Below are 57,671 nucleotides of genomic sequence, written 5' to 3'. Positions count from 1 at the left end.
GGCACCTGATGTAGTCAATTGTGAAATGATATACAAGGCCACATCTTTAGGGGTAACCCCTTTGTTAAGGCTGCCCTCAACATTGATCCGCATACTCTTTGGCTTGGTCTGCATAATACACTGCGTAGCCAAAACCATTTCTACTTCCGAGGTGCCGATACCAAAGGCGATGGCTCCGAAAGCCCCGTGAGTGGAGGTGTGTGAATCACCACAAACGATGGTGGCGCCAGGTTGGGTGATGCCGTATTCCGGTCCCACAACGTGAACAATACCGTTTTTTTCATGCCCAAGGCCCCAATATGAAATACCAAACTCATTGGAGTTCTCCTCTAACATGCGCAACTGATTGGCGGAAAGTGGGTCTTCAACAGGTAGGTGTTGGTTGATGGTAGGGGTGTTATGGTCGGCCGTAGCAAACGTTTTTTCAGGATGCAGCACCTTGATGCCCCTATTTTTTATACCTAAAAAAGCAACGGGACTCGTTACTTCGTGCACCATGTGGCGGTCTATAAACAATACGTCGGGTCCGTTTTCAATGTGTTGTACCACATGCGAATCCCAAACTTTATCGAATAATGTTTTTTTTGTATTCATCTCATTTAAATTCTAAGCTCACAAATCTAACGAATGTGGGCGTTGTTAAGAAATTATTGTGGTTGAAAATTACGATGTTCAACCTTAAGATCTGGATTGTTGTCAAGTAATTTGTAAGGCTTATTTATCGAACAATATGGTCCATAATATTAAACAATGGGCTAGTGTAAGACTACTTTAATGCTGTTTGGGAGGATTGTTATTTTCATCAGAATAAGCGATTGCCTAATGAGTGCGCCTGAATTATTGTTCACACATAAAACCTCAAATGAAATAGTATTGTCATCAATAATTTAGAAATAAAAAAAGGAGACATATGTAAAAAAGCGGTTTTATAAAACATGTAACTCAGATTATTATTGATAATAAAAAGTATAAGTGTTTATAGCTCCATCTTGGTCCGTTTGGCTTTCCTTGCTTGGATAAATATCGTTGTTGTACATGAATGTAGAAGAGTATGAATAAACATCAAGGTCGTTGAGTTTAAAAGAATATGCGGTTACATTATTTTCGCCAGAAAATAAGTATTCAAAACCTTTCATATTGTCCTTTATACCATGGGTCACACTTTTTTTGTTATCGTATGAATAGGATAAGACTCTGGTCTGTGGGGTTTCGATAGTAGTTTCGGTTAGCTTTAGAATGTTGAAACTACCCGCTTCCAAATCATAAGTGCCTTTCGCTTGCAGTGAGTTTTGAGCGTTTAAGTCTCCCCCATATCGCTCAAAAGTTACCGTTGTCTCGTTGGGATAAGAAAAGACAATTCGCTCACCGACAGATTTTGTATAGTACAATTTTGTCTCTTCTGTAAGTTTGCCTTCGTTATTATATGTGAAAAAACGTTCGTCAATCGCTCCCGAAGGAAGGGCGGTGTATTTTATTTTTGTAATGAAGCCATCTTTATAGGTATATTCTTCATTGCCATTTAATGACCTTACTTCTAATAATTCATTGTCGTTCTCGTAGTAATAATTTTTCGAAAAGGAAATATTGTTAGAATATACAACATCGATCTGTTCGATTAAATGATCACCGTTAAGGGGTAGACTTAGTTTGTCATCTGCTTCATCCTTTTCGTCACAGGCCAACATCAAAACAAGTAGGGAGAATACAAAAAGCTTTTTCATTTATTATCTAGGTTAGATTAATGGTTAAATGTAATTTAATTTATAAATACGCATAAGAAAATAGGGTCATAATTCTCAATTTTTCGTTTCGATGTATTAGTAGGGTAGCTTCGGCAATCGTTGAAAGAAGTAAAAATAAGTGGTCGCTGATGAAATAGGGGGCCATACTTTATAAGTGGGAAGATTAATAGTAGATACTGGCGTTATATGAAACGGAATGCTAGCTTATGTAATTCCAGATATTTTTGTATTTCGCCAGCTGGGCATAAGTGTGTCTAATGGCCATGTTTTCCGGTTTTTCAAGGCCAGGATCGTCTTTTAATAGTTGTATGGCATGGTACCTGGCCGTTTTAAGAATATCATTGTCTTTTACGATATCGGCGATCTTTAAATTCAGTACGCCGCTTTGTTGGGTGCCCATGATGTCGCCAGGGCCACGTAACTTCAGGTCGACCTCGGCAATTTCAAAGCCGTCGTTGGTATGTGCCATGGTCTGTAATCGGGTTTTGGCTTCGGTAGATAATTTGTGCCCGGTCATAAGGATACAGAAACTCTGGTCGGCTCCCCGGCCCACACGACCCCGCAGCTGGTGGAGTTGTGATAGACCGAATCGTTCGGCGCTCTCTATGATCATCACAGAGGCATTGGGGACGTTTACGCCTACCTCTATAACCGTAGTGGCGACCATGATCTGGGTTTCTCCCTTTACGAAGCGTTCCATTTCATAGTCTTTGTCCGCCGGCTTCATTTGTCCGTGTACAATGGAAATCTGGTAATCGGGTAGGGGGAAGTCGCGCGCAATACTTTCGTATCCATCCATTAAATCTTTGTAGTCCAAGGCCTCTGACTCTTGAATGAGGGGGTATACGATATAGATTTGACGCCCTTTTTTTATTTCGTCCCGTATAAATTGAAAAACCTTTAAGCGGTTGCTGTCGTACCGATGTACGGTTTTTATGGGTTTTCTTCCCGGAGGCAGCTCGTCGATTATGGAAACATCCAAGTCGCCGTAAAGGCTCATGGCCAAGGTACGGGGAATGGGCGTTGCCGTCATGATCAGTATGTGGGGCGGAATCTGGTTCTTGTGCCAAAGCTTGGATCGCTGCGCCACACCGAACCTATGCTGTTCGTCTACAATGGCGAGTCCTAAATTTTTAAATTTCACCTTGTCCTCCAGTAGGGCGTGGGTACCTATTATAATGTTGAGCTCGCCGCTTTCCAGTTTTTCGTGAATCGGACGCCGGTGCGCCTGTTTTACCGAGCCCGTCAATAGGGCGCAGTTGATGCCCGTACCTTCCAGAAGCTCTACGATACCGGTATAGTGTTGGTTCGCTAAAATTTCAGTGGGGGCCATAAGGCAGGCCTGAAAACCGTTGTCAATGGCCAGGAGCATGGTCATTACGGCGACTATGGTCTTTCCTGAGCCTACATCGCCCTGTAGAAGACGGTTCATTTGGGCATTGCTTCCTAAATCGGCCCGAATTTCCTTGATGACCCGCTTTTGGGCGCCCGTAAGCTCAAAAGGCAAGTGGTTTTTGTAAAAATCGTTAAAAAGCACTCCTACTTGGTCAAAGTTAAAGCCCTTTATTTTTTGCTTGTGCAGCATGTTCTTGGCAATCAATTGAAGCTGAATGTAGAACAGCTCTTCGAACTTTAATCGGAATTGGGCCTTGGCCAATAGCTCTTGGTTCTTTGGAAAATGAATATTGAACAGGGCTTCGCTCTTGGGGATAAGCTTTAGCTCGAACATCAATTTTTCCGAAAGGGTCTCGGTAAACTTTCCCTTGGTTTCAATGAATATTTGTTGTACCAGTTTGCTTATTACCCGGTTGGTAATTCCTTTGTTGTTGAGTTTTTCGGTTGATGGATACACGGGTTGCATCAACACCTTAAGGCCTTGCTCATGGTCTTTTAAAAGTTCCATTTCAGGGTGGGGCATAGAAAACTTGCCATTGAACCAATTGCATTTTCCGAAAATCACATATGGGGTGTTCAGCTTTAAATTTTCCCTGATCCATTTTTGTCCCCTGAACCACACCAGCTCCATCTCGCCGGTCTCATCGACAAAACTGGCAACAAGGCGTTTGCCCTTTTTTTGCTCCACGGTTTTGATGTGCACCACCTTTCCGATAATCTGCACATCTGCATTGCTGCGCTGCAGTTGGCCTATCTTGTAATAACGGGTTTTGTCTATATAACGGTTGGGAAAAAGATTCAGTAAATCTTGAAACGTATGTATACCCAATTCAGACTGCAAGGTTTGGGCCCGATTGGGGCCTACACCTTTTAGGTATACAATAGGTGTCTGAAGTGAATTAGCGTTCATGGGACTAAAATAGGTGATAGGTGCAATTGCGACAAACTAAAACATTAAATTTGGTCTACTATTTGTTCTTAAAATTTCATGAGATACTTTTTATTACTTCTTTTTTTCGGTTTTGTTTCTTTTTCCTTTGGGCAGCATCAAGATAAGGTCGACTTTGTTCGTGCCGATGTATATATAGAACCCGTTCCTTTGAATAAAGAGATCATAGGGAGGGTGGTCTATCGATTTAAGGTGCTTCAAAATGTAGATTCGGTCTTTCTCGATGCCAAGGATATGAGGTTTGAAAAAGTAGAGATGAACGGTAAGCAAGTCGATTTCATTGCAACCGATAAGACGATTTCCATTCGTAAAAAACTAAAAAAGGATACATCCCACGAGCTTACGATAGCCTATGTGGCCAAACCAAGGCAAACCGTTTACTTTTTGGGCTGGGGCGATAAAATAGAAGGGAACGAACAGGTGTGGACGCAAGGTCAGGGCAAGTACACCAGTCATTGGCTGCCTAGTTTTGACGATATGAACGAAAAGGTCGAGTTCGACTTGGCTATTCAGGCGAATCAAACCTACGAGGTAATTGCAAATGGTAAGTTGCTGTCGGTCTCTAAGGGCGAGAACGGTAGGCCTGTGTGGCTTTTCGATATGGAAAACCCCATGAGTAGCTATCTCTTGGCTTTTGCCATCGGCCATTATAGCAAGCAAGAACTGAGCTCTTCAACGGGAGTTCCCATTCTAAATTATTTCTATCCGCAGGATAGTGCAAGGGTTGAACCTACTTATCGCCATACCCGACGGATTTTTGATTTTTTAGAGGATGAAATAGGGGTTTCCTACCCTTGGCAGGATTACAAGCAGATTCCGGTTCGGGACTTTCTTTACGCAGGGATGGAAAATACGGGGGCCACGATTTTTTCCGATGGATATGTCATAGATGCTACGGCCTTTGTAGATAAGAACTACGTCAATGTCAATGCCCACGAATTGGCGCACCAGTGGTTCGGTAATTTGGTTACTGAAAAAGACGGAAGCCATCATTGGTTGCAAGAGGGCTTTGCTACCTACTATGCCTATTTGGCCGAAAAGAAAATTTTTGGTGATGACCATTTCTATTGGAAATTATTCGATACGGCCAAGGAACTTCGTGAAATCAGCGAAGGCGGCAAGGGGCAAGCCTTGGTCGACCCTAAAGCCAGTAGCGCCACGTTTTACGAAAAGGGGGCTTGGGCCTTGGTGATGCTCAGGGAATTGGTAGGGGATAAGCCTTTTAAAAAAGGAGTTTCCGATTATTTGAACACCCATCGATTTAAAAATGTAACAATCGACGATTTCTTAAGGGAAATGGAACGGGCGTCAGCCGTAAACTTAGAGGGGTTTAGGGTAAAATGGTTAGAGTCCTCCGAATTTCCATGGGACGAAGCCAAGACCTACCTTATGGATAAAAACGAAGCCCTGTCCGCCTTTCTTGGGTCGGGACACGAACTGAAGGATTTGGAAAAGGAATTACAGGCGGAAAGGCCGGTACAGTACAAAGAAGCCCTGGTAGATGAACTGGCCCAAGAGATTTTAGACAAAGATCGGTTTGCCCCTTTGTTCGATCATCCTCAGTTAAAAGTCCGCCAAAAAGCTATTCAGCTGATCGACCAAATTTCAAGTATCCATAAGGAAAGTGCGGAAAAATTATTGGACGATACGAGTTATATAACCCAAGAGTTGGCCCTGTTCAAGCTTTGGTCGTCTTTTCCCGAGAGCCGTAAGGCCTATTTGGATGCGACGAAGGAAGTGATCGGCCTACCGAACAAGAACGTCCGCTTACTGTGGTTGTTCCTTGCCGTGGCTACTGAAGGATATGAGGCGGAAAACACCCGGAAATACTTTGCGGAATTGACCGCTTACACTTCGCCCGAGCAGGGTTGGGAAGTGCGTATCGGAGCTTTTCAGTATTTGCGGGAAATAGGTTTTACCGATGAGGGACTGGCCAATCTTATAAATGCTACAAACCATCACTCTTGGCAATTTAAAAAGTATGCACGGGGCCTAATCGGTCAACTTTTGGAAGATCAAGAGTATAAAACCCGTATTGAAAAATTGGTAGGGAAACTAAACCAAGAGGAAACACGTTATATTAGCACCAAACTAAACTAAATCATGAGGGCATTGGTCATATCGGGCGGAGGTAGTAAAGGCGCTTTTGCAGGAGGCGTAGCGCAATACCTTATGGAGGAACTCCATCACAAGTACGACCTGTTTTTGGGAACGTCTACGGGCAGTTTGCTTATTTCGCATCTGGCCCTTCAGAAAATCGAAAAGATCAAGGAGGTGTATACCTCGGTGAACCAGCACAGTATTTTTAGCAATTGCCCCTTTACCATACAAAAGAAGCACGGGGTACACACGATCGGTATCGATCACTGGAATGTGCTGAAGAATTTTTATAAGGGAAGGAAGACCTTCGGGGAAAGCCGAAATCTTTTAAAACTGATTAAAAGGACCTTGACGGTAGAGGAGTTTGAAATTTTAAAGCAGGGCCCAAAGGAAATTATTGCAACGGTCTCCAATCTTTCCCTAAATCAAGTGGAATACAAGAGTATAAACGACTACAGTTACGAAGAGTTCTGTGAGTGGATATGGATTTCGTGCAACTACACCCCGTTTATGAGTTTGGTGCGCAAGAACGGCTGTGAATATGCCGATGGCGGCCTTGGGAATATGGTGCCGATAGAGGAAGCCATAAAACGAGGGGCCAAAGAGGTCGATGTCATTGTTTTGCAGACCGAGGTGAGCCATCTGAACCGCTTGCCGTCACGTAATGCCTTTTCCTTGCTTACCACCATGTTCGAATATATGCTTGATCGTATCGAGCATCAAAATATAAGGATCGGTAAATACGTCGCCAAGCATAACGATGCCATTATCAATTTTTATTATACCCCGACCGTGCTCACTACAAATTCCCTTATTTTCGATAAGGAAAAAATGACGGTCTGGTGGGAGAGTGGCTATAATTTCGCAAAATACAAGAATACGGAACTCAACCAGATCGAGCCCGAAAAAGGCGAAGTGTTATAAAAAAAAGACCACTGAACAAAAAAATGCCCAGTGGTCAACTATTAGATTGAAAGGATACTAATTAATTTACTCCCAAAGGTATTTGATCTCTTTCTTTATAAAAGAGAGTGCGGTACCAGAAGGTGATTGTTTTTCCATCGTTTCCGTTAAGATGTCTTCCCGTAGTTTGTCGGCCGATTCGGTTTCGCTCATGGCCGCTTTTCTGATCATTTGTACCGTAGCGCTTTTTGCCGCCTTGATAACGTTCCAACACTCATCGCTCATGTATATCTGTTGTGATAGATTGTGTTCGAACTCGGTCTCTATGCTTTTGATCAGCAAACTCTCGTAGGCATTTTTATCGGATGATTTTGGAGCCACGCGAACCACGAGGCTCGGTATGGCGATGCGCTCAAGAAAAAGGGCCATACGTTCATAGGCTTGTAAGCGAACCGGAATAGTGTTCTTCTGCGAGTCTTTGTGCAAAAGAAATCGTCTACGTCCTTCTTCGTTCTTGGTGTGCATCTTAAAAAAGTAAAAGGCCACAACGCCAGTGACTACCGCCGGTAATAAAAAACCGAACATTTGTAAAATTCCTTCTCCAGACATGTTTTTGGTATTTGGTTAATTTGGGTATTAGAACGGAGGATTTTAGCAAAAAGTATATGACGTTTCGTATAACTTTTAGTTCTTCATGTGCTCTCTGACCATCAGGTAAAACTTGTCGAATTCAGGGTGGATGTTTACTTGAACCCCTTCTTTTAGGTTTCCGTCGCGTCCAAGGGCCTTAATGCGCTCTGCGGGGATATTGAACTTGCTTTGAAGCAATGTAGCCAATGCTACGGCTTGTTTGGCCGGGGTTTCGAGGTCTCCGGTCATGCTAAGGCCTTCAATGGTCACCGCTGTAGTGGGATTGGCATTCAAGATGTTCGCTATTTTTTCAACCCAAGCTTCCGCCTGTGGGGTCGGGGTCGTTCCTGTGTCACTTCCAAAGAGGCTGGCGAGGTCCGACGAAATGACCACGGCGCCTTCGGAAACACCGATTTTGGCATTCTCGCCCATAGTCTGTTTTACATTGGTAAGCACTACTATGGTAGTGGAATCGTTCGTGGCGATTGCATCCTTGATGGCCTTTAATTGTCTTTCCTTGGCTTCGAGGCTTTCCATGGCGCTGTTTACAATATTCGAGTTTTTGTTCGATACCTCGGCAAAACTATTTAGGTTTTTCATGAGGGTATTGTTCGCGTCTTGAAGCTCGGTTACCTGTGATTCGAAGGATTCGGCCTTGGCTACGGCCACTTTCTCGTTCTTTCTGGCGTCGAATATCTCGGCGTTCACAGAGTCTAACTGGGACTTTAATTGGTCGATTTCGGCTAAAAGATCACTTTTTCTCTGGGCTTGTAACGATATACAGGTACATGCGATAAGGCCAAGGGCAAGTAGGGATTTTTTCATGAATTACACTGATTAATTATTTTGTTAATATGATTTGGAAATACTAAATAACCGTAAACAAATGTATATTATTCTTTGGTGTTTTCACAATGCTTTCCACCTAAGTAAATACAATCGTATAGTTTTTGCATATTCTCGAACGGTACTTTTGTCTTGTTATATCCGTAGGCAGAGGCCAAACTACGGCTTAGGTCGTTGTCGTCGACGTTCAGTTGGATGTCGTCCATAGTGTATTGACAAGGGTGTTCGTATCCCGAAGCGTGGGTGATTTCCAGGAACTCTTTTCTAAAGGTCATAAAATACTGTGCCAAGCGGTCGGACTTTAACGGTATGTCAATGCCTTTTTGCAGCCACTTGTTTTGGGTGGCCACCCCTGCTGGGCAGCGGTTGGTATGGCAGACTTGCGCCTGAATACAGCCAATGCTCATCATGGCTTCACGGGCCACGTTGATACAGTCTACGCCCATGGCAAAGGCCATGGCGGCCTTGGCGGGAAAACCGAGTTTCCCGCTGCCGATAAATACGATGCGGTCGGTGAGCTTGCGCTTGAGGAATACCTTGTAAAGGCTTGAAAATCCGTATACCCAAGGCAAGGACACATGGTCGGCGAACGATGGGGGAGCGGCGCCCGTTCCGCCTTCCCCACCGTCAACGGTGATAAAATCGGGACCTTTGCCCGTTTTTTCCATTAAATCGGCCAGTTCTTCCCATTGGTCCAATTTCCCGATGGCTCCCTTGACGCCTACGGGCAATCCGGTTTCTTCCGCGATGTCCTCGATAAGCTGTAGAAGTTCCGTTACGTTGTTGAACGCCTTATGGGTGGCGGGCGAGAGTACGTCCTTGCCGACTTCCACACCGCGTATATCGGCGAGTTCCTGGGTTATCTTAGCTCCGGGCAATACACCGCCTTTTCCCGGTTTGGCCCCCTGTGATAATTTGATTTCTATGGCTTTTATACTGGGGTTTTCCTCTACGAGTTTTTTCATTTTTTCCATGGAAAAATTACCATCAGGCGTACGTACACCAAAATAGCCCGTTCCAAAATGGAAAATGACATCGCCGCCCTGCTTGTGGTAAGATGAAAGTCCGCCTTCGCCGGTATTGTGATAGGCGCCCGACTTGGCCACCCCTTTGTTCATCGCTTCAATGGCCGCGGCCGATAATGAACCAAAACTCATTGCCGATACGTTGATGATGGACTTGGGCCGAAAAGGCTTCCGTCTGTTGTTGTAGGCGCCCATGACCTTGGCGCAGGGAACAAAGGTTTTGTCGATGGCATTGATATGGCCTTCGGGAACCTTGTAGGCCATCATCTGGTTCTTTACGAAAATGTGCTGATGGGCGTAGATGTCCCGATCGGTACCAAAGCCTTCGTAGTTGTTCTCTTTTTTGGCGGAAGCGTATATCCATCCTCTTTCGATACGGTTGAAAGGAAGTTCTTCACGGTTATTGGCCACAAAATATTGACGCATTTCGGGCCCTATGCTTTCGAGCCAATAACGTAAATGTCCGACAATCGGAAAATTGTGTGAAATGGTGTGGGAACGTTGAAAAAATATGTCGCGAATACTCACTAAAACAAGAATGATCAAAAGCCATCCCCACCAAGGAATGGCCTGTAAAGTGTCGAGAATTTGGCTCATAAGTAGTAACGGTGTGTTTAAATTGATAATTTAAGTTGAGTATTTTAAGTTATTGCTTGTTAAGATAATCGATACTTATTTCCGTCAAGGCTTTAACACCTAGTAGCAAACCACTATCATCAATGATGAAATCGGGGGTGTGGTGTGGAAACGACGCTGTATTTCCAGGGGTCATTCCTCCTAAAAAGAAAAAGAACCCAGGGACTTCCTTTTGGAAATAAGAGAAATCTTCAGCTCCTGTAACGGCTTTTTGGGTCTGTACATTGTGTTCGCCCGCCACTCTGTTCAAGGTGGGGAGCATTTGTGTAACCAGGTCGGGGTCGTTGTAAGTGATTTCCGTTGCGTCTACAATTTCAATGGTGGCATCACCGCCATAGGCCTTTGCGATAGCGGGCACCATTTCTTCCATACGTTTGTTGATAAAGCTTTTCATGTCGTAATCAAGCGTACGTATGGTGCCGATCATTTCAGCATCTTCCGGAATGATGTTGAAGCGAACACCGCTTGTGATCTTTCCTACGGTGATAACGGCTGCCTCGTTGGTGAGTTCGGCTTCACGGCTGATAATGGTCTGTAGCCCGTCGATGATCTTGGCACTGATCAATATGGGGTCGACTCCCGACCAGGGGCGGGCGCCGTGGCTTTGTTTTCCTTTTACCTTGATGGTGAATTTTTGCGCGGCGGCCATGGTTCCTCCAGATTTATAGCGGATGACGCCAACGGGTGTTTGGGAGTTGATATGGAGTCCGAAAATGGCATCGACATCGGGATTTTTTAACACACCTTCCTTGACCATGAGTAGGGCGCCGCCTTCTTCCCCTGGAGGGGGACCTTCTTCTGCAGGTTGAAAAATAAATTTTACGGTCCCCTTTATTTTGTCGGTATGTTTGGAAAGGATTTCCGCAACGCCCATGAGGATGGCGGTATGGGTGTCGTGTCCGCAAGCGTGCATGACAGGGACTTGCTCTCCTTTAAAATCGGCGGTTACGGTGGATTTAAAAGGGAGGTTGTTCCGTTCAAGAACGGGAAGGGCGTCAATATCGGCCCGCAAGGCCACTACCTTGCCTGGTTTTTTCCCTCGTAGAATACCGACAACCCCGGTATGGGCCACCCCGGTCTGCACTTCTATGCCTAAAGCGGTCAGGTGTTCGGCTATTTTTTCGGCCGTTTTAAACTCGCGATTGGAGAGTTCGGGGTTTTGGTGGATTTCCCTCCGCCATTCGATGACCTTGCTTTCGATCGCTTTGTAGTCCTTCTCGAACTTTTGGGCCAAGGTCGGAAGGGTGAGTCCAAAATAGAGCAATAGGCCTATAAACAGTTTTTTCATTAGATAAAGGGTTTTGTCGATAATATTTTTTTACTGTGATTTATTTTGAAAGAAGCTTTTTGTTATAAAAAGTCCGAAAGAGGCTATATTTCTGATTTTCTGTTTAAAATACCCCTTCTAAAGCGCAAAATTTGACATAATTGGTGAATATATCAACAAAAAGAATAAATTCATTGTTAATTACTTTAACACTTTGGGGTTTTATCTTTTTAATTGTCGTATTATCTTTAGCGATACTTTAGTTCCAAACCCCTGATTTATGTCCGATAATTCCCAGTACACAGAAGACAATATCCGTTCACTCGATTGGAAAGAGCATATTCGACTGCGACCTGGTATGTATATCGGTAAGTTGGGCGATGGCTCATCTGCCGATGATGGTATATATATATTATTAAAAGAGACCATTGACAACTGTATCGATGAGTTTGTAATGGGGGCGGGTAAGACCGTAGAGATTTCCATTCAAGGGGAACGTGTGATCGTTCGCGATTACGGTCGTGGTATTCCTTTAGGCAAGGTGGTGGATGTGGTTTCAAAAATGAACACCGGTGGTAAGTACGATTCGCGGGCCTTTAAAAAGTCCGTTGGTCTGAACGGTGTAGGTACCAAGGCGGTAAATGCCCTTTCGAGTTATTTCCGTGTAGAAAGTACGAGGGACGGAAAATCAAAGTCCGCCGAATTTAAGACCGGGGAACTACAGAACGAGGAACTGCTAGAGGAAACCACCAGACGTAGGGGGACCAAGGTTACCTTTATTCCTGACGAGACCATATTCAAGAAATTCAAGTATAGAAACGAATACGTTGAGCGCATGCTCAAAAACTACGTCTACCTCAATCCGGGGTTGACCATAGTTTTTAATGGGGAAAAATTTCACTCCGAGAACGGTCTAAAGGATTTGTTGGAAGACAATAACAACGCCGAAGACATCCTTTATCCGGTCATCCACCTTAAGGGGGAAGATATCGAAGTGGCCATTACACACAGTAAGACCCAATATAGCGAGGAGTACCATTCTTTCGTAAACGGACAGCATACGACCCAGGGCGGTACGCACCAAGCGGCCTTCCGTGAGGCCTTGGTTAAGACCATTCGCGATTTTTACGGAAAGAATTACGATGCGTCCGATGTTCGAAAATCGATTATTTCGGCGATTTCCATCAAGGTGATGGAGCCTGTTTTTGAAAGTCAGACCAAAACCAAGCTAGGGTCAACGGAAATGGGAGGAAATTTCCCCACGGTACGTACCTATATCAATGATTTTATCGGGACACATCTCGATAACTACCTGCATAAGAACCCTGAAACGGCCGATAAGCTTCAACGTAAGATCATGATGGCCGAAAAGGAAAGAAAGGAACTTTCCGGTATTCGGAAGCTGGCGCGTGACCGGGCGAAAAAGGCTAGTTTGCACAATAAGAAGTTGAGGGATTGTCGCGTACACTTGGGCGACATGAAAAACGACCGCCGTTTAGAGAGCACCTTGTTCATTACCGAGGGGGATTCCGCTTCGGGGTCCATTACCAAATCAAGGGACGTGAATACGCAGGCCGTATTCAGTCTTCGTGGTAAGCCCTTGAACTCCTACGGCATGTCAAAGAAAATCGTTTATGAAAACGAGGAGTTCAATTTGTTGCAGGCGGCATTGAATATTGAGGAGTCGATGGAAGATTTGCGATATAACAATATTGTAATCGCTACGGATGCCGATGTGGATGGTATGCACATTCGCCTACTTTTGATCACTTTCTTCCTGCAATTCTTTCCCGAGTTGATAAAAGAAAATCATTTGTATATTTTGCAAACCCCATTGTTCCGTGTCAGGAACAAGAAGGAGACCATATATTGCTATAGTGAGGAAGAGCGAAAAAATGCAATTCAAAAATTGACCGGTAAAGCTGAAATAACACGCTTTAAAGGTTTGGGTGAAATATCTCCCGATGAGTTCAAGCATTTTATCGGGGGTGATATTCGCTTGGAGCCCGTTATGCTCGACAAGGCTATGTCCATAGAGCAATTATTGAGTTTTTACATGGGCAAGAATACGCCCGACCGACAAGAATTCATCATAGAAAACCTTAAAGTAGAGGTTGACCTTGTAGAAGAAAATCAATTATAAACCAAAGAAATACGATTTTTTCTGAATGGAGGAAAATGACGAACTGAACGAAGCTAACAATCAGAATTCGCCTGAAGGCCAATCGGAGCAATCCGCCGAAGAAGGCCAGGGGCAAGTCAATGATTCGGAGGTAACGGATGGAGAAGACCAGGGACAGGATGACGCGCTTACGCGGGTTACCGGAATGTACAAGGACTGGTTTTTGGATTATGCATCTTATGTGATATTAGAGCGCGCAGTGCCGGCCATAGAAGATGGCTTTAAGCCTGTGCAACGGCGTATCATGCATTCTTTAAAAGATCTTGATGACGGTCGTTACAATAAGGTGGCCAACGTGGTAGGGCATACGATGCAGTACCACCCGCACGGTGATGCCAGTATTGCCGATGCCATGGTGCAGATCGGGCAAAAAGACCTTTTGATAGATACCCAGGGTAACTGGGGAAATATTTTAACGGGTGACCGTGCAGCGGCCTCGCGATATATTGAGGCGCGATTGTCGAAATTTGCCTTAGAGGTAGTTTTTAGTCCGAAAATCACCGAATGGCAGCTGTCATACGATGGTAGAAAAAAAGAACCGGTAAACCTTCCGGTAAAGTTTCCCTTGCTTTTGGCGCAAGGGGCAGAAGGTATTGCAGTAGGACTTTCGACCAAGATATTGCCGCATAACTTTATCGAGTTGATAGATGCCTCTATCAAGCACTTAAAGGGGCAGCGCTTCAAGTTGTTTCCTGATTTTCCAACAGCGGGAATTATAGATGTATCCAATTACAACGACGGGCTCCGTGGAGGAAAGATCCGGGTACGGGCCAAGATTGCACAGCAGTCGAAATCTACCTTGATTATAAGTGAGATACCCTATGGGACCAATACTTCTTCTTTAATCGATTCTATTCTTAAGGCAAATGAAAAAGGGAAGATAAAGGTCAAGAAAATTGAAGACAATACCGCTGCCGAGGTAGAGATATTGGTGCATCTGCCACCAGGTATCTCGCCCGACAAGACGATTGACGCCTTGTACGCCTTTACGGCATGTGAATCTTCGATTTCGCCCTTGGGCTGTATTATCGAAGACAATAAGCCTCTGTTTATAGGGGTGACGGAAATGCTGCGTCGTTCTACGGATGCTACGGTGGAATTGCTTCGACAGGAACTTGAGATCCAACTTTCGGAATTAGAGGAGCAATGGCATTTTGCCTCTCTGGAAAGAATATTTATAGAAAACCGTATTTACCGCGATATTGAAGAAGAAGAAACGTGGGAAGGGGTTATTGCGGCAATCGATAAGGGGCTTGCTCCGTATACGAAGCATTTAAGGCGTGCGGTGACCGAGGAAGATATTGTTCGCTTGACCGAAATCCGTATTAAACGGATTTCAAAATTCGATTTAGATAAGGCACAACAACATCTTGATAATCTGGAAGAAAGGATTGCGGAAGTAAAACATCATTTAGAGCATCTGACGGATTATGCCATCGCTTATTTCCAAAGATTGAAGGATACTTATGGTGAAGGGCGTGAGCGTAAATCTGAAATACGTCTTTTTGATGATATTGAGGCGACCAAGGTGGTCATTCGAAATACAAAACTATATGTAAATCGTGAGGAGGGCTTTGTGGGAACCTCGTTAAAACGCGATGAGTACGTTACCGATTGTAGTGATATCGATGATATTATCGCTTTTACCCAAGATGGAAAGATGATGGTGTTTAAGGTCGATTCAAAGACTTTTGTGGGCAAGGGGATAATTTATGTGGCGGTATTTAAGAAAAAGGATAAGCGTACGGTGTACAATATGATCTATAGGGATGGCAAAGGCGGTCCGACCTATATTAAGCGCTTTAATGTGACCAGTATTACCCGAGACAAGCATTATGAGATGGGCCGGGGGAAACCGGGCACTTTGGTGCATTATTTTTCGGGCAACCCTAACGGGGAGGCCGAAGTGGTAACGGTGAACCTGCGCCATGTGGGAAGCATTAAGAAACTGAGATGGGATATTGATTTTGCCGATATCATGATCAAGGGACGGGCTTCGAAAGGCAATATCGTGACCAAATATGCCGTAAAACGCATCGATTTAAAAGAAAAGGGACTTTCTACCCTAAAACCACGAAAATTATGGTTCGATGAAACGGTGCAGCGTTTGAATATGGATGAACGTGGGGAGTTTTTGGGTGAATTCACTAGCGAGGACCGATTGTTGATCGTTAATCAGACCGGTCTTGTGAAAACCGTAATTCCGGAATTGACCCTCCATTTCGATGAAGATATCGTTGTTCTTGAGAAGTGGATTCCAAAAAAGCCTTTGTCTGTAGTGTACTGGGAAGGGGATAAGGAGCTGTATTATGTAAAACGCTTTCTGATAGAACACCCCGACAGGGAAGAGAATGTGTTGACCGACCATCCAAAATCGCATCTTGAGATATTCAGTACCGATTATAGGCCGATGGTCGAGGTGATTTACGCGAAAAAGCGTGGTCAGGAAAGAAAAGAGAATTGGTTGGTAAATCTAGAGGAGTTTATTTCCATTAAGGGAATAGGGGCCATGGGGAATCAGTTGACCAAGGAAAAGGTCTTGGAAATCAATGTTTTGGATCCTTTGCCATATGAAGAGCCCGAGCCTCAAAAAACCGAGGATATCGAGGTGGTTGACGAGGAAAGCTTAGGGGGTAATGCCGGAGCAAAGACAGATGGACCGACCGATCCAAAATCGGATAAAGGAGGCGATGACGATGTGCAGACCTCTTTGTTCGAGTAATTTTCGATGATAAAACCGTGTCGAGGAAGGTTTGTTGAAATGACGGAAATTTTTGGAAAAAAATAAAAAATCGAATAAATTGTTCAATATCGGCGCTTGAAAAAGCGTCGATAAAGGCTTGGGCATTTTATTTCTAAATAAAATGATTACTTCACGGAGCCCTATTTGTGTTGACTATACTATAATAGTCTTAAATGATGAGCAGAATGCAAATTAGGTCTTATTAATGTTATCTTTGGCCAAAATTGTTTAAAATATGGATTTGACGAACCCCCTAATTTATGGTGTGCCCTGCTTTATAGCATTTATTTTGCTAGAAATCACTTATAGCCACACACATGGAGATAAAGACCTTTATGTGTGGAAAGATTTTATGGCCAGTGGTGCAATGGGTATCGGTTCGGCAATATTGGGTCCGCTTATCAAGGTTACCGTTCTTATTACGGTGTTTACATATACCTATGAATTTTTTAACCCTGTAGTCGATGGGGTTCGTACCAATATAATGGGGTATGAGTCTTTCGGGTACTCTTGGTATGTTTTCTTACTGTGTCAATTAGCCGATGATTTTACCTATTACTGGTTTCACCGGGCCAATCATGAAGTGAGGATATTGTGGGCCGCACATATCGTACACCATTCTTCCGATCATTTTAATTTGGGTACGGCCATTCGTAACGGTTGGTTTACGCTTCTGTACAAGCCGTTTTTCTATATGTGGATGCCGGCAATCGGTTTTCCGGTCGAAGTGGTAATTTTTGCCTTGGCCATTGAGTCTTTTTGGCAATTTCAATTGCACTCAAAGTATGTGCCTAAAATGGGGTGGGTCGAAAAGATTTTCAACACCCACACCATGCACCAGGTGCACCATTCTCAAAATGTGGAATACTTGGACAAGAATCACGGGGGCTTTCTAAATATCTTTGATAAAATGTTCGGTACTTGGAAGGAGCTTGATGATGATGTAGAAGTAAAGTTTGGTGTTATCCATGCTCCTAAAAGTTATAATCCCTTGGTGATTCTAACCCATGAATTTAAGGATATATGGGCCGACGTTAAAAAGGCCAAGAAATTCTCGCACAAGCTAATGTATATTTTTGGACCTCCAGGATGGAGTCCTGATGGTAGCACGCTTACGGTCAAACAACAGCAGCGCCTCTTTAAGGAGCATCGTAAAAAGAGTCCTGAAGTGGTCTATAGCCGGCCGAATTGACAAAGGTTTTGTGATAAACGAAAAAACGACCCAAACGGGTCGTTTTTTCGTTTAAAATACTACACCTAAATTAGTTGTGTTTTGTTTATTGCAGTTTTAGTTTAGCTGTTAGTTAGTCTTGGGTGGGTCTTTTTTTTGCTGTGTTCGGTATTTTGATTTTGGGTGATGAAGATATGGGACATCTTCTTTGGATTTGGTTTTTTAAGCCTTTTAGGGGTGTTTTTGTGTTCAAGCAAAGGTTAGGGTTATTTCTTTTTAAATCCCCGTCCAGAAGTCGCGTATGAAGATGATAGGGCTTTGGGGCGGCTTATCCTGGAAGTTGAAATTGCTTGTTGGGGAAAAGGTGTGGGGCTTTACTCTATTTTTACGGCGGTACCCCTGGAGGGTTGGCCCTGGCCTACGATATTGAATTCAAAAATATATGAATCCTCCGTTGTAGATAGTATTTTCATGTGGATCGACTGTTCTTCCGATTTGTTTTTCGGGTTCAGTTTCTTGACGATGTATTCGCAATCGTTGATCCATCGAACGGATGATGAATCCGATTTTCCTTCGTAGTAATCGATTTCGAGGTCGCCGTAACGTTCGAACAGTGTTGTCTTTTCTTTGCCGTCAATGGTGGTGGTGAACGAGTATTTTCCGTCCTTGAAATCAGCGCAGTTTCTTTCGGGCTGGTAACACGATGCCGTTAGGAGCAACGTAGCCATAATGGGGAGTATTCTCTGTATCATTCCTGCAAAATAAAGAAATAAAAGCCTATTTATTGTCATAAGCCTTAAAACTTCCATCGGAATAAAAGATGACGATTTTCTCAATGGTTTTTTTCGACTCGGCAACTGCCTTTTGTACAATACTTTGTGGTGTGGAAGAAGGGGCTTGGGGTTTGGGCCGGGGCGGTTCTTCGGGTTTAGGTTCGGAAGGGAAAGACCCTTTTCCGTTTAGTAGCCAATAGAGGTTTACTTCGGGAAAAGCCTTTACGACCTTTAAAACAAAATCTAAACTTGGTTTGTTTCTGCCAGACAATAGGTGGGAAATGCTCGAGCGCTGTACATTGATTTTGTCCGCGAAACCCGAGGCGGACAAGCCGTAATAACTCAAAAGGTGCTCTAAGCGTTGAATAAAATCCGTTGTGTTTACCATTGTAACAGTTGTAAGCTTAAAAGTAGTGAATTTGACACAAATACGGCTGTCCTTCGTACTAAAATATGAAATTTTTTAGGTGTGTTACTTTATGTAGTAACGGTTAATTAACTGATAATAAACATTTTAATTAATTAAATCACCCGTTATGTAAAAATGGAGTGTTTTTCGTTTACAAATGTATAGGTAAGCGGGTAGGGCCTTTAAAATTAAGTTTACAATTGTATATTTTGTTGGTTACATTTGTAAAATAATTAGGACTTATTTTTGCGGTTAAAATATATAGGTCAAATGAGCATCACACCATCCCACTATAATACGATCAAGGAAAATTCGGTTTACGGACGCTATGTTGTCAACGAGCAGATTTTAGATTTCTTAAGTAGGAATGAAGATCGGCATCAAGTAAAAACTATTGGGAGTTCCGTGCAGGGGCGTCCGATTAAAAGTCTGCAAATGGGTGCGGGTCCCATAAAGGTTTTGATGTGGTCTCAGATGCACGGCAACGAATCGACCACAACGAAGGCGGTATTGGACTTGGTCAACTTTTTAAATGAAGGGACTTCCGTAGCTGAATCCATTTTAAAGCATTGTACATTGTTGATCATACCGATGTTGAATCCTGATGGGGCTTCGGTATATACACGTGTAAATGCAAACCAGGTCGATCTGAATAGGGATGCGCAGGAAAGGACGCAGCCTGAGAGTGTTGTTTTGCGAGGGGTTTTTGATGCCTTTCAGCCAGATTACTGTTTGAATCTTCATGATCAGCGTACCATATTTAATGTAGGGCTTACCGATAAGCCGGCAACGGTATCGTTTTTGGCTCCGGCCCACGACCCTGAACGCAGTATTTCAAAAACAAGGGGGGTGAGTATGCAGTTGGTCGTAGCGATGAACCAACTTTTGCAAAAAATGATTCCTGGTCAGGTGGGGCGATATGATGATGCCTTTAATGCGAATTGTATTGGCGATAGTTTTCAGATGTTGAACGTGCCGACCATTCTGTTCGAGTCGGGCCATTATCCGGGCGACTATGATCGGGAGCGTACAAGGGAGTATATTTTTTATGCTTTGTTGAAGGTGTTGGAGGTGATTTCGGAAAATAATATAGATGCCTATCCGCAGCAGGCCTACTTTGATATTCCTGAAAATGGAAAGTTGTTTTATGATATCCTTATTAAGAATGCCCAAGTTCTCGGCGAAAAATGGGGCGATGGGGAGGCTATAGGTATTTTATATGTAGAAACTTTAAAAGGAAATACCTTGGAATTTGTACCTTCGCTCGCTAAATCTGGGAAACTAGATGGGTACTTTGGTCATAAAACTTACGATTGCCTTAATGAGGCCGAAAGGGAAGAACTAAGGCAACAGTCTTTTTATCAGCTGATTAAAGCGTGAAATTTTTGAACATTATTTTTTAAAATCATTGAATCTTTACGTTTTTGTTAAAAAAATGCAAGTTTTAATGCGTATTATTCCTTAATTTTTTAATTTTGCCGAAAACACAACCACGATGGGAAAAGTAAAATTAGACGAAATTGATCACCAGATTCTAGACATGTTAATCGATAACACTAGAACTCCTTTTACTGATATAGCTAAAAAACTCTTGATTTCTGCAGGTACGGTACACGTACGTGTGAAGAAAATGGAAGAAGCAGGTATTATAAAAGGATCTTCGTTAACCTTGGATTATGTAAAGCTAGGGTATGCCTTTATCGCTTATGTAGGAATCTTTTTGGAAAAGACACATCAGACGAAATTCGTTTTGGAGCGATTGGAGCAAATTCCGAATGTAACTGTAGCGCATATCACTACGGGTAAATTCAATATCTTTTGCAAGATTAGGGCAAAAGATACCAATCATGCCAAGAACATTATTTTTAGGATCGACGATATCGATGGAATCAGTCGTACGGAAACCATGATTTCCCTTGAGGAAAGCATAAATGATAAAAAGAGGTTGATGCATACGATTTTTAACGAATTGTAGAACTGCCTGTTGAGATAATCATAAATTCCCGGGTGGTTGAACTGCTCGGGAATTTTTATTTATACCCACCCTATGAGAACTTCCGATATAGTACTGACGAAACCGGCACCCTTTTACAAGGCTTATATTGATGTGTTGGGTGATGTGGAGCTTTTGGATATGCTCGAGAGACAATTGGATAATTTCCCAAAATTCATCGAAAGCATTCCTGACGATAAAATGTCATATGCCTATGGCCAGGATAAGTGGACGATGGCCCAAGTACTTTTGCATATCATCGATTCGGAACGTGTGTTTCAATATCGTGCCCTTCGGTTTTCAAGAGGGGATCAAACGTCCTTGCCAGGATTTGATCAAGATTTGTACGTGCCCAATTCCGAAGCGGAAAAGCGTACAAAAGAAAGTATCATAGAAGAATATCGGACCGTGAGGGAGTCGACTATATCGCTCTATAGAAGTTTTGACCCGTCAATTCTAGGCCGTGAGGGGTTTGCCAGTAACTTGCCGTGGAGCGTTGCTTCACTGGGATTCGTTATCTGTGGACATCAAAAACACCACCGTAATATTTTACGGGAACGTTATTTGCTATAAGTTTTTTTTGAGGTGGGCTTTAGTCTAATTCTTCCGGGTCGTTTTCGGAGGAATTTTCCAATTCAAAATCTTGATGTTTTGACTCGTCTAGAATAGGAGATTCCTTGTCTTCGAGTTCCTTTTCCATGTTCTCCTCAAAATTGGCGATAAAATTAGAAAGGCTCTTGCTGATCTTTACGAGGTAAATAGTGTCGGAAGTCCTTATTTCTACGGCCTCAACAATTTCTCCTTTTAGGTTTTTGAAAATGATGATGTCATCGTCTCCATAGCCGTTGGGGTATGTTTCAATGAGCAACGCGGCTAACTGATGGTCTAGTTTTTGGTAATCTACTAATTTTCGTAACATGGTAGGTCGGTTTTTAGACCCGATGCTTTGGGTCGATTAATTGATTTGGGTTAGAAATCCCTACCTAAACTATATAATTTTTTTAGTGAATGCGTGAAAGAGTTGTCAAAATCGAATATTAGTATATGTAGCTAGTGATCAGCGTAGTAAGCGAAGGCTCCTTCGTACAGTTCATCGGGAATGGTAATGTCTATTTCCGGTGTTCCTATGGCCGATAGTAGAACAAAATTGATGTTGCCATGTGAATTTTTCTTGTCGAATTTCAAAAGCGAAAGAATCGTAGTGATATTCTCTTTGCTGAAAACGACCTTGTCGTAGTACGAAAGAAAAGTTGACTTGATGTCCTTAAGCTCTTCTTCGGGGAGGCCGAGTAATTCTTTTGATAGGTAGGCTTCCAAAATCATTCCGATACCGATGGCCTCGCCATGCAAAAGTGTTTTGTGTGTCTTGCTCTCAAGAAAATACGATTCAATGGCGTGCCCTAGGGTGTGACCGTAATTCAGTATTTTCCTAAGGTTTTGTTCGGTCGGATCTTGTAAGACAACCTCGTTTTTAATGACTACGGAGTCATATATCAAATCGTCTATATGGATAAAGTCTTGTACTTTTTTAAGGGCTTCCCAGTATGCTTTGTTTTGAATAAGGCCGTGCTTCAGCATTTCGGCAAAACCGCTACGCAGTTGTCTTTCTTCCAAGGTCTGTAAGAAGCTGGTGATGATCAAGACCATTTGCGGCTGGTTGATTACGCCTATTTGGTTTTTTAAGGGCCCAAGGTCGACCCCCGTTTTTCCGCCCACGGAAGCGTCTACCATAGAAAGCAGGGTGGTAGGTACGTTTATGAAATCTATTCCTCTTTTAAAGGTCGATGCTACAAATCCCCCTAAATCCGTAAGTACCCCGCCACCTAGGTTGATGACCAGGCTTTTTCGGTCACCGTCGAGTTCCGATAAAGCGTTCCAGACGCCGGTGCAGGTTTCGATATTCTTGTTTTCTTCCCCAGATTCGATCTCTATAATCTCAAAATCATAATCGCCGCGAACCTGTGCCAAAAAATTGGGCAGACAATGTGTATGCGTATTTTCGTCTACCAAAATGAATATTTTGGAATAGGTTTTTTCCGACAAGTGGGTGTTCAGGGCGTCGTAAGCCCTTTGGTTAAAATGTACGGCGTAAGATGATGATGTTATAGATTGCATTAAAGGTTGATTTTTTGCTTCCGCTATCGCGGTGATAATTTTAATGACCAATTCACAAAATAAAGCATATTTTTTCTCTAAAGAATACAAATTCTGTCTTTATATTTGGTCCCGCTAGAAATCATAATAAATGAAACGAATTTTTGAAGATACTGCAACGGCTTTTGCCTTGAAAACGGACTCCGAACTGGAACGTGCCTATTTTTTGTTCCGGATGATCGCCAATGAGCCTTTGGTCAGGATCGGTACCGCAATGACGAATTTTGCGATTAAGGCCCATCTTCCCGTTGAAGGGTTGATACGGGCAACGGTTTTTGATCATTTCTGTGGAGGGGTCAGTGAAAAGGATTGTATGCCGGTAGTGGATAAGATGTACACTAAAAATGTATGTAGCGTTTTAGATTATTCGGTAGAGGGAAAGGATACGGAAGATCCTTTTGATGATGCTATGGATATGATTTTAAAAGTGTTGGATTTTGTAAAGGAAAAAGATGCTATTCCATTTGCGGTTTTTAAGCCTACGGGATATGGTAGGTTTGCCCTTTTTCAAAAACTGTCGGAAGGGAAATCGCTATCCGATAAAGAGCAGGAAGAGTGGGAAAGGGTGGTGAACCGATTTGATAAGACCTGTAAAAAAGCCCATGATCTAGATGTTTCCCTGCTTATCGATGCCGAAGAAAGCTGGATGCAAGATGCCGCGGATCAGCTTGTGGAGGAAATGATGCGCAAGTACAATAAGGAAAAGGCCATAGTGTTCAATACCCTTCAGATGTATCGTTGGGATCGGTTGGACTACTTGAAGCAATTGGAAAAACGCGCCGAACAGGAAGGCTTCAAAATCGGGGTAAAAGTTGTACGGGGCGCCTATATGGAAAAGGAGAACGAAAGGGCGGAGGAGAAAGGCTATAGGTCACCTATTTGTTCCTCGAAAAAAGAAACCGATGAGAATTTTGATAATGCCGTCGCGTATATTGTAAACCATCTAGATTCGATTTCCATCTTTGCGGGAACACATAATGAGGAAAGCTCGTATAAGCTGATGGCATTGATGGCTGAAAAAGGGATAGCCCCTAATGATAATCGTGTTTGGTTTGGGCAGTTATATGGTATGAGCGATCATATATCCTTCAACTTGGCCCATGAAGATTACAATGTGGCCAAGTACCTGCCGTTCGGGCCTGTGCGCGATGTTATGCCTTATCTGATACGCCGTGCTGAAGAAAATACTTCGGTGGCCGGGCAGACGACTCGTGAGCTGTCCCTTCTAAAAAAGGAACGGCAACGAAGAAAAATATAGAAAATAAAAGACCCGGAAAGATGATTTTTTCGGGTTTTTTTATGGGTAGGAAATAGATTCTAAAAGTGCTTTTTCCCTGCAATTCCTAATTTTGAGAATGGCTTCCCTTTCTTTGATCGAGCCCTCTATAATGTAGGTTTTACATGGCGTAGTCTTGGTTTCGCTATTTGAAAAATCAACGTCGCCATTTCTTAAAACATCGAGGATGTCGAGGGTGTCGATTTTCTTTTCTAAAAACAATTGGCTGACTTTATCGGAATAGGACATAGGTTTCGAGCGAATGTCCTTTAGGGTTCTGCAATTCGGAAAATAGCAGAACTCGGTACCGGTTTCCTCCGATTTTTTCTTTAGGAAAAAGGTTAAAAAAACTATTCCTATGGAAAGTCCTACTAGGTAAAAGCCCAAACGTTTTAAAAAATCCATTCTATGTTATTGCTGAAATTAGTGCTCTTGTCGATTCCTTGGTCGGGTGTTTACTGTTGAAGTCCGATGATCCAAAGCGAAGGCAAAAATAGCAATAAACCTTCTATCTATGATCGGCAAGTGCCATAGATGCGTAAATAAAGCTTTAAAAAATAAGAAAGTTAATGTCACTGTACTGTAAATCAAACCATTCGCCTACCGATTTGTTTGTCAGTATACCGTGGTACATGTATAGCCCGTTTCGCAAGCCTTTGTCAAAGCGAAGCGAATTTTCGAGTCCTCCGTTTTCTCCTAGTTCCAATAAGTATGGGGTGAATATATTGCTGATCGATAACGTGGCCGTTTTTGGGTATCTCGAAGGAATATTGGGTACGCCGTAGTGGATTACGCCATATTTTTCAATGGTGGGTTTGTTGTGTGTGGTAAGTACACTGGTTTCAAAGCAACCGCCCATATCGATGCTGACATCAATAATAACGGCGCCCTTTTTCATATGTTCTACCATGCTGCTGGTGACCACCACGGGAGACCGGTCCTTTCCTCGGGTAGCGCCAATGGCGACATCACAACGTTTCAGTGATTTCAATAGGTTCTTAGGTTGAATGGTAGAGGTGTATACCGTTTGCCTAAGGTTCGATTGAATGCTGCGTAGTTTAGAGATGGAATTATCAAAAATCTTTACGTTGGCTCCAAGTCCTAAAGCTGAACGGGCGGCAAACTCACCGACGGTCCCGGCGCCGATAATGACGACCTCTACAGGGGGTACCCCGCTTATGTTTCCGAACATGAGTCCATTACCGTCGTTGGTAGCGGCCATGATCTCCGAAGCGATAAGAACCGAAGATATTCCGGCAATCTCACTTAATGAGCGTACGGCAGGGTATTTTCCATCATCGTCCCGTATGTATTCAAAGGCGATGGCGGTAATTCTTTTCTTGGCCATTTTTTCAAAATAGGCCTTACTCTGGGTTTTGATTTGCAGGGCGGAAATAATGGTCGCTTGCGGATTCATCATTTCGATTTCCAAGAGTGTAGGGGGCTCTACCTTTAGTAAGAGCGGACAAGAAAAAACTTTCTTGGTGTCTCGGGTTATTTCGCCTCCGGCATTGGTGTATTCTAAATCGGTATAATTGGCGCCTTCCCCGGCCCCGGATTCGATAAGGACCCGGTGTCCGTTCGATGTAATGGCATTAACTGCGTCAGGGGTTAGGCAGACGCGCTGTTCCTGATATTGGTTTTCTTTGGGAATGCCTATAAAAAGCTCTCCTTTTTGACGAAGAACTTCCAGAGTTTCCTCTTGTGGAAGCAGCTGTTGCTTACTGAAAGGAGAAGGTGGTTGATCCATAGTTTTTCTTCTAATCGTATCTTAATCGATCAGCAGTAAAAATACGATAATTTGTTGGATTTTTGGTAGTATTGGTCGATTCAACGGTCCAAAAATGTGGTGGTTTTAAAATTTAAATTGCAGCCAGTTAGATATTCTATGCTGTGCCTGTTTAAAGGAATTGCCTTTCTCTGTATTGAGTTGCGCGACCTTGTCGGTGTCTTCGGTATTCCCGTCTTCATCGACCTTATCCGCAGTTTCGGAAGAGATGAATTTATCGAGCTTGGCATTTTCTTCACGTGAGGCCTGTTTTTTCTTTAAGGCAGTAAGTTCAGCTTCCATAGCTTCTAAATCGATTCCGTGCACATATTTGTCTACGAGTTTGATCCTGATGAAGTAAACTAGGGGGATTACCACCATACATACAGGTAAAAGCCAAATAATATTTTTGGTGTCTACAATGTTGTCTTCGGAATACAGTACTTCGTATATCTGAAATGCGTACATGGTTGCCGGGATTAAAATAATATGGTACCACCAATGTTTGCAAGTTAGAAACCAAAGGATGAATAAATAAAAAGGGACAATTTTACTAAGTAAAAACCAAGCGAACGTATTTAGGTCTGCAAAACCATGATTGTTGATTTCCAGTCCTAGAATATTTATGGTAGCATTAGGTTCACTCGGTAGGTATTGGTGTAGTTTGAAAACAAAAGGAGAAAGTATGATAAGAAGGACCCCAATGGTGTCCATGAGGATTTTTTTACGCGCTTTTTTCCTAGTTTCTGGGTGTTCGTTTTGCATTGTATTTTTCAAGAATGGCCATTGCTTAGTTCTTGAAACGAAAAAAAGGGTAATTTATTGATTACCCTTTGAAATATATTTATTTTTTTTCAAGCCTGTTATTTTCTGGCTTGGGAAGGAATTTTTGTTTTGTCAACAAAGCTCTGTTTTTTGGCTTGGGAAGGAATTTTTGTTTTGTCTACAAAACCTTTATTCGCTTGTGATGGGATTTTTCTCTTATCCACTCCTTGTTCATATACTGAATCTTCATCGGCAGTTGATGAATCACAAGATACGGCTAACAAGGTTACACATGCCAAAAGGCCAAACGCTAGTTTTTTCATTTTTAGGGGGTTTAAATTGTACATTAATTAGTTATTTCTCTCAAATGTAGGAAAAAAAATCTCTGATCGTACGTCTTTAAATGTTAAAAAAGAGCATTTTGTCCGAAAGAATTGTACTTGGTCTAATTTAACAAGTTTTATACAATAAATTTCAATATAGAACGATGTTTTTTACTTTTTACCCTAAGCCTTACTCTTTTAGCTTAATTCGCCTTGTGTGTATATCTATTATTTCTATCTCTATTTCGGTACTGTCAATGGGAAGAAAGGACTCGATTTTTTCGGGCCATTCTATAAAGATATAGGCGTCTTGGTTTAGGTAGTCTTCCAATCCCATGTCCAAAGCCTCGGTCTCATCGTTCAAGCGGTAAAAGTCAAAATGATAGGCCAGTAGTTGGCCGTTTTCGTTTTGGTATTCGTTTACAATGCCGAAAGTGGGGCTATTGCCCGCGTCACTTACCCCAAGGTTTTTGGCGATAGCTTTGATCAGGGTGGTTTTTCCGGCTCCCATAGGGGCGCGGAAGAGAAGTGTTTTGTTAGGGGCCTTGGCGATTACCGCTGCCGCAACCTTGTCGATTTCACTTTCTGTATAGATAGTCTCCATGATATATAAAGGTTATTTGGGGGATAGGACTACAAAGGGGATTATCATTTCTTCCAATGAGATTCCGCCATGTTGATAGGTGTTTCGGTAGTAGCTAACGTAATGGTTGTAGTTGTTGGGGTAGGCAAAAAATAAATCGTTTTTTGCGAATATAAACGAACTACTCATGTTGATACGCGGCAAATGGATCTCGGTCGGGTCTTTGGCGGCCAAAACGTCCTTTTCTTCGTAGGTCAGGCTTCTTCCGGTCTTATATCTAAGGTTGAGGCTTGTTTCCTTGTCCCCGATGACCTTTGAAGGCTGTTTTACGTTGATCGTTCCGTGGTCGGTGGTGATGATCAGCTTCATGCCCATCTGTTGGGCCTGTTGTATTATCTCTAGTAATGGAGAGTTCTTGAACCAACTCTGGGTAAGCGATCGGTAGGCCTTGTCGTTGCTGGCCAATTCTTTTATGACCTCCATCTCTGTTTTTGAATGTGAGATCATATCCACAAAGTTGTACACGAGTACGGTGAGGTCGTTGTCTTTTTGCGATTTGAAATTTTGCGATAGGTTTTTACCTTGTTTAAGGGTGCTGATTTTGTGGTACTCCCATTTTATGTCAAGTCCTAGTCGCTTGATTTGCGCTCCTAAGAAATCGGCTTCATACAGATTTTTTCCGCCTTCTTCCGTATCGTTTTTCCACCAATCGGGATGCTTTTTTTCCATGGCCAATGGGGTTAGGCCAGAAAAAATGGCGTTACGCGCATATTGGGTAGCGGTAGGTAAAATGCTGAAATACGATTCTTCCTTGTTCTTTTTGTAGAATGAACTCACGGTGTCTTCAAAGGCGTACCACTGGTCATAGCGTAGGTTGTCGATTACAAGAAGTAGGGTAGGGCCTTCTTTTAATTCGGGTTGGACGAGTTCTTTGAACAAGCTGTGGGAGAGTACGGGGCCGTCGCCGTCGAACCAGCTTTCGTAATTTCGCTCGACGAATTTCCCGAAATGGGTGTTGGCTTCGGCTTTTTGTGATTCGAGAATTTCGAACATACTGCTGTCTTCGATGTCTTCGAGCCGAAGTTCCCAATAGATCAGTCGCTTGTATAGGTCTACCCATTCTTCCACGGAATTTACCATGGAAAGGTCCATGGCAATTTTTCGGAACTCCTGTTGATAGTTAGAGGTGGTTTTTTCGGAAACCAAACGCGAATGGTCTAAATTTTTCTTTAAGGATAAAAGAATCTGGTTCGGATTAACCGGTTTTATTAGGTAATCGGCAATTTTGGAACCGATGGCCTCTTCCATAATGAATTCTTCCTCGCTCTTGGTTATCATTACCACGGGGAGCGATAAATCTATTTTTTTAATCTCCGCCAAGGTTTCCAGTCCTGAGATGCCGGGCATATTTTCGTCCAAAAAAACAATGTCTACTTGAGATTGCTGTAGCTCTTCCAGGGCTTCTTGGCCGCTCTGGCAGGTAATAACATCGTAATTTTTTCCTTGGAGGAATATAATATGCGGTTTGAGTAGATCGATTTCATCATCTACCCATAATATGGTGATTTTATTCATTCAATTATAGTATTGCTTCGTTTCTTGATGGCGAAATTTATGATTTTAAACCTGCTTATGCCATCAAAATATTAATTTACCGAGTTTATTACTTTCTCTTTTGACTAACTTTACCACTGTGAACATTGCAAAGCAACAGCCATTTTGATAAATTCTAGAAAGCTTAAAATTTTTAATGATCCAATTTACGGATTTATTACAATTCCTAACGGACTAATATTCGACTTGATCGGGCATCCTTACTTTCAACGTTTGAGGAGGATTTCCCAAATGGGACTGTCGTATCTGGTTTATCCAGGGGCGCACCATACAAGGTTTCATCATGCCTTGGGTTCTATGCATCTTATGCAGAAGGCCTTACAGGTTTTGAAGTATAAAGGAGTCGATATTACCGAAGAAGAGGAGGAAGGCCTTTGTTGTGCCATCCTTTTGCACGACATCGGGCACGGACCGTTTTCCCATGCCATGGAACACAGCATAGTTGAGAGTACGGACCATGAATATATTTCATTGCAGTTTATGCACGCCTTGAACGAAATCTTTGATGGTCGGCTATCGATGGCCATTTCAATTTTTAGGGGGCAGTACGAAAAACACTTTTTGAACCAGTTGGTGTCGAGCCAACTGGATATGGACCGACTCGATTATTTGAAGCGTGACAGTTTTTATACCGGTGTAGCCGAAGGTAACATCAATTCGGAACGATTGATTACCATGCTTAACGTAGTCGGTGGTAACCTGGTGGTTGAGGAAAAAGGAATTTATTCCGTCGAGAAATTTCTGATGGCCCGTCGTTTTATGTATTGGCAGGTTTATCTGCACAAAACGGGTATTGTGGCCGAACAGTTATTGATCCGAATTCTCAAGCGGGCCAAAGAAATTATGGGAGAGGGGCAGATTATTGTATGTAGCGATGCCCTTCGCTTTTTTATGGAGCACCGTATCGAAAAGGAAAATTTTGATCTTAAAATATTGAATATTTTTTCAAAACTTGACGATGTTGATGTCTTGGGGGCCATAAAATCATGGCAAGATCACGATGATTTCATCCTTTCCAAGCTCTGTGAAATGTTGATAAATCGTCGGTTCCTTAAGGTGAAATTGAAGAATAGTCCTATAGCCGATACCGTTTTTCAAAAGCATACATCACGTGTAAAAGAAAAATATAAGCTTACGGAAAGTGAGGCGGCGTATTTTGTTTTTAAGGGGGTGATCGAAAACCGGGCCTACGATCGTCATCACCAGAACATCAATATTTTAAGAAAGAACAAGAAGCTTATTGATGTAGCAAAGGCTTCCGATCAGTTGAATCTGAAAGCGCTCTCAAAAACAGTTACCAAATATTATATCTGTTATCCCAAAGATTCTGTTTAACAATTTTTCTTACTTTTGTGCTCATGGTATTTACAGCAGGTCAAATTGCAGGTATTTTAGAAGGAGAACTACACGGAAACCCAGAGGTGACCGTTCATAAATTGGCCAAGATAGAAGAGGGCGAGGAAGGTGCATTGACCTTTTTGGCAAATCCCAAGTATACTTCATATATATATTCCACGAAGGCATCCGTTACTATAGTGAATAAAGATTTCGTTCCTGAGCACGAGCTCGAGACCATTCTTATCAAGGTGGATGATGCTTACGAGGCCTTTTCAAAAATTTTGGAGTTCTACAATCAGGTAAAGAATAACAAAACAGGAATAGAGGAACCGGTGTTTAAATCGGAGACGGCCAAATATGGTGCGGATTTCTACCTCGGTGCTTTTTCCTATCTGGGTAATAACGTTACCATTGGGGATAATGTAAAAATACATCCTAATGTATACATTGGCGACAATGTTAGCATTGCCAACAACGTTACTATATTTGCCGGGGCCAAAATTTACTCCGAAACGGTTATAGGAAACAATTGTGTCATTAATAGCGGTGTCGTTATAGGTGCGGATGGCTTTGGATTTAGCCCGAATAAAGACGGTGAATTTCAAAAAGTGCCCCAGACGGGTAATGTTATCCTTGAAGATAACGTTGATATAGGAGCTGGTACCACTATAGATAGGGCTACTTTAGGTTCCACGATTTTGAGAAAGGGCGTCAAACTAGACAACCAGATTCAAATAGCACATAACGTGGAAATCGGGGAGCATACCGTTATTGCCGCACAAACAGGCATTGCAGGGTCTACCAAGATAGGTAAGCACTGTATGATCGGTGGGCAGGTCGGTATCGTTGGCCATATTACGATAGGAGACAATGTTAAAATCCAGGCCCAATCGGGTATTGGTCGAAATATAAAGAGTAATGAGGTATTACAGGGATCCCCTGCCTTGAATTATGGTGACTACAATAAGTCGTATGTTTACTTCAAGAATTTACCGAAGATTTTAAATAGAATTGACGAACTGGAAAAAAACTACAGCGATCAATACAAGAATGAAACAGAGAACCATTAAGAAAGAGGTTATTTTAAAAGGCGTGGGTCTTCACACCGGCGCAGAAGTAACCATGAAATTTGTTCCCGCAGCAGAGAATCACGGGTACGCGTTCAAGAGGGTAGACTTAGAGGGTGAGCCTATTATTGAGGCCGATGCCAACTATGTGGTGAACACACAAAGAGGTACCAACTTGGAAAAGAGAGGGGTTAAAATACAGACTTCAGAGCATGTATTGGCCGCTTTGGTAGGTATGGAAATCGACAATGTCCTCATTGAACTCGATGCTCCCGAACCTCCCATTATGGATGGTTCGTCAAAATTCTTTGTAGAAGCCTTGGAAGAAGCAGGTGTTGAAGAACAGAACGCGGAAAGGGAAGAGTATATCGTAAAAGACGTAATCTCATACAAAGATGAGGCAACGGGTAGTGAAATTACCGTTATTCCGGCAGAGAATTACCAAGTGACTACCATGGTAGACTTTGGTACTAAAGTGTTGGGAACGCAGAATGCCACCTTAGAGCGATTGTCCGATTTTAAGGATGAAATCTCGGAGGCCCGTACCTTTAGCTTCCTTCATGAATTGGAGATGCTTTTGGAAAACGGACTTATAAAAGGCGGTGATCTGAACAATGCTATCGTGTATGTTGACAAGGAAATTTCCGAGGAAACCATGCGCAAGCTTGAAAATGCCTTCAATAAAAAGAAGCTTTCGGTTAAGCCCAATGGAATATTGGATAACCTTACCTTGCATCAGCCCAATGAGGCCGCAAGGCATAAACTACTTGACGTAATCGGTGATTTGGCCTTGGCCGGTACCCGAATTCGCGGAAAGGTAATAGCCAACAAGCCGGGACACCATGTGAATACCCAATTCGCTAAAAAAATAGCGAAAATCATAAAACTTGAAAAGCGAAATAGCGTACCGAAGTACGACTTGGACAAGCAGCCTCTAATGGATATCCATCAGATTATGGATATGTTGCCACATAGGCCTCCATTTTTGTTGATCGACCGTATTTTGGAACTTTCCGATAGCCACGTTGTGGGTATGAAAAACGTTACCATGAACGAGCCTTTCTTTGTAGGTCACTTTCCGGGAGCACCGGTAATGCCAGGGGTTCTTCAGGTAGAGGCTATGGCGCAGACGGGGGGTATCTTGGTGCTTAGTACGGTTCCGGATCCAGAGAACTATCTTACTCTGTTTATGAAAATAGACAATGTAAAGTTCAAACAAAAAGTATTGCCCGGTGATACGCTTATTTTTCACTGTAGCTTGATTTCGCCTATCCGTAGGGGTATATGTCATATGCAGGCTTATGCCTATGCCAATGGGAAATTGGTCTGTGAAGCTGAAATGATGGCTCAAATCGTAAAAAAGAAATAGTATGAACCAACCCCTTGCCTATATTCACCCGGGCGCAAAAATTGCTAAAAACGTTGTGGTAGAGCCTTTTACCACAATTCATAATAATGTAACGATAGGTGATGGCACTTGGATCGGTTCTAATGTAACCATAATGGAAGGCGCACGTATTGGGAAGAATTGTAATATTTTTCCAGGTGCCGTGATTTCCGCTCCGCCCCAAGATTTAAAATATAACGGAGAAGACACTATTGTAACCATTGGAGACAACACCACCATTCGTGAGTGTGCCACCATTCATAAAGGTACCTCCGATAGACATAAGACCGTAATAGGTAAGAACTGCCTGATTATGGCATATTGTCATATAGCTCACGATTGCATTGTAGGGGATAATTGTATCTTTTCAAACAATTCGACCCTTGCGGGTCATGTTACCATTGGAGACAACGTTATTCTGGCAGGCTTGGTAGCCGTGCATCAATTCGTGTCAGTGGGGCAACATGCCTTTGTTACGGGTGGGTCATTGGTAAGAAAAGATGTACCTCCCTTCGTGAAGGCGGCCCGTGAACCTTTGTCCTACGTAGGAATCAATTCTGTAGGCTTGCGTAGACGTGGTTTTCCTTCGGAAAAAATCCGTGAAATCCAGAATATCTATCGTATTCTTTATCAAAAACACTACAACAATTCACAGGCAACCCAAATTATAGAGGCTGAAATGGAAGCAACGCCCGAAAGGGACGAGATCCTTCAATTTATAAGGGATTCCCAGCGTGGAATCATGAAGGGGTATTTTAGCAATAATTAATCATTAGAACTTAGGGGGGGGAACCAAATCATTGCAGGATAAAGGTGGCCTCCGTTAAAGATCGTTAATAAAACAGTAAATTAGAAATGGCATCAACATCAGATATTAGAAAAGGACTTTGTATCCGTTATAATAACGATATATATAAAATCATTGAGTTTTTACACGTAAAACCCGGTAAAGGGCCGGCTTTTGTTCGTACAAAGTTGAAGAGCGTTTCTTCGGGAAAGGTATTGGACAATACTTTCTCTGCAGGCCATAAAATTGAGGATGTACGGGTAGAGACCCGTACCTACCAATTTTTGTACGCCGAAGGCGAAACCTATCACTTTATGAATACCGATGATTATAACCAGATAACCCTTCAAGAAAGTGCGCTTGATGCTCCTGGATTGTTAAAGGAGGGGGAAGTGGTAAAGATTCTTTTCAATACGGAAGACAGTATGCCTTTAGCGGTAGAGATGCCTGCCAGTGTTATTTTGGAAGTCACCTATACCGAACCGGGCGTAAAAGGAAATACGGCTACCAATGCCACAAAGCCTGCCAAAGTTGAAACAGGGGCAGAGGTCAACGTGCCATTGTTTATCAATGAAGGGGACAAAATCAAGATAGAGACCGAAAAGGGTACCTATATGGAGCGTGTTAAAGAGTAACGAATCTTGACCGCAAGCTTTTATCAGACGCTTTTCTTTTAGTACTAACCGTATACTACCGTCCATTGAAATTTCCAAAGCCGCATTCCCTTAAAGCTGTTGCCACCCTGATCGATTGTGAATATGTGGGGGCAGATGATTTTCAAGTTTTGGGAATGAACGAAATCCACGTGGTCGAAAGCGGGGATATCGTTTTTGTCGATCATCCGAAATACTACGATAAGGCCTTGGCTTCAAAGGCTACGATAGTTCTTATCAATAAGAGGGTGGACTGCCCTGAAGGGAAGGCACTTTTGATCTCTGATGATCCTTTTCGTGATTTCAATAAACTTTCGCTTCACTTTAAGCCTTTTGAGAGGGCTACGGCCGTTGTTTCGCCTTCCGCTGAAATTGGCGAAGATACCGTAATTCAACCCAATGCATTTATTGGCAACAATGTCAAGATCGGAAAGAACTGTTTGATCCATGCCAATGTCTGCTTGTACGACAATTGTGTGATCGGTGATAATGTTATTATTCACTCGGGAACGGTTTTGGGAGGTGATGCCTTTTACTATAAAAACCGCCCTGAAGGCTTTGATAAACTGGTTTCCTGTGGTCGTGTTGTCATTGAAGATAATGTTGAAATCGGGGCACTTTGTACCATAGACAAAGGGGTTACGGGTGATACCCTGATCAAGAGGGGGACGAAATTGGATAATCAGGTCCATGTAGGGCACGATACCGTAATCGGTGAAAAATGTTTGATCGCTTCCCAGACCGGCATTGCGGGCTGTGTTATTATTGAGGATGAAGTGACTATTTGGGGACAAGTAGGAACGAATAGTGGTATAACCATAGGAAAAAAGGCCGTAATTATGGGGCAGACCGGGGTTACAAAATCAGTGGTGGGAGGAAAGAGCTACTTTGGGACACCCATTGAAGAATCCCGTGAAAAGTTGAAGCAACTGGCCAATGTCAAAAAAATTCCGTCCATTCTCAAAAAATTAGAAGAATAATATGCGGTCTGAGTTCAGATTTCATTTGTAAACCTATATTTTTGTTACATTAAAATAAACTAGAGAGTATATGAGCGTTTTAGTCAATAAAGATTCCAAGATAATTGTTCAGGGCTTTACAGGTAGTGAAGGTACTTTTCATGCGGAACAAATGATCGAGTACGGTACCAATGTTGTAGGTGGGGTTACCCCTGGCAAAGGTGGTCAAGAGCATTTAGGTAGACCGGTTTTTAACACGGTTGAAGAAGCTGTAGAAAAAGTAGGGGCGGATACGACCATTATTTTTGTGCCACCCGCTTTTGCTGCTGACGCTATTATGGAAGCTGCTAGTGCAGGTATAAAAGTAATCATAACCATTACCGAGGGTATACCCGTTGCCGACATGGTAAAGGCTTCTAATTACATCAAGCATATGGACTGCCGTTTGGTAGGTCCTAACTGTCCTGGTGTTATTACCCCGGGTGAGGCTAAAGTAGGTATTATGCCAGGTTTCGTTTTCAAAAAGGGAAATGTGGGTATCGTATCTAAATCAGGTACATTAACTTATGAAGCCGCCGATCAGGTGGTTCGTCAAGGTTTGGGTATTACTACGGCCATCGGAATCGGTGGTGATCCGATTATCGGAACCACTACAAAGGAAGCTGTTGAGCTTTTGATCAATGACCCCGAAACCGAATGTGTTGTTATGATCGGTGAGATAGGTGGACAATTGGAGGCCGATGCCGCTAAATGGTACAAAGAAAGTGGTAGCAAGAAGCCTGTAGTAGGTTTTATTGCCGGTGAAACTGCCCCTGCGGGAAGAACCATGGGCCACGCTGGTGCTATTGTAGGTGGAAGCGATGATACCGCTCAAGCTAAGAAGAAAATCATGAGGGAGCACGGAATTCACGTGGTGGATTCTCCTGCAGAGATTGGATTAAAAGTTAAGGAAGTTATGGGGTAATTCCCTTACGGATATAAGAATCCCGTTTTCGATTTTTCGGAAACGGGATTTTTTATAGCCGTTCTATAAAACAAAACTTATATTTGGAGTAGAACAAAGCAAATTTATTTAGAGCATGAAATTGTTAGAAGGAAAAAATGCGATTATCACAGGTGCGAGTAGGGGAATTGGTACCGGTATTGCCAGGGTTTTTGCCGAAAACGGGGCCAATGTAGCCTTTACGTACAGTTCAAGTGAAGCACCGGCCTTGGAACTTGAAAAAGAACTATCGGGTTTAGGGGTTAAGGCCAAGGCTTATAAAAGTAATGCGGCCAGTTTTGAGGCGGCTGAGCAACTGGTAGCCGCGGTCTTGAAAGATTTTGGTGGTATCGATATTTTGATCAACAATGCGGGCATCACAAAAGATAACTTGCTTATGCGTATGTCGGAAGCTGATTTTGATAGCGTTATAGAAATAAATTTGAAGTCCGTTTTCAATATGACCAAGGCGGTTCAGCGTACCATGTTGAAGCAAAGAAAAGGGAGTATTATAAATATGAGTAGCGTGGTGGGTGTCAAAGGAAACGCCGGCCAGGCCAATTATGCCGCTTCAAAGGCAGGTATGATCGGGTTTACCAAATCCGTAGCCTTGGAGTTGGGCTCAAGAAATATTAGGTGCAATGCCATAGCACCAGGTTTTATCGAAACCGAAATGACCGCTAAGCTCGATGAAAAAGTAGTTCAGGGCTGGCGAGAAGGTATTCCGCTTAAACGGGGCGGCTCTCCTGAAGATATTGCAAATGCCTGTCTATTTTTTGCTTCGGACCTATCGGCCTACGTTACGGGCCAGGTGCTGAACGTAGATGGGGGCATGTTGACATAGCTTATATGGTCCGGAGGGACATTGATGCCCCTCCGGACATTTGGCTTTAAAAGAAACTTCTTTAATGGATACCCAGACGATTCTCTTTATAATCTTGGCCGCAATTGTTTCGCTGGCGCTGGTGTTATTTCAATATTCCTACAAAAATAAAGGGGGCGGAAAGCTTATTATAGCTTTGGCGTTTTTACGTTTTATAGCCTTTTTCGGGAGCTTTTTATTACTTATAAATCCGAAGTTTACCCAAAATACCTATTCTACCGAGAAAGTAGACCTTGTGGTTTTGGTCGATAATTCTTCCTCAATGGCTTCCTCAAAGGAAACCGTAAATACCATTCTTGAAGCTATTGATGGAAACCCGGCCTTGGCCGAGAAGTTCAATATAGAAAAATACAGGTTCGACAGTAGATTGGGGGCTTTCGATAGTCTGGGCTTAGATGGGCAAAATACCAATATCTCTGGAGGGTTAAAAGGCCTGCAGGAGATATATGCCTCAAAAAAGGCCGCGGTAGTGTTGCTTTCGGACGGAAACCAGACCCTAGGCCAAGATTATGGCTTCTATGGGCAAAATAGTGCCCTTCCTGTATATCCTGTCGCTATCGGCGATACCACGAAGTATGAAGAAGTGGCCCTTACCCAGGTAAACGTCAATCGCTATGCGTTTTTAAAGAACAAGTATCCCATTGAGATATATGTGTCGTATTTCGGGAATTCCAAAATAACGGTCCCGGTTACGGTTTCTGAGGGAGGAAAAAGGGTTTTTAGGGAAAATGTCAACCTTTCGGGGACAAAGAACAGCGCGGTGGTCAAAACCCTTCTCGATGCAAATTCGGTCGGGGTAAAGAGTCTTCAGCTAAGTGCGGGAAGCCTGGAGAATGAAAGGAATTTGGCCAACAACAAAAGGGAAACGGTCGTCGAGGTCATCGATGAGAAGACCAAGGTGGCCATTGTGTCCAGTTTGATGCATCCGGATATAGGGACGTTGAAAAAATCAATAGAGAGCAACGGACAACGCAATGTGGTCATAAAAAAACCTACGGATGCTATGAATTCGTGGGACGATGTAGATCTTTTTATCCTATATCAGCCCAATGCCTCGTTTAAATCGGTATTTGGGTACACCGAGAAGAAACGGGCGAGTAGACTGTTGGTTACCGGCCCACAGACCGATTTCAACTTCCTCAACCGTGTGCAAAAGAGTTTTACAAAAAACAGTTATAATCAAGAGGAAGAAGTGTTTGCCGTGCTTAATCCGGCATTTGCCTTGTTCGGTAGCGGCGATTTTTCGTTGACCGATTTTCCGCCGCTTAAAAGTAGTTTGGGCGATATTGTTTTGCACGGGAAAAACGATGTGTTGTTGACCCAGCGTATCAGGGGAATAGACACCAACCAACCCTTGTTGGCTTTCTTTGAAACCGAACAGGCCCAACGGGAGGCCGTGTTTTTTGGGGAGAATATATGGAAGTGGAGAATGCAGGCTTTTAGGAATGATCGTAATTTTAAGAATTTCGATGATTTTATGGGGTTGGTGATACGGTATTTGGCCACCCGGAAATCGAGGGAAAGACTGGCTTTGATCTATGAAAACGTATATGAAAATGCCAATGGGGCCAAGGTAGAGGCGACTTATTTTGACAAGGCCTTTACTTTCGATGCAAATGCCCAATTGAACCTGCAATTGAAAAATAGCGATACGGGAAAAACGCTTTCTGTGCCCATGCTGTTAAAAGGAATCTACTACGAGGCCGATTTGAGCAACTTAGATGCCGGAAAGTATAGCTTTACCGTTACCGTGGCCAATGAGAACATCTCTAAATCAGGTACGTTTACGGTGCTTGATTTTGATGTGGAGAAACAGTTCGTGGCTACAAACGATGAAAAACTCGCCCGCTTGGCAAAAAATACCGGAGCCCAACTTTTTTTTCCAGATCATATCGATGATTTGCTAGGTCAACTCACCACCGATGACCGCTATTTACCAATACAGAAAAACGAACAAAATGTCGTATCTTTGATAGATTACGAGGTACTCTTGGCTATTATTGTTTTAGCCTTGACAACCGAATGGGTTATAAGGAAATATAACGGATTAATTTAATTATACATAAATGGACAAGTTACCAAAAGTTGCATTACCGGCGATTTTCGCTGTTATTCTTATTATTATATTATTATCAAAATCAGCGGTCACTATCGGGTCCGGTCAGGCAGGTGTGCTATACAAGACTTTTGGTGGTGGTGTCGTGACCGATGAACCTCCCTTGGGTGAGGGTTTTCATGTTGTGGCGCCATGGAACAAGGTTTTTATTTACGAGGTGCGGCAACAAGAGGTTCTTGAACAAATGAATGTATTGTCAAGCAATGGCTTGGATATCAAACTTGAAGCATCTGCGTGGTTTGAGCCTATACGAAGTGATTTGGGAAAATTGCACCAAGAAAAAGGAGAGGCCTATGTGCAAAGGGTTTTGTTGCCGACCATTAGATCGGCCGCCCGTTCCGTGGTGGGGCGTTATACTCCCGAACAATTGTATTCAAGCAAGAGGGATGCCATTCAACAGGAGATTTTTGACGAGACCCAAAAAATTGTGTCTGGGCAGTATATTCAGTTGAATGAAATATTGGTAAGGGACGTTACTTTGCCTCCAACGATCAAAGACGCCATTGAGCGTAAGTTAAAGCAAGAGCAAGAGTCTTTGGAATATGAGTTTAGGTTGGTTACCGCTAAGAAGGAAGCGGAAAAAGTAACCATTGAAGCCCAAGGTAAGGCAGATGCCAACCGCATTCTAAGTGCTTCGCTGAATGATCAAATCTTAAAGGATAAAGGGATCGATGCTACGTTGAAATTATCGCAATCGGCAAATACAAAGGTGGTAATCGTAGGGGGTAGCGATGGTCTTCCGTTGATTTTAGGCAATAACTAATACACGGAGTTAATTATTTTTGTTTCATTTCAAACTTTTGTTTTGTGAAATGGAAAATACCTTTTACTTTTACTGCATAATGAAAAACAGAAATACACATCATCATTTTTACACTGGCTCTCAGGCGAGGTAAAGATGTATTGTAGTATTACAAAATATTAAAAACCCGTTTGAGCAATCAAGCGGGTTTTATTTTTAGAACTCTTTTGGTCGCTTGAACCTAACAAAAGAAGAAAATGACAAAAATTAGAATTGCTATTCAGAAATCCGGTCGGTTGAACGAAGATTCCCTGCAGATCTTAAAAGATTGCGGCGTATCTATCGATAACGGTAAAGACCAATTAAAGGCCTCATCAAGAAATTTTCCATTAGAAGCATTTTACCTTCGCAATGGTGATATTCCCCAGTATTTAAGAGATGGGGTGGTAGATATTGCCATTATTGGCGAGAACGTACTTATTGAAAAGGGCGAGGATATAGGAATAGCCGAAAAATTAGGTTTTTCAAAGTGTAAGGTGTCTTTGGCGGTACCCAAATCGGTTAAATACAAATCGGTTCAAGATTTTGAGGGCAAGCGTATTGCGACTTCCTATCCGAATACGGTCAAAAAGTATTTGAAGGAAAAAGGGGTAAATGCCGATTTGCACATTATTAACGGTTCTGTTGAGATTGCGCCTAATATTGGCCTTGCCGACGGTATCTGTGATATTGTTTCCAGTGGAAGTACGCTTTTTAAAAACAATTTAAAAGAAGTTGAAGTGATGTTGACGAGCGAAGCCGTTTTGGCGGTTTCCCCGAAAATATCAGAAGAAAGAAAAGAGATCTTAAGGAAGCTTCAGTTTCGTATCAAATCCGTTCTTCAGGCACGTCAATCGAAATATGTGCTTTTAAATGCCCCTAACGACAAGTTGGAAAAGGTATTGCAACTGTTGCCGGGGATGCGTAGTCCTACCGTTTTGCCATTGGCGGAAGAAGGATGGAGTTCGGTTCATACGGTAATCAACAAAGATAAGTTCTGGGATGTGATCGATGAGCTGAAGCAGGCCGGGGCAGAAGGTATTTTGGTTTGCCCGATCGAAAAGATGGTACTTTAACCGATTCAGGAATGACGGGCGATTTAAAACTAGGGCTGATTCCCTATGGTAAAATGGAATCGATTCTACCCTTGGTCTATAAACTGAATCGAGGGAAGTTTTCCGAAGAAGTATTGAAAAGTCGTTTGCAGCCTATGTTGACCATGGGCGGCTATGAGTGTCTAGGGGTCTATGACCGTGATAAACTGATCGCTTGCTGCGGTATTTGGCTTTTGCAAAAGCTATACAAGGGAAAGCATATTGAACTTGACAATGTGTTCGTTGAAGAAGGGTACCGTAGTAGCGGAGTTGGGGCGCTAATGATGAATTGGTTGGCCGAGTATGGCAAAAGTATAGATTGTGCCAGTTTGGAACTTAATTGCTATTTAGAGAATGAAAAGGGACTCAAGTTTTGGCAGCGCCATGGTTTTGAAGCCCTAGGATACCATATGATCAAGAATTTAGACGAAGAAAAATGAAAAAGATTTATAGTCCTGATAGGTCGGAGTGGAACCGTATTTTGGAGCGCCCGACCCAGACCGTAGCCGATATAGAACAGACCGTAGAGGCTATTTTTAAGGAAGTAAGGGCGAATGGCGATGCCACGTTAAGAAAATACACCGAAAAGTTCGATGGTGTGGTGCTTGAAAATATCGTGGTTTCGGAAGATGAAATAGAAGAAGCATCAGCTCTAGTTTCTCAAGAACTTAAAGATGCCATTCAGTTGGCAAAGAATAACATAGAAGTTTTTCATAAGGCCCAAAAGACGAGTAAGGTTTCAGTTGAAACGGCTAACGGCGTACAATGCTGGCAAGAAAAAAGGCCTATTCAAAAGGTAGGGCTTTATATTCCCGGGGGTACGGCACCTTTGTTTTCAACGATTCTAATGCTTGCCGTACCGGCTACGATTGCGGGTTGTGAAGAATTGGTTCTGTGTTCGCCACCGAACAAAGAAGGAAAGATCAATCCTGCGATTCTCTATACGGCCAATTTATGTGGGGTGACGAAAATATTCAAGGCAGGGGGGATTCAGGCGATTGCTTCCATGGCCTTTGGTACGGAAAGCATTCCGCAGGTGTATAAGATTTTTGGACCGGGCAATCAATTCGTTACCGTGGCCAAACAAATAGCTACCAAACATGGGGTTTCGATAGATATGCCGGCCGGGCCCAGTGAATTGTTGGTGCTTGCCGACGACTCGGCCAACGCCGCTTTTGTGGCTTCCGACTTATTGAGTCAGGCAGAGCATGGCGTGGACAGTCAGGTTGTTTTGGTTTCTACCTCGAAAGATATGATCGACGCCGTTGAAAAGGAGGTTGAAAAACAACTGCAGAAGCTGCCGAGAAAGGAGATTGCCGAAAAGGCCATTGCCAACAGCAAGTTGATCTATGTAGAGGATGACCGAACGGCAAATGATTTGATCAATGCCTACGGGCCTGAGCATTATATCGTTTGTGTGGAAAACGAAGATTTCTTTGTAGACAATATAAAGAATGCGGGTTCTGTCTTCATAGGAAACTATACCCCGGAAAGCGCGGGTGATTACGCTTCGGGCACCAATCATACCCTACCTACCAATGGCTATGCCAAGCAGTATAGTGGTGTGAATTTAGATAGTTTTATGAAGAGCATGACTTTTCAGAAAATCAGTGAGACCGGAATCAAGGAAATTGGCGCCGCAATAGAGATCATGGCCGAGGCCGAAGGACTTGAGGCGCACAAAAATGCGGTCACTTTACGACTCAATAGCTTGAACAATGGATAAGGATTTTAATATACAGAACCTGATAAGGGAGAATGTAAAAGGACTGAGTCCTTATAGTTCCGCCCGTGATGAATACGTCTCAGATGGCTCTCAGATGGTGTTTTTAGACGCTAACGAGAACCCGTTCGAGAATGGGGTGAATCGCTATCCCGACCCCCAACAACGCGGTTTAAAGTCGGTTTTGGCCGAACAAAAAGGGATTACTGCCGAGAACATCCTTTTGGGAAACGGTAGTGACGAAGTATTGGATTTGATATTCAGGACCTTCTGTGAGCCTAAAATCGACAATATTATTTCATTACCTCCAACTTATGGGATGTATCAAGTGTTGGCAGGTATCAATACCGTCGAAAACCGCGAAGTTCTTTTGACAGAGGATTTTCAACCCGATGTAGAAGCTATCTTGGAAAGAGTGGACGAACATTCGAAGCTTTTGTTTTTATGCTCGCCGAACAATCCTACGGGGAATGTTTTTAGCGAAGAACGAATCGTTCGATTGTTGAACGCTTTCGAGGGACTGGTAGTTATCGATGAGGCCTATATCGATTTTGCCGAGAGCGAAAGTTGGGTTTCCCGTTTAGGGGAGTTCCCTAATCTGGTCATTACCCAAACGCTTTCAAAAGCCTATGGAATGGCCGGTATCCGTTTGGGAATCTGTATCGCATCCAAGGAAATAATAGCCGCGGTCAACAAAATAAAGCCTCCCTATAACGTCAACGAACTCACGCAGCAAAAAGCGCTGAACAGGGTTCTTGATTTGGCTTCTGTAAAAAACGAAGTAACCAATATATTAAATGAAAGGGAGCGATTACTTAAAGTCTTGCGTGAAGTGTCGTTTGTAGAAAAAATATATGCTTCCGATGCCAATTTTGTACTGGCAAAGGTAGACGATGCCAATAAACGCTACAAACAATTATTGGAAGAGGGTGTTGTGGTACGCAACCGAACCACCCAACCACTTTGCGAGAATACTTTGCGGTTTACCGTGGGTACGCCCGATGAGAACAAAAAATTAATAGAAGTGCTTAACAAGCTAACCTAAAGATCAAGATAGCAATACCATGGCCAAAAAAGTTTTATTTATAGATAGGGACGGTACCATAATTAAGGAGACCGTTGATGAACAGATCGATGCCTTCGAAAAGATGATTTTTTACCCTAAGGCATTTACCTTTTTAGGAAAAATAGCCAAGGAACTCGATTATGAATTGGTAATGATCACCAATCAAGATGGCTTGGGTACCGACGTCTTTCCCGAAGACACCTTTTGGCCCGTGCATAACTTTATATTGAAGTCCTTTGAAAACGAGGGTGTAGTTTTTGACAAGGTCTTTCTAGATCGCACGTTTCCACATGAAAATGCAAATACCAGAAAACCGGGAACCGGTTTGTTGACCGAGTATTTTTCAGAGGATTATGACCTAAAGAATTCCTTTGTTATCGGTGATCGGTTGACCGATATTGAATTGGCTAAAAATTTAGGGGCCAAAGGCATCTTTATTAATGATGACACCAATTTAGGAACGGGGGAAATCACGGTAAAACGAGATGAATTGAATCCTGTCATTGCCTTGGAAACCAATGATTGGGAGAAGATATATGAATTTTTAAAGTTGGAAGCCCGGGTTTCCGAAACCCATAGAAAAACCAATGAGACCGATATTTATATCAATCTAAACCTTGATGGTACCGGTAAGAGCGATATCAAAACCGGATTGGCATTCTTTGACCATATGCTGGATCAATTGGCCCGTCATGGTCAAATGGACTTGGAAATCAAGGTAGATGGTGACCTTGAGGTCGATGAGCACCATACGATAGAAGATACGGCCATTGCCCTAGGAGAGGTTTTTCATACGGCCCTAGGTTCTAAAATGGGAATTGAGCGCTATGGTTTCTGCCTTCCTATGGATGATTGCCTGGCTCAGGTCGCCATAGATTTTGGCGGTCGTAACTGGCTGGTGTGGGATGCGGAGTTCAAACGTGAAATGGTAGGCGATATGCCTACCGAAATGTTCTATCACTTCTTTAAATCCTTTACCGATGGGGCTAAAGCGAATTTGAACGTGAAGGCAGAAGGAATAAATGAACATCATAAAATAGAAGCGATTTTTAAAGCTTTTGCCAAGGCTATTAAAATGGCGGTAAAACGTGATGTGGAAAAAATGGTGCTGCCTAGTACAAAGGGAGTTCTTTAAAAGAGTAGTGAGTACAAAGTATTAACTTTTTTAATATTTGCCTTGTACTCATTACTTGATACTCAATACGAAATAAATGAAAATAGTAATCATAAATTACGGGGCAGGGAATATTCAGAGCATCAAATTCGCTATTCAGCGTTTGGGCTACGAGGCCGTTCTCAGCCACGATGTAGCGGAAATACAATCTGCCGATAAGATAATCTTTCCAGGAGTGGGCGAGGCCAGTAGTGCCATGGCCAAACTGAGGGCAAGTGGCTTGGATAAACTTATTCCCAATTTGAAGCAGCCTGTTTTGGGCATCTGTTTGGGAATGCAGCTCATGTGCCACTCGTCAGAAGAGGGGAATACCAAAGGATTGGGTATTTTTGATGTGGATGTTGTCAAGTTCTCGAATGAGGTGAAGGTGCCACAAATAGGTTGGAATCAAATCGCCAATTTAAAATCAGGACTTTTTAAAGACATCGAAGAGAAAGAACACATCTACTTGGTTCATAGTTTTTATGCCCCGTTGTGTAGCGAAACCATAGCGGAATCGGAATATGGTATAAAATACAGCGCCGCATTAGCCAAAGACAACTTTTACGGCACCCAGTTCCACCCGGAAAAGAGCAGTAGCGTAGGAGAGAAGATTCTTGAGAATTTTATCCGTGGTATGCCGTAAATAGTGTGAAGTACTAAGTTGTTAAATTGTATCCTTTATGAATAGATATGAAGATTTAAAAATTTGGAAAAAAGCTATGGACTTGGTGGAAGATGTTTATCTATTGATGAAACAATTGCCGAATGACGAAAAGTTTGCTTTGATTTCTCAAATTAAAAGAAGTAGTATTTCTATTCCGTCTAATATTGCCGAGGGAGCAGGAAGGAACTCGAAAAAGGAATTCAGGCACTTTTTAAGTATAGCCAACGGTTCTACGTCTGAATTGGAAACACAACTAATATTGGTACATCGATTAAAATTTGTAAAGAAGGATAGCGTAAAACCCATAATCAAAAAGTGTAATGAAATCAGGAAAATGAGCTATGCTTTACAGAAGAGCTTGAATTAATAAAATATATGCAAAGTACAAAGTACAAAGTACAAAGTACAAAGTACCAAGTATTAAGTACAAAGTACAAAGGACTAAGTACAAAGTATTTAATACTAATCACTAATCACTAACCACTAACAAATAGAATGAGAATAATCCCCGCAATAGATATCATAGACGGTAAATGTGTCCGCTTGTCAAAAGGCGATTACGATACCAAAAAAATATATAACGAAAACCCGCTGGAGGTAGCCAAGGAATTTGAGGCGCACGGAATTCAATATTTGCATTTGGTGGATTTAGACGGCGCAAAGAGCCATCATATCGTCAACCATAAAATTCTGGAGCAGATTGCATCAAAAACCTCCTTAAAAATCGATTTTGGTGGGGGACTCAAATCGGACAAAGATTTGCAAATTGCTTTTGAGAGTGGGGCCGATCAGATTACCGGAGGAAGTATTGCCGTTAAGGATAAACATACCTTTTCGGGATGGATACAGACCTATGGGGCGGAAAAAATTATTCTCGGCGCCGATGCCAAGGAAGAAAAAGTGGCCGTTTCGGGCTGGCAAGAAGAGTCTACGGAAGATTTGGTTCCCTTTATAAAATCCTACCAAGAAAAAGGAATCGCCTATGTTATCTGTACCGATATTTCCAAAGACGGTATGCTTGAAGGGCCTTCCTTTGATTTGTACGAGAAGATTTTAGGGCAATGCAAGGTGAGTATGAGTGAAATTGGGGGAAAGGTGACCCAAGGATTGAAATTGATAGCCAGTGGTGGTATTTCTACCTTTGACGAGCTTCCCAGACTTGCGGAAATGGGTTGTGAAGGAACCATTATAGGAAAGGCCATCTATGAAAATCGGATCAGTTTAAAACAACTGGAAGATTTTATTTTAAAGATTGGCGGTCAAGAATTAAAGTGATAACGATAATGAACGGTGAAGAGGGGATTTTTTAAATCCTTTGTTCAGGATCTAATTTTAAAATATGTTAGCAAAACGAATAATTCCTTGTTTGGATATCAAGGACGGACGAACGGTAAAGGGCGTTAATTTTGTCGATTTACGAGATGCGGGCGATCCTGTGGAATTAGCGGAAATATACAGTAGGGAAGGGGCCGATGAGCTCGTTTTTTTGGATATTTCTGCTACCGAACAAAAACGAAAGACCTTGGCCGAATTGGTATATCACGTAGCGGAAAAGGTGAACATTCCTTTTACCGTAGGAGGGGGTATTTCTTCGGTCGAAGATGTAGATATCCTATTGCAGAATGGCGCCGATAAGGTGTCCATCAATTCTTCGGCGGTAAAAAATCCACAGTTGATCAATGACCTGGTGGCCAAGTTCGGTTCGCAGTGTATTGTGGTAGCTATTGATGCCAAACAAATCGATGGGGAGTGGATAGTGCATTTGGTAGGGGGAAAAGTGCCCACGGAACGTAAACTGTTCGAATGGGCCAAAGAAGTGGAGGATCGCGGTGCTGGTGAAATCCTGTTTACGTCAATGGACCATGATGGTACCAAAGATGGTTTTGCCAACGAAGCCTTGAGCAAACTAAGTACGGAATTGAATATTCCGATAATTGCTTCGGGAGGAGCGGGCAATATGCAACATTTTACCGATACCTTTGTAGAAGGTAAGGCAGATGCGGCCCTTGCGGCCAGTGTTTTTCACTTTAAGGAAATCGGTATTAGGGATTTAAAAGAAGAATTAAAAGAACACGGTATTCCGGTACGGTTGTAGGGCTCGATTAGACCTGTTCATCAACTTTAACCCATCCGATAGATAAAACATACAAAATGAAAATAGATTTCAACAAAAACGAAGACGGACTCGTACCTGCCATTATTCAAGATGCGGTTACCAAGAACGTCTTGATGCTGGGGTATATGAATCAAGAGGCTTTTGATATAACTCGAGAGACCAAGAAGGTGACCTTCTTCAGCCGTACTAAAAAAAGATTGTGGACCAAAGGGGAAGAGAGTGGAAACTTTTTGATTTTGGTAGACATCAAAAACGATTGTGACAATGACACGCTCTTGGTTTCCGTGAAGCCTGAAGGCCCTACTTGCCATACTGGTACCGACACCTGCTGGAGCGAAGAGAACACGTCTAATTTCGGTTTTCTTTCACAACTGGAACAAGTTATAGAACAACGCCGTACAGCTTCCGATTCAAGCAAATCGTATGTGGCTTCCTTGTTTGAAAAGGGAATCAACAAAATAGCCCAAAAAGTAGGGGAGGAAGCTGTGGAAACCGTAATAGAGGCCATGGATTCCAATGATGAGCTCTTCTTGTATGAAAGTGCCGATTTACTTTTCCACTACTTGATCTTACTTCAGGCCAAAGGATTTACCTTAAAAGATATAGAAGCGGAACTGGTAAAACGGCACAAATAGTCGTTTGCTAGTTTCTGTTTTTAAGTTGTGAGGCCCCCTTTAACCTTTGATGGCTGATGACCGCATCGCCTTTGTAGTTGAGGGTACTGGCCCCCGTGGCATCGATATCGATAGATTCGTTCGCAGTAAGGAAGGCTTCACTCGCACCCGAGAGTTCAATATTCAGGCGTTCGATTTCAAGATCGTAATTCCTAAGGTCACTGCTTCCCGAAAGGTCGGCATAGACCGATTGTACATTTCCGAAGATATCGGCCTTGGAGGCACCGTTCATATCGATCTCTAATTTGTCGGCTATAACTTCCCCGGTAAAGTGTGAGGCCCCAGATAGTTCAATCTCGCCTCTTTGAATATCCCATGGCGTTTCTAAAGTAACGCTTGCGGCTCCCGAAAGGTCAAATTCGTGAATATCTTTAGTGGTGATAAAAGCCTTTAGGGTAACGTCTCCCCGTACGGTAGTATACTTTTTTAATTTTATGATGACCTTGTTGCCTTCACGGGCTACCACGATGCGGTCGTGCAAATTGTCGTTTGCTTCTATACGAATGCGCTCTTCATCGTCTGAAAAGCTAACGAAAACATCAAAGGCATTTGAAACCTTTAGCCCGTCGTAATCGGAAAGGGATAGATCTTTGGTGCTTACTTCATTGGAAGCCCTAACATGTTCGTAATCACAGGAAGTCAAAACTACACACGCCAAGGCCATGGCGACTATTATTTTTCTTGTTCGCATTTTTTTGATTGATTTAGTGCTTGCCTCGGGCAAGCGGGTTGATGAATTGTATTTTTTTTAAATGTGCGTTAAACGCTCTTGCAACTGCACCACCGGAATCCACTGAAAGTTGATGGGCGACCATTGTTCTTCGGTTAAGGCATTGTTGCTGCAGTTGTTCTTCAGAAACACTTGGTTGTTTTCACTGAACACATGCTGTGTTTCAATAACGTCATGGCAATGTGAGCAGATTTTTTTTTGCTTTGTTTTCATTGAATATTCTTTTTGTAGCGGTTGCGGCCCATATTGAAGATGCCGACTTTTATTCCCAATCCGGCCGAGAAGCCGTTGATACGGGTAGTGCGCGTTGGGGGAAGTTCTATTCTGCTGGAAAATCGATATTTTACACCCGCTTCCAATTGTAGATAGCGGGAGATGTTAAATAGGGCGCTTACACCGGGTTCGGCAACGAAGACCACATCGAAATCGTCTTCGGTAAGTTCTTCCTCATAATGGTCGTCATGATAGAAATTGTTTTCGATATAACCGACGCCTCCGGCTCCTAACAAAAGGGGAAAAGAAAGGTTTACACGTTTCTTGCTGAAGAAAATGGGCTCAAGATGCAGTCCGCCATACACCCCGATCAAATCTTCGTTACGGGAAAGGCTATTGTTAAAGACATCTTGCTCGGAGTAAAGAAAAGTGGCTGCAAAACCAACCTCAAATTGTTGGTTGGCTACATAGGCAACCTTTAGTCCGCCTGTGTATGAGGGCTCGCCATCTATTTCCCCAAGGCCAAGGTCGAGACCTAAATATACCCCATGTACCACATTGTTACGGTCGTTGAATTCTAGGTACTCATCGGTTTCATCTTGACCAAAACTTGAAAAGGTAGCTCCTATGATTAATAGAAGGAGACTCATTTGAAGTGATTTCATTACTGTTCGTTTTTTGATTGATTTACCTAATAGACAACCGAAGCCCGAAAAAGTTGCATTTAAAATGAACTTTTTTAAAAAAAATAATAAAAACGAGAGGACAATAGTTAAGTGTCTAGTACTTAATACTTAGTACTTGTCACTCATCACTCACTACTTTGTACTTAATACTTAGTGCTTAATACTTAGTACTTAATACTTAGTACTTAATACTTAGTACTTGTCACTCATCCCCCCTACAACTCCTTCAACAAAACCACGCCTTTTTTACCTGTGATAGAAATACGTCCCTCTGATTTCTTTCCGTAGGTGGCTTTGATTTCCCGTAGTTTTTTTCCTTTATCCAGCATATGGGAGTTTACATTATGGAAGGATTTCGGCAGGCGTACCAGGCCTTCTTCGAGTACTGCTGTAAATTGATGGGGGAAGTCGGTGATATTCAGGCTTACCTCCGAAGATTCTTGTTCAATGGAGATATTGCCTTTAGGTGTCGCTATATGCTCTATGCTAAAATCCGATATTTTTAAAATAAGGTCTATGTCTTTGGTCAAGCGACCTAGGCGAAGATTGCTGAATCGGAGCATGCCGTATAGGGTGCTGACTTCCTCAATATCAACTTCGTCTTTATTCGAGTAGAACTCTAATGATTCTACGGTATGGATGTCGATTTCGCTGCCGGCACTATTGAGTCGCATGCTTTTTGAGTCGTCCATGTCCAATCCGCCATTTTTTAGGTCAAGGTTACTGTAATTGATGTTCTTGGCCCTGAGCTTTCCGTACTTCAAGTTGATATCGGCCTTGTTCAGGTTATCGTTGATCCACATGTCGCCATGTTGTATATCAGCCTTTAAAACGCCTATCCAATCTTCGATAAAGACGTCACCGAACTTGTTGGTGATTTCTATTTCGGCCTTTTCGGGCATATATACCTTGTAGTCGATCTGCACATTGCTTCGGTCAAAATCGAAGGGGTTGGCCTTGTCAAAAAGGGTCGAAAAGAACCCAGAGCTGTTTTCCCCGATTTCATAGGCGACGGAAACGAAGTTTTCGCTATTGCGGAGTATAGGGCGTATGCGTTCTAAAAGCTCTTGCGCATTGTCGTGTTTTTTATGGGTAACGGTAATGTTCACCGTAATCGACACCTCATTTTTTGTCCATCCGTAAATATTGATGTTGCCGTATTTGTTGTCTAGATGTAGTTCTCCGGCATTGGTGAGGCCGTAGGTTTTGATTACCTTTTTAGACACCTTTTCCTGCGCCATGGCCGGAAGGCCAAAGACCATCGCCGCAGCAAAAAGGAGCAGTTTTTTATAAAGTGTATCCATAATCATCATCTTTTAATTTTGATTCGTTGAGCTGATGCAATAGCTTCTCAATAAGCTCTATGCGCTTTCTGTAGTTCGAAACAATGGCTTCGAGTACCAGTTCGTTATCGAGGTTGTTCTGCATTTCGAGCTTCAGGGTGTCGTATTCGGCATCTAACTCGTCCATAAAGGATAGAAATTCGGCCTTGTCGGCCTCTGACAGTTGTTCGTTTTTCTGCACCAATTGCACTTGGTAAGCTACCAATCCCTTGTAGTGCATGTCAATGTCTTGCAGTTCTTTTGATACGAAGCTGTTTTCCTCGGTCGATCCGTTTAAGAACGAAAGCCCTATAAGTCCGGAAACCCCCAAGATAATGAGCACGCTGGCGGCTATGCGCAGTATGGGCGATTTCCAAAGGGGAACCGTTTTTGGTTTTGATGGGGCCAATTCGGCCTCTATGTTCGCCCAGAGCTTGGCGCGGTCCGCCTTATGGTCGTCGAACGCGGCCCTGTTCTCCCTGACATGTTTTTCAAAATTGTCCATTATAAAGTGTTTATAATTTCAACGAGTTTCTTTTTTGCCCTGTGGTATTGCGATTTTGAGGTCGAGATAGAAATGTCCAATACTTCGGCTATTTCCATATGGTCATATCCCTCGAGCAAATACAGGTTAATAATTTGTTTGTAACCTAGGGGCAGGATATCAATTGCTTTTTTTACTTTTTGAATATCTACGGCCTCTACTGCTTCCTTATGCTCTTCTTCCGTTAAATGGTATTCGTGGTCGTTTATTGTTGCAAGCGGTAAGCGTCTGACTTTTAAATGGTTAATGCTCTTGTTGATTACGATCCGTTTGAGCCAGGCCCCGAAAGTCGATTCGTATTTAAACTTGTGCAGGTTTTTGAAAGCATCGACAAAACTGTCTTGTACAATGTCTTCCGCATCTTCCTTCACTCCCAAAAACCGCATGCCGATATTGTACATGGCATCCACGTAGAGCTCATACAGTTGGTACTGTGAGTTTCTATCGCCCGACTTGCTGCTTTCAACAAGTGACCTATGCGTAAAACGGATTTCGGTTTCCAATTAATTTAAGAGGGTTGATTGAGCTCTAAATTCGGTTTCAATAACAAAGACAAGCAAATGTCCCTAAGGTTGCATTAGGGAGGGAATATTTTATTGCTAAAGTATGAATAAACGCATCTACTTCTGTTTTGGTCCTATAAAGACCTCTATAAACATGGTATTTGAACGAATAATGAAAAGGTGTGCAACCTTCTAGAAGTTTTCTTGTCCATAGGGGTGTTCATTAATCAAAATTAAAAGAAGTAAAATGAGAAGAAAAGTAAACTCTAGTGTTCGGCAAAGGTGGTTGAATGCCTTGGCAAGTCTATTGGTATTGTTGGTAACCACATCTGGCATGGCACAGGAAAACTTTACCATTAGCGGTAAGATAAGTGATAAGGAGGACGGAGAAACCCTTTTTGGGGCCTCTGTTTTTTTAGAGGGAACGACCATCGGTGTGGTCACCAATGAGTACGGGTTCTATTCGATTACCGCTCCAAAGGGAAACTATCGATTGCTGATTTCCTATATGGGGTATTCGGAAAAATATCAAGAGGTAAGCCTGGACAAAAACCAAAAACTCGATTTTGAGATTTCGGAATATTCTACCGAGCTTGAGGAGGTGGTCGTTACTGCCGATGAACCGGAAATGGCAGTTTTGAGAAAACCCGAAATGAGCGTTTCAAAATTGAATATCGGAACTGTAAAACAGATGCCGGTGGTTTTGGGGGAAGTCGATATTTTAAAATCCCTGCAAATGCTTCCGGGGGTCACCAACAATGGTGAAGGTACGGGAGGTTTGCATGTTCGCGGCGGGGCACAAGACCAAAACTTGGTGCTTTTAGATGAAGCGATTATTTACAATACCTCGCACTTGTTCGGTTTTTTCTCGGTCTTCAATGCCGATGCCATAAAGGATATCAAATTGTATAAAGGGGGAATACCCGCACGTTTCGGAGGTCGTGTGTCATCGGTGCTGGATGTCCGTCAAAAAGACGGGAACAATAAGAATTTCGCCTTGACCGGTGGGATCGGACTTATTTCGAGCAGACTGGCGGCAGAGGGGCCCATATTCGGTGATAAAGGGTCTTTTTTGATAGCGGGCAGAACTTCTTACGCGCACCTCTTGCTGAAAGTGGCAGGGGAAAAGAACAGTGCAAGTTTTTACGATCTGAACTTGAAGACCAACTACAGTCTGAACGATAAGAACAAATTATATCTGTCGGGATATTTTGGTCGTGATGTGCTCAAATTCGGAAATATCTTTGATAGTAGCTACGGAAATACTTCGGGAAATTTGAGATGGAACCATATTTTTAATGATCGACTGTTTTCGAATATGTCGGCCATTATCAGTAAATATGACTACGACCTAGGGTTTACTATGGAAGATTTTGTGTGGGTGGCCTCGATCACCAATTACAATCTAAAGTATGATCTAAAATACTATTTCAGCGATAAGTTTAAACTCGATTTTGGGGCCAGTGGCCTATATTATGATTTTGACCCGGGACAAATAAAGCCGACCAGTGATAGTTCCGATATAAACCCACTGTCATTAGACCGTAAGAAGGCCTTTGAAGGTGGACTCTATATAAACGCGGAGCATAAGCTTTCGAAAAATCTAACGGCCCAATACGGGTTAAGGTATAGTGTTTTCAATAGGCTAGGGGGCCAGCCCATAACCCGCTATGCCAACGATTTGCCCGTGGTGTACAATTCCGTTCTGGGGATTTATGAGAGTGGAACCCCTATAGGGGAGACCTCTTATGATAAAGGCGAATCGGTAAAAACTTTCGGGAATGTCGAACCGAGGGTCTCCCTTGCCTATCAATTGAACGAGGCTTCGTCGGTAAAAGCGGGTTTTTCGCGTTCCGCGCAATACGTCCATTTGTTGTCCAATACCGCAGCGGTGACCCCGGTAGATGTTTGGACGCCAAGCGGCGAGTATGTCGACCCCCAGCTTTCCAACCAATATGCACTGGGCTATTTCAGGAACTTTAAGGGGCAGGCCTATTCCATGGAAGTGGAAACGTACTATAAGACGGTAGACAATCGTATTGATTATATCGATGGTTCCAACCTTATCGGACAGAATACGATCGAAACCGAAATTTTAAGCGGGGAAAGCAGGGCTTACGGATTGGAGGTGTTGCTCCGTAAAAACGAAGGCAAACTTACCGGATGGTTGGCGTACACCCTTTCCAAATCGGAACAACGCACGCCTGGCGGAGCTGCAGGAGGCCTGGGTATCAACAATGGGGAATGGTACAATACTTCCTATGACCGTACCCATGATGTATCCTTGGCAGGGGCCTATCAATTGAACGAGAAATGGAGTTTCGGTACCAATCTTGTTTTTCAGACCGGAAGGCCCGTAACCTACCCGAACGGGCAATACGAATACGAAGGGATTTCGGTGGCGAGTTATGCCGCTAGAAATTCAGACCGTTTGCCGTCATATCACCGTTTGGACCTTTCGGTAAACTACAAGCCGAACCGTAAACCTGAAAATCGTTGGAAAGGTGAATGGGTACTCGGTATCTATAACGTGTACAACCGTAAGAACGCGGCTTCTGTTTCCTTTGGGCAGAACCGGGAAACCGGGGCCAATGACGCTACCCGAACCGCCATTTTCGGTATTGTACCCTCCATTACGTATAACTTCAAATTCTAAAACATTATGAAAAAACACATAAAAATCATAAGCCTTCTATCTTTGGCCGTATTGGCCTTTTCCTGTACGGACGTCATCGATGTAGACGTACAATCGGCACCGACAAGGTTAACGGTCGAAGCCTCCCTTGATTGGGAAAAGGGGACTTTAGGAAATGAGCAGACCATACGATTAAGTACTTCTACCGCATTTTTTGATACCACCTCCAATACGGAGGTCACAGGGGCATTTGTAAAGGTGACGAATGATAGCAGTGGAACCGAATTTATATTTGAGGATCAAAACGATGGTACTTATACCACCAGTGTCTTCGAGCCTATTGTGGGGCAATCGTATTCCTTGGAAATCATTTATAATGGGGAAACCTATTCGGCCCAAGAAACCCTGAACGCCGTACCCGATCTTACCGTGATGGGGCAATCGAGAGATAATGGTTTTAGTGAGGACGACCTAGAGGTGAACATGGTCTTTAAAGACCCGGAGGAAGAGGGAAACAGCTATTTTTTCAAGTTTCAAGAGCAAGGTGAACTATTGCCTGTTTTTGAAGAATTCGACGATGAGTTCGTAAACGGAAATGAGATTGACTGGTATTACGAGAGTGAGGAAGATGATGATACGGAAGAAACGGAGGCCTTTGAGCCTGGCGATGTGCTTCATATAGAATTTTATGCCATTTCACAGGCCTATAGGAGCTACTTGCAAATCCTTGTCAATCAAATCGGGGGTATGGGGATGTTCGATGCTACACCTGTTGCCGTCAAAGGTAACTGTGTAAACCTTAGTGATCCCGATAACTACGCCCATGGTTATTTTAGGGTGACCCAAGTAGTGAAGGCCGACTATACTTTCGAATAGGGTTTCCGGCCTTTAGTACGGCAAAGTCTGAAACTATTGGGCATAAAAAAACCGCAACCCTTGGGTTGCGGTTTTTATTTATACCGTTCGAATCAACTTAGTTGATCGCAGGGTCTTTCATACCCTCTTCGATCATACTGTAGAATTGGTCGATTTTTGGAAGAACAACGATACGGGTTCTTCTGTTTTTCGATTTTTCGGTTTGTGAAACTGGAATGAACTCAGCTCTACCTGCTGCGGTCATACGCTTAGGATCAACATTGTAATCGTTCTGTAAAATTCGAACTACGGCAGTAGCACGTTTTACACTCAAATCCCAGTTGTCTAAAAGAACACCGCTTCTGTAAGGTACATCATCGGTATGGCCTTCTACCATGAATTCAAAATCAGGCTTGTTGTTCACTACTTGAGCAACTTTACCAAGGATTTCCTTAGCTCTTCTGGTTACGTTGTAGCTTCCGCTGCTGAAAAGCAATTTGTCGGAAATAGAAACGAAAACCACACCTTTTTCAACACTGATTTCAATGTCTTCGTCGTCTAGGTTGCCCAACACTCCTTTTAAGCTCTGTACCAAAGAAAGGTTTACAGAATCCCTTCTTGTAATGGCATCTTGAAGCTTGCGGATAGTAAGGTCTTTTTCCTTTAAACTTTCCAAAGACTTTTCAAGGTTCTCGGCACCCTTGGTAGTTAAGGTGGTCAAGTTCCCCATATTGTTTATCAACTCTTGATTGTTCGCCTTCAAGAATGCATTTTGATCTTGTAGGGTTTTTAGTCTAGAACTGGCGGTAGCCTTTTCTTCTAAACAATCGTTCAATTTCACGGTGGCCGAATTCAACAGATCCTGCGCTTCTTTATGTTTTGCCTCCAAATCGGAATACTTCTTTTGAGATACACAAGAAGACAACAACATGGTCACTCCTAAACAGCCTAAAATTAATTTTTTCATAATGAGAGTTACTAAGTATTTAATGATTGTTATTTGATTTTTTTGATAACTGTAATAAGGGACAAAATTATATAATCGCCAAATCTACCATTTGTAAAATTAGTTAATCTTTTACTAAATTGTTAAAATTACTTATATGATGTACGAAATGCTGCCATACAATGGATTTAATAAGGTAGTATTTTGGGATAAAATTAGCTTTTTCACGTTTTTTGTACATTTTTCTGAATTGGCGGTAAAAACTGAGATGGGCCCTTAAAATGGCAAAGCAGTGGTTGAATTTCAACTGAAATACAAAGCGTAAAGCCGCTACGGCATCTAGTAATAGTCGTATAAAAATCAAAATGAAGGCCTGCTTTCTAGGTAGGTTTTTGGTAATGGAGAAGAGCGAGTTCCTAAAGTTCAAATAGGTTTTCTTGGGGTTCATGTTGCTCAGGGTAGACCCTCCTAAGTGATATACCTTAGAGGCGCCAACGTACAAGACTTTATGGCCTTGGTTCTTGGCCCGCCAACAGAGGTCCAC

The 57,671-nt window shown here is 42.7% G+C and carries 56 protein-coding genes (2 of these 56 running past the window's edge); 31 read left to right on the top strand and 25 right to left on the bottom strand.

What is annotated here, in order from left to right; translation table 11 throughout:
- From leuC to recG, 3 genes are all read right to left on the bottom strand, one after another.
- Positions 1-594, bottom strand: partial view of a 3-isopropylmalate dehydratase large subunit gene (gene leuC / locus ZOBGAL_RS21440; protein ID WP_013995878.1) — the 5' portion only. It extends 822 nt beyond the left edge of the window; the window shows 594 of its 1,416 coding nt (coding positions 1-594); the start codon lies at positions 592-594; the stop codon falls past the left edge of the window.
- Positions 595-950: 356 nt separating this feature from the next.
- Complete coding sequence (locus ZOBGAL_RS21435) at positions 951-1,721, bottom strand: hypothetical protein (RefSeq protein WP_013995877.1); 771 nt, start codon at positions 1,719-1,721, stop codon at positions 951-953.
- Positions 1,722-1,941: 220 nt separating this feature from the next.
- A complete protein-coding gene (recG, locus tag ZOBGAL_RS21430) occupies positions 1,942-4,047 on the bottom strand; it encodes an ATP-dependent DNA helicase RecG (protein ID WP_013995875.1) in 2,106 nt (701 codons plus the stop codon).
- Between the two features lie 78 nt (positions 4,048-4,125).
- Here recG and ZOBGAL_RS21425 point away from each other — a divergent pair, with 78 nt between their 5' ends.
- Both ZOBGAL_RS21425 and ZOBGAL_RS21420 read left to right on the top strand, forming a co-directional pair.
- Positions 4,126-6,186: a M1 family metallopeptidase gene (locus tag ZOBGAL_RS21425; RefSeq protein WP_013995874.1), complete on the top strand. Its 2,061-nt coding sequence runs from the start codon at positions 4,126-4,128 to the stop codon at positions 6,184-6,186.
- Between the two features lie 3 nt (positions 6,187-6,189).
- Positions 6,190-7,110 carry a patatin-like phospholipase family protein gene (locus ZOBGAL_RS21420; protein ID WP_013995873.1) on the top strand — a complete coding sequence of 307 codons (921 nt, stop codon included), beginning with the start codon at positions 6,190-6,192 and terminating at the stop codon, positions 7,108-7,110.
- Between the two features lie 66 nt (positions 7,111-7,176).
- On the opposite strand, the gene ZOBGAL_RS21415 is transcribed toward ZOBGAL_RS21420, so the two are convergent.
- The 4 genes from ZOBGAL_RS21415 to ZOBGAL_RS21400 all read right to left on the bottom strand — a co-directional run bounded on the left by ZOBGAL_RS21415 (position 7,177) and on the right by ZOBGAL_RS21400 (position 11,514).
- On the bottom strand, positions 7,177-7,698 hold the full coding sequence (locus ZOBGAL_RS21415; protein ID WP_013995872.1) for a DUF7935 family protein: 522 nt from the start codon (positions 7,696-7,698) through the stop codon (positions 7,177-7,179).
- A gap of 75 nt (positions 7,699-7,773) precedes the next feature.
- A complete protein-coding gene (locus ZOBGAL_RS21410; protein WP_013995871.1) occupies positions 7,774-8,544 on the bottom strand; it encodes an OmpA family protein in 771 nt (256 codons plus the stop codon).
- 68 nt (positions 8,545-8,612) lie between these two features.
- Complete coding sequence (locus ZOBGAL_RS21405) at positions 8,613-10,187, bottom strand: FMN-binding glutamate synthase family protein (protein WP_013995870.1); 1,575 nt, start codon at positions 10,185-10,187, stop codon at positions 8,613-8,615.
- A gap of 49 nt (positions 10,188-10,236) precedes the next feature.
- The gene (locus ZOBGAL_RS21400) at positions 10,237-11,514 is read right to left on the bottom strand and encodes an amidohydrolase (RefSeq protein WP_013995869.1); all 1,278 of its coding nucleotides are present in this window, start codon (positions 11,512-11,514) and stop codon (positions 10,237-10,239) included.
- 259 nt (positions 11,515-11,773) lie between these two features.
- Here ZOBGAL_RS21400 and ZOBGAL_RS21395 point away from each other — a divergent pair, with 259 nt between their 5' ends.
- The 3 genes from ZOBGAL_RS21395 (at position 11,774) to ZOBGAL_RS21385 (ending at position 17,610) form a co-directional block, all read left to right on the top strand.
- Positions 11,774-13,636 carry a DNA topoisomerase IV subunit B gene (locus ZOBGAL_RS21395; RefSeq protein ID WP_013995868.1) on the top strand — a complete coding sequence of 621 codons (1,863 nt, stop codon included), beginning with the start codon at positions 11,774-11,776 and terminating at the stop codon, positions 13,634-13,636.
- 25 nt (positions 13,637-13,661) lie between these two features.
- Positions 13,662-16,397 carry a DNA gyrase/topoisomerase IV subunit A gene (locus tag ZOBGAL_RS21390; RefSeq protein ID WP_013995867.1) on the top strand — a complete coding sequence of 912 codons (2,736 nt, stop codon included), beginning with the start codon at positions 13,662-13,664 and terminating at the stop codon, positions 16,395-16,397.
- 256 nt (positions 16,398-16,653) lie between these two features.
- A complete protein-coding gene (locus ZOBGAL_RS21385; protein ID WP_013995866.1) occupies positions 16,654-17,610 on the top strand; it encodes a sterol desaturase family protein in 957 nt (318 codons plus the stop codon).
- Positions 17,611-17,963: 353 nt separating this feature from the next.
- Here ZOBGAL_RS21385 and ZOBGAL_RS21380 read toward each other — a convergent pair whose 3' ends face one another.
- A complete protein-coding gene (locus ZOBGAL_RS21380; RefSeq protein WP_046288134.1) occupies positions 17,964-18,341 on the bottom strand; it encodes a DNA topoisomerase IV subunit A in 378 nt (125 codons plus the stop codon).
- Positions 18,342-18,366: 25 nt separating this feature from the next.
- The gene (locus ZOBGAL_RS21375) at positions 18,367-18,750 is read right to left on the bottom strand and encodes a helix-turn-helix transcriptional regulator (RefSeq protein ID WP_013995863.1); all 384 of its coding nucleotides are present in this window, start codon (positions 18,748-18,750) and stop codon (positions 18,367-18,369) included.
- Positions 18,751-19,041: 291 nt separating this feature from the next.
- On the opposite strand from ZOBGAL_RS21375, the gene ZOBGAL_RS21370 reads away from it, so the two are divergent.
- The 3 genes from ZOBGAL_RS21370 to ZOBGAL_RS21360 all read left to right on the top strand — a co-directional run bounded on the left by ZOBGAL_RS21370 (position 19,042) and on the right by ZOBGAL_RS21360 (position 21,337).
- On the top strand, positions 19,042-20,151 hold the full coding sequence (locus tag ZOBGAL_RS21370) for a M14 family metallopeptidase (protein WP_013995862.1): 1,110 nt from the start codon (positions 19,042-19,044) through the stop codon (positions 20,149-20,151).
- A 115-nt stretch (positions 20,152-20,266) separates the two neighbouring features.
- Positions 20,267-20,746 carry an Lrp/AsnC family transcriptional regulator gene (locus ZOBGAL_RS21365; RefSeq protein ID WP_013995861.1) on the top strand — a complete coding sequence of 160 codons (480 nt, stop codon included), beginning with the start codon at positions 20,267-20,269 and terminating at the stop codon, positions 20,744-20,746.
- A gap of 72 nt (positions 20,747-20,818) precedes the next feature.
- Positions 20,819-21,337 (top strand): DinB family protein, encoded by a 519-nt coding sequence (locus tag ZOBGAL_RS21360; RefSeq protein WP_013995860.1) that lies wholly within the window; start codon positions 20,819-20,821, stop codon positions 21,335-21,337.
- Between the two features lie 19 nt (positions 21,338-21,356).
- On the opposite strand, the gene ZOBGAL_RS21355 is transcribed toward ZOBGAL_RS21360, so the two are convergent.
- Positions 21,357-21,683 (bottom strand): hypothetical protein, encoded by a 327-nt coding sequence (locus ZOBGAL_RS21355; RefSeq protein WP_013995859.1) that lies wholly within the window; start codon positions 21,681-21,683, stop codon positions 21,357-21,359.
- Positions 21,684-21,814: 131 nt separating this feature from the next.
- The gene (gene aroB, locus ZOBGAL_RS21350; RefSeq protein WP_013995858.1) at positions 21,815-22,879 is read right to left on the bottom strand and encodes a 3-dehydroquinate synthase; all 1,065 of its coding nucleotides are present in this window, start codon (positions 22,877-22,879) and stop codon (positions 21,815-21,817) included.
- 130 nt (positions 22,880-23,009) lie between these two features.
- On the opposite strand from aroB, the gene ZOBGAL_RS21345 reads away from it, so the two are divergent.
- The gene (locus ZOBGAL_RS21345; RefSeq protein ID WP_013995857.1) at positions 23,010-24,176 is read left to right on the top strand and encodes a proline dehydrogenase family protein; all 1,167 of its coding nucleotides are present in this window, start codon (positions 23,010-23,012) and stop codon (positions 24,174-24,176) included.
- 39 nt (positions 24,177-24,215) lie between these two features.
- Here ZOBGAL_RS21345 and ZOBGAL_RS21340 read toward each other — a convergent pair whose 3' ends face one another.
- From ZOBGAL_RS21340 to porX, 6 genes are all read right to left on the bottom strand, one after another.
- Entirely contained in the window at positions 24,216-24,599 is a 384-nt protein-coding gene (locus ZOBGAL_RS21340; RefSeq protein ID WP_013995856.1) for a DUF4258 domain-containing protein, read from the bottom strand.
- A 145-nt stretch (positions 24,600-24,744) separates the two neighbouring features.
- Positions 24,745-25,944, bottom strand: coding sequence for an alanine dehydrogenase (locus tag ZOBGAL_RS21335; protein ID WP_013995855.1), 1,200 nt, complete (start codon positions 25,942-25,944; stop codon positions 24,745-24,747).
- A gap of 105 nt (positions 25,945-26,049) precedes the next feature.
- A complete protein-coding gene (locus tag ZOBGAL_RS23870) occupies positions 26,050-26,430 on the bottom strand; it encodes a hypothetical protein (RefSeq protein ID WP_231854777.1) in 381 nt (126 codons plus the stop codon).
- Between the two features lie 395 nt (positions 26,431-26,825).
- Positions 26,826-27,050, bottom strand: coding sequence for a hypothetical protein (locus ZOBGAL_RS21325; protein ID WP_123772357.1), 225 nt, complete (start codon positions 27,048-27,050; stop codon positions 26,826-26,828).
- A 190-nt stretch (positions 27,051-27,240) separates the two neighbouring features.
- A complete protein-coding gene (gene tsaE / locus ZOBGAL_RS21320; protein ID WP_013995852.1) occupies positions 27,241-27,654 on the bottom strand; it encodes a tRNA (adenosine(37)-N6)-threonylcarbamoyltransferase complex ATPase subunit type 1 TsaE in 414 nt (137 codons plus the stop codon).
- 12 nt (positions 27,655-27,666) lie between these two features.
- Positions 27,667-29,208 (bottom strand): T9SS response regulator signal transducer PorX, encoded by a 1,542-nt coding sequence (gene porX, locus ZOBGAL_RS21315; protein ID WP_013995851.1) that lies wholly within the window; start codon positions 29,206-29,208, stop codon positions 27,667-27,669.
- Positions 29,209-29,352: 144 nt separating this feature from the next.
- Here porX and ZOBGAL_RS21310 point away from each other — a divergent pair, with 144 nt between their 5' ends.
- The 20 genes from ZOBGAL_RS21310 to hisIE all read left to right on the top strand — a co-directional run bounded on the left by ZOBGAL_RS21310 (position 29,353) and on the right by hisIE (position 48,654).
- Positions 29,353-30,582, top strand: a complete 1,230-nt coding sequence (locus ZOBGAL_RS21310; protein ID WP_173427286.1) for an HD domain-containing protein — start codon at positions 29,353-29,355, stop codon at positions 30,580-30,582.
- A 23-nt stretch (positions 30,583-30,605) separates the two neighbouring features.
- Complete coding sequence (lpxD, locus tag ZOBGAL_RS21305; protein ID WP_013995849.1) at positions 30,606-31,655, top strand: UDP-3-O-(3-hydroxymyristoyl)glucosamine N-acyltransferase; 1,050 nt, start codon at positions 30,606-30,608, stop codon at positions 31,653-31,655.
- Positions 31,636-33,021: a bifunctional UDP-3-O-[3-hydroxymyristoyl] N-acetylglucosamine deacetylase/3-hydroxyacyl-ACP dehydratase gene (locus ZOBGAL_RS21300; protein ID WP_013995848.1), complete on the top strand. Its 1,386-nt coding sequence runs from the start codon at positions 31,636-31,638 to the stop codon at positions 33,019-33,021. Before lpxD ends, ZOBGAL_RS21300 begins: the two co-directional genes overlap by 20 nt.
- A 1-nt stretch (position 33,022) precedes the next feature.
- Positions 33,023-33,808, top strand: coding sequence for an acyl-ACP--UDP-N-acetylglucosamine O-acyltransferase (gene lpxA / locus ZOBGAL_RS21295; protein WP_013995847.1), 786 nt, complete (start codon positions 33,023-33,025; stop codon positions 33,806-33,808).
- A gap of 86 nt (positions 33,809-33,894) precedes the next feature.
- A complete protein-coding gene (gene efp / locus ZOBGAL_RS21290) occupies positions 33,895-34,461 on the top strand; it encodes an elongation factor P (protein WP_013995846.1) in 567 nt (188 codons plus the stop codon).
- 65 nt (positions 34,462-34,526) lie between these two features.
- Positions 34,527-35,459 (top strand): UDP-3-O-(3-hydroxymyristoyl)glucosamine N-acyltransferase, encoded by a 933-nt coding sequence (locus ZOBGAL_RS21285; protein ID WP_013995845.1) that lies wholly within the window; start codon positions 34,527-34,529, stop codon positions 35,457-35,459.
- A 70-nt stretch (positions 35,460-35,529) separates the two neighbouring features.
- Complete coding sequence (gene sucD, locus ZOBGAL_RS21280; protein WP_013995844.1) at positions 35,530-36,402, top strand: succinate--CoA ligase subunit alpha; 873 nt, start codon at positions 35,530-35,532, stop codon at positions 36,400-36,402.
- Positions 36,403-36,517: 115 nt separating this feature from the next.
- Entirely contained in the window at positions 36,518-37,264 is a 747-nt protein-coding gene (gene fabG, locus ZOBGAL_RS21275) for a 3-oxoacyl-[acyl-carrier-protein] reductase (RefSeq protein ID WP_013995843.1), read from the top strand.
- A 64-nt stretch (positions 37,265-37,328) separates the two neighbouring features.
- Positions 37,329-39,359, top strand: a complete 2,031-nt coding sequence (locus tag ZOBGAL_RS21270; RefSeq protein WP_013995842.1) for a vWA domain-containing protein — start codon at positions 37,329-37,331, stop codon at positions 39,357-39,359.
- A gap of 10 nt (positions 39,360-39,369) precedes the next feature.
- On the top strand, positions 39,370-40,182 hold the full coding sequence (locus ZOBGAL_RS21265) for a prohibitin family protein (protein WP_013995841.1): 813 nt from the start codon (positions 39,370-39,372) through the stop codon (positions 40,180-40,182).
- A 236-nt stretch (positions 40,183-40,418) separates the two neighbouring features.
- Positions 40,419-41,276 carry an ATP phosphoribosyltransferase gene (gene hisG / locus ZOBGAL_RS21260; RefSeq protein WP_013995839.1) on the top strand — a complete coding sequence of 286 codons (858 nt, stop codon included), beginning with the start codon at positions 40,419-40,421 and terminating at the stop codon, positions 41,274-41,276.
- A complete protein-coding gene (locus tag ZOBGAL_RS21255) occupies positions 41,249-41,734 on the top strand; it encodes a GNAT family N-acetyltransferase (protein WP_013995838.1) in 486 nt (161 codons plus the stop codon). Before hisG ends, ZOBGAL_RS21255 begins: the two co-directional genes overlap by 28 nt.
- The gene (hisD, locus tag ZOBGAL_RS21250) at positions 41,731-43,020 is read left to right on the top strand and encodes a histidinol dehydrogenase (RefSeq protein ID WP_013995837.1); all 1,290 of its coding nucleotides are present in this window, start codon (positions 41,731-41,733) and stop codon (positions 43,018-43,020) included. Before ZOBGAL_RS21255 ends, hisD begins: the two co-directional genes overlap by 4 nt.
- Complete coding sequence (gene hisC / locus ZOBGAL_RS21245; RefSeq protein WP_013995836.1) at positions 43,013-44,062, top strand: histidinol-phosphate transaminase; 1,050 nt, start codon at positions 43,013-43,015, stop codon at positions 44,060-44,062. Before hisD ends, hisC begins: the two co-directional genes overlap by 8 nt.
- Before the next feature lie 19 nt (positions 44,063-44,081).
- Complete coding sequence (hisB, locus tag ZOBGAL_RS21240; protein WP_013995835.1) at positions 44,082-45,218, top strand: bifunctional histidinol-phosphatase/imidazoleglycerol-phosphate dehydratase HisB; 1,137 nt, start codon at positions 44,082-44,084, stop codon at positions 45,216-45,218.
- A gap of 76 nt (positions 45,219-45,294) precedes the next feature.
- A complete protein-coding gene (gene hisH, locus ZOBGAL_RS21235; protein ID WP_013995834.1) occupies positions 45,295-45,882 on the top strand; it encodes an imidazole glycerol phosphate synthase subunit HisH in 588 nt (195 codons plus the stop codon).
- A gap of 37 nt (positions 45,883-45,919) precedes the next feature.
- Complete coding sequence (locus tag ZOBGAL_RS21230; protein ID WP_013995833.1) at positions 45,920-46,270, top strand: four helix bundle protein; 351 nt, start codon at positions 45,920-45,922, stop codon at positions 46,268-46,270.
- A 128-nt stretch (positions 46,271-46,398) separates the two neighbouring features.
- Positions 46,399-47,178, top strand: a complete 780-nt coding sequence (gene hisA, locus ZOBGAL_RS21225) for a 1-(5-phosphoribosyl)-5-[(5-phosphoribosylamino)methylideneamino]imidazole-4-carboxamide isomerase (RefSeq protein ID WP_013995832.1) — start codon at positions 46,399-46,401, stop codon at positions 47,176-47,178.
- A 64-nt stretch (positions 47,179-47,242) separates the two neighbouring features.
- Positions 47,243-47,998, top strand: coding sequence for an imidazole glycerol phosphate synthase subunit HisF (gene hisF, locus ZOBGAL_RS21220; RefSeq protein ID WP_013995831.1), 756 nt, complete (start codon positions 47,243-47,245; stop codon positions 47,996-47,998).
- A 56-nt stretch (positions 47,999-48,054) separates the two neighbouring features.
- Complete coding sequence (hisIE, locus tag ZOBGAL_RS21215) at positions 48,055-48,654, top strand: bifunctional phosphoribosyl-AMP cyclohydrolase/phosphoribosyl-ATP diphosphatase HisIE (protein ID WP_013995830.1); 600 nt, start codon at positions 48,055-48,057, stop codon at positions 48,652-48,654.
- 7 nt (positions 48,655-48,661) lie between these two features.
- Here the strand turns inward: hisIE and ZOBGAL_RS21210 are convergent, their stop codons facing one another.
- From ZOBGAL_RS21210 to ZOBGAL_RS21190, 6 genes are all read right to left on the bottom strand, one after another.
- Positions 48,662-49,384, bottom strand: coding sequence for a head GIN domain-containing protein (locus ZOBGAL_RS21210; RefSeq protein ID WP_013995829.1), 723 nt, complete (start codon positions 49,382-49,384; stop codon positions 48,662-48,664).
- 57 nt (positions 49,385-49,441) lie between these two features.
- On the bottom strand, positions 49,442-49,636 hold the full coding sequence (locus tag ZOBGAL_RS23445; RefSeq protein WP_148560737.1) for a hypothetical protein: 195 nt from the start codon (positions 49,634-49,636) through the stop codon (positions 49,442-49,444).
- Entirely contained in the window at positions 49,633-50,301 is a 669-nt protein-coding gene (locus tag ZOBGAL_RS21205; protein ID WP_013995827.1) for a hypothetical protein, read from the bottom strand. Before ZOBGAL_RS21205 ends, ZOBGAL_RS23445 begins: the two co-directional genes overlap by 4 nt.
- A gap of 236 nt (positions 50,302-50,537) precedes the next feature.
- Entirely contained in the window at positions 50,538-51,626 is a 1,089-nt protein-coding gene (locus tag ZOBGAL_RS21200; protein ID WP_158499757.1) for a DUF4097 family beta strand repeat-containing protein, read from the bottom strand.
- On the bottom strand, positions 51,610-52,149 hold the full coding sequence (locus ZOBGAL_RS21195) for a hypothetical protein (RefSeq protein WP_013995825.1): 540 nt from the start codon (positions 52,147-52,149) through the stop codon (positions 51,610-51,612). Before ZOBGAL_RS21195 ends, ZOBGAL_RS21200 begins: the two co-directional genes overlap by 17 nt.
- Positions 52,149-52,691: an RNA polymerase sigma factor gene (locus ZOBGAL_RS21190; RefSeq protein ID WP_013995824.1), complete on the bottom strand. Its 543-nt coding sequence runs from the start codon at positions 52,689-52,691 to the stop codon at positions 52,149-52,151. The genes ZOBGAL_RS21195 and ZOBGAL_RS21190 overlap by 1 nt, the downstream gene beginning before the upstream one ends.
- A 247-nt stretch (positions 52,692-52,938) precedes the next feature.
- Between ZOBGAL_RS21190 and ZOBGAL_RS21185 the strand changes: the two genes are divergently transcribed.
- Positions 52,939-55,347, top strand: coding sequence for a TonB-dependent receptor (locus ZOBGAL_RS21185; protein WP_013995823.1), 2,409 nt, complete (start codon positions 52,939-52,941; stop codon positions 55,345-55,347).
- A 6-nt stretch (positions 55,348-55,353) separates the two neighbouring features.
- Positions 55,354-56,202 carry a DUF4249 domain-containing protein gene (locus ZOBGAL_RS21180; RefSeq protein WP_013995822.1) on the top strand — a complete coding sequence of 283 codons (849 nt, stop codon included), beginning with the start codon at positions 55,354-55,356 and terminating at the stop codon, positions 56,200-56,202.
- A gap of 97 nt (positions 56,203-56,299) precedes the next feature.
- Here the strand turns inward: ZOBGAL_RS21180 and ZOBGAL_RS21175 are convergent, their stop codons facing one another.
- Entirely contained in the window at positions 56,300-57,148 is an 849-nt protein-coding gene (locus ZOBGAL_RS21175; protein WP_013995821.1) for an OmpA/MotB family protein, read from the bottom strand.
- 103 nt (positions 57,149-57,251) lie between these two features.
- Positions 57,252-57,671 carry the end of a glycosyltransferase family 2 protein gene (locus ZOBGAL_RS21170; protein ID WP_013995820.1) on the bottom strand. It continues 582 nt past the right edge of the window, so only the last 420 of its 1,002 coding nucleotides appear in the window; its start codon lies beyond the right edge, outside the window; its stop codon occupies positions 57,252-57,254.

The organism is Zobellia galactanivorans (assembly GCF_000973105.1).
GTDB lineage: Bacteria > Bacteroidota > Bacteroidia > Flavobacteriales > Flavobacteriaceae > Zobellia > Zobellia galactanivorans.
Note: the sequence above shows the minus strand (reverse complement) of the source record. Positions and strands in the feature narration are given on the sequence as shown.

Coding starts and splice junctions, on each gene's coding strand:
- ZOBGAL_RS21435 (WP_013995877.1), bottom strand. CDS start 1,721: ATGAAAAAGCTTTTTGTATTCTCCCTACTTGTTTTGATGTTGGCCTGT.
- recG (WP_013995875.1), bottom strand. CDS start 4,047: ATGAACGCTAATTCACTTCAGACACCTATTGTATACCTAAAAGGTGTA.
- ZOBGAL_RS21425 (WP_013995874.1), top strand. CDS start 4,126: ATGAGATACTTTTTATTACTTCTTTTTTTCGGTTTTGTTTCTTTTTCC.
- ZOBGAL_RS21420 (WP_013995873.1), top strand. CDS start 6,190: ATGAGGGCATTGGTCATATCGGGCGGAGGTAGTAAAGGCGCTTTTGCA.
- ZOBGAL_RS21415 (WP_013995872.1), bottom strand. CDS start 7,698: ATGTCTGGAGAAGGAATTTTACAAATGTTCGGTTTTTTATTACCGGCG.
- ZOBGAL_RS21410 (WP_013995871.1), bottom strand. CDS start 8,544: ATGAAAAAATCCCTACTTGCCCTTGGCCTTATCGCATGTACCTGTATA.
- ZOBGAL_RS21405 (WP_013995870.1), bottom strand. CDS start 10,187: ATGAGCCAAATTCTCGACACTTTACAGGCCATTCCTTGGTGGGGATGG.
- ZOBGAL_RS21400 (WP_013995869.1), bottom strand. CDS start 11,514: ATGAAAAAACTGTTTATAGGCCTATTGCTCTATTTTGGACTCACCCTT.
- ZOBGAL_RS21395 (WP_013995868.1), top strand. CDS start 11,774: ATGTCCGATAATTCCCAGTACACAGAAGACAATATCCGTTCACTCGAT.
- ZOBGAL_RS21390 (WP_013995867.1), top strand. CDS start 13,662: ATGGAGGAAAATGACGAACTGAACGAAGCTAACAATCAGAATTCGCCT.
- ZOBGAL_RS21385 (WP_013995866.1), top strand. CDS start 16,654: ATGGATTTGACGAACCCCCTAATTTATGGTGTGCCCTGCTTTATAGCA.
- ZOBGAL_RS21380 (WP_046288134.1), bottom strand. CDS start 18,341: ATGATACAGAGAATACTCCCCATTATGGCTACGTTGCTCCTAACGGCA.
- ZOBGAL_RS21375 (WP_013995863.1), bottom strand. CDS start 18,750: ATGGTAAACACAACGGATTTTATTCAACGCTTAGAGCACCTTTTGAGT.
- ZOBGAL_RS21370 (WP_013995862.1), top strand. CDS start 19,042: ATGAGCATCACACCATCCCACTATAATACGATCAAGGAAAATTCGGTT.
- ZOBGAL_RS21365 (WP_013995861.1), top strand. CDS start 20,267: ATGGGAAAAGTAAAATTAGACGAAATTGATCACCAGATTCTAGACATG.
- ZOBGAL_RS21360 (WP_013995860.1), top strand. CDS start 20,819: ATGAGAACTTCCGATATAGTACTGACGAAACCGGCACCCTTTTACAAG.
- ZOBGAL_RS21355 (WP_013995859.1), bottom strand. CDS start 21,683: ATGTTACGAAAATTAGTAGATTACCAAAAACTAGACCATCAGTTAGCC.
- aroB (WP_013995858.1), bottom strand. CDS start 22,879: ATGCAATCTATAACATCATCATCTTACGCCGTACATTTTAACCAAAGG.
- ZOBGAL_RS21345 (WP_013995857.1), top strand. CDS start 23,010: ATGAAACGAATTTTTGAAGATACTGCAACGGCTTTTGCCTTGAAAACG.
- ZOBGAL_RS21340 (WP_013995856.1), bottom strand. CDS start 24,599: ATGGATTTTTTAAAACGTTTGGGCTTTTACCTAGTAGGACTTTCCATA.
- ZOBGAL_RS21335 (WP_013995855.1), bottom strand. CDS start 25,944: ATGGATCAACCACCTTCTCCTTTCAGTAAGCAACAGCTGCTTCCACAA.
- ZOBGAL_RS23870 (WP_231854777.1), bottom strand. CDS start 26,430: ATGTACGCATTTCAGATATACGAAGTACTGTATTCCGAAGACAACATT.
- ZOBGAL_RS21325 (WP_123772357.1), bottom strand. CDS start 27,050: ATGAAAAAACTAGCGTTTGGCCTTTTGGCATGTGTAACCTTGTTAGCC.
- tsaE (WP_013995852.1), bottom strand. CDS start 27,654: ATGGAGACTATCTATACAGAAAGTGAAATCGACAAGGTTGCGGCAGCG.
- porX (WP_013995851.1), bottom strand. CDS start 29,208: ATGAATAAAATCACCATATTATGGGTAGATGATGAAATCGATCTACTC.
- lpxD (WP_013995849.1), top strand. CDS start 30,606: ATGGTATTTACAGCAGGTCAAATTGCAGGTATTTTAGAAGGAGAACTA.
- ZOBGAL_RS21300 (WP_013995848.1), top strand. CDS start 31,636: ATGAAACAGAGAACCATTAAGAAAGAGGTTATTTTAAAAGGCGTGGGT.
- lpxA (WP_013995847.1), top strand. CDS start 33,023: ATGAACCAACCCCTTGCCTATATTCACCCGGGCGCAAAAATTGCTAAA.
- efp (WP_013995846.1), top strand. CDS start 33,895: ATGGCATCAACATCAGATATTAGAAAAGGACTTTGTATCCGTTATAAT.
- sucD (WP_013995844.1), top strand. CDS start 35,530: ATGAGCGTTTTAGTCAATAAAGATTCCAAGATAATTGTTCAGGGCTTT.
- fabG (WP_013995843.1), top strand. CDS start 36,518: ATGAAATTGTTAGAAGGAAAAAATGCGATTATCACAGGTGCGAGTAGG.
- ZOBGAL_RS21270 (WP_013995842.1), top strand. CDS start 37,329: ATGGATACCCAGACGATTCTCTTTATAATCTTGGCCGCAATTGTTTCG.
- ZOBGAL_RS21265 (WP_013995841.1), top strand. CDS start 39,370: ATGGACAAGTTACCAAAAGTTGCATTACCGGCGATTTTCGCTGTTATT.
- hisG (WP_013995839.1), top strand. CDS start 40,419: ATGACAAAAATTAGAATTGCTATTCAGAAATCCGGTCGGTTGAACGAA.
- hisD (WP_013995837.1), top strand. CDS start 41,731: ATGAAAAAGATTTATAGTCCTGATAGGTCGGAGTGGAACCGTATTTTG.
- hisC (WP_013995836.1), top strand. CDS start 43,013: ATGGATAAGGATTTTAATATACAGAACCTGATAAGGGAGAATGTAAAA.
- hisB (WP_013995835.1), top strand. CDS start 44,082: ATGGCCAAAAAAGTTTTATTTATAGATAGGGACGGTACCATAATTAAG.
- hisH (WP_013995834.1), top strand. CDS start 45,295: ATGAAAATAGTAATCATAAATTACGGGGCAGGGAATATTCAGAGCATC.
- ZOBGAL_RS21230 (WP_013995833.1), top strand. CDS start 45,920: ATGAATAGATATGAAGATTTAAAAATTTGGAAAAAAGCTATGGACTTG.
- hisA (WP_013995832.1), top strand. CDS start 46,399: ATGAGAATAATCCCCGCAATAGATATCATAGACGGTAAATGTGTCCGC.
- hisF (WP_013995831.1), top strand. CDS start 47,243: ATGTTAGCAAAACGAATAATTCCTTGTTTGGATATCAAGGACGGACGA.
- hisIE (WP_013995830.1), top strand. CDS start 48,055: ATGAAAATAGATTTCAACAAAAACGAAGACGGACTCGTACCTGCCATT.
- ZOBGAL_RS21210 (WP_013995829.1), bottom strand. CDS start 49,384: ATGCGAACAAGAAAAATAATAGTCGCCATGGCCTTGGCGTGTGTAGTT.
- ZOBGAL_RS23445 (WP_148560737.1), bottom strand. CDS start 49,636: ATGAAAACAAAGCAAAAAAAAATCTGCTCACATTGCCATGACGTTATT.
- ZOBGAL_RS21205 (WP_013995827.1), bottom strand. CDS start 50,301: ATGAAATCACTTCAAATGAGTCTCCTTCTATTAATCATAGGAGCTACC.
- ZOBGAL_RS21200 (WP_158499757.1), bottom strand. CDS start 51,626: ATGGATACACTTTATAAAAAACTGCTCCTTTTTGCTGCGGCGATGGTC.
- ZOBGAL_RS21195 (WP_013995825.1), bottom strand. CDS start 52,149: ATGGACAATTTTGAAAAACATGTCAGGGAGAACAGGGCCGCGTTCGAC.
- ZOBGAL_RS21185 (WP_013995823.1), top strand. CDS start 52,939: ATGAGAAGAAAAGTAAACTCTAGTGTTCGGCAAAGGTGGTTGAATGCC.
- ZOBGAL_RS21180 (WP_013995822.1), top strand. CDS start 55,354: ATGAAAAAACACATAAAAATCATAAGCCTTCTATCTTTGGCCGTATTG.
- ZOBGAL_RS21175 (WP_013995821.1), bottom strand. CDS start 57,148: ATGAAAAAATTAATTTTAGGCTGTTTAGGAGTGACCATGTTGTTGTCT.